Source organism: Streptosporangium sp. NPDC049376, assembly GCF_044466505.1.
GTDB lineage: Bacteria > Actinomycetota > Actinomycetes > Streptosporangiales > Streptosporangiaceae > Streptosporangium.
The window spans coordinates 56,268-111,513 of record NZ_JBITMT010000017.1 but is presented as its reverse complement, the minus strand read 5'-3'; the positions used below and the strand labels follow the sequence as shown (position 1 = coordinate 111,513).

The following is a 55,246-nucleotide window of genomic DNA, read 5'->3' as shown; positions in this document are numbered from 1 at the left end:
GTCGGGGTCACGATGGCGTCGAGACGGTGCCCGGTCAGGACGTCGTCGATGGCCTTACGGGCCTGCACGGTCATGACGCCACGGTGCTCACGGTAGGCGGGGTCGGTCAGGTCGCCGTCGGTCCTGTCGGCCATCTCGAACAGTTCCTGGCCGAACTTCGCCAGTTCCGTCCCGGCGTGCCGCCGGTTGAAGGCGATCAGGCCGGTGAGGGTCTTCGGGTGGGTGCCGGGGGTCGCGGCGAGGTAGGCGTTGATGTCGTGCTTGAACTCGGTCAGGACGGCGGGCAGCAGGTGCTCGCCCATGACCTTGTCGGTGCCGGGCACGTCGGCGCCCTCGACGACGACGGCGCCGAGTTCGCGCAGCTTCCCGACGGCGGCCTCGAAGACCCGGTCGACGTCCGGGTCGACGCCGACGTGCCCCTTGCGCCACACCCCGATGCGTTTGCCGCGCAGCGCGCCGGGCGCGAGCATCGCCCGGTGGTCGGCGGGCAGTTTCCCGGCGCTCGCGGCGCTGTCGGGGTCGGCCGGGTCGGGGCCGTACATCGCCCACAGGGTCAGCGCGGCGTCGGTGGTGTTACGGGCGATCGGGCCCGGGCTGTCCTGGCGGGCGGTGATCGGCACGACACCGCTGCGGCTGACCAGCCCCAGCGTGGGCCTGATCCCCACGGTCGAGGTCACGTTCGCCGGGCAGGTGATGGAGCCGTCGGTGTCGGTGCCGATCGCCACCGCCGCCAGGCCCGCCGCCGCGGCCACCGCCGAGCCGCTTGAGGAGCCGCAGGGGCTGCGGTCAAGCGCGTAGGGGTTGCGGGTCTGGCCGCCGACCGAGCTCCAGCCCGCCGTGGCGTACGGCGAGCGGAAGTTGGACCACTGCGACAGGTTGGCCTTACCGATGATCACCGCACCGGCCTCGCGCAGTCTCCGGACCAGGAACGCGTCCCTGGACGGCCTGGCCCCCTTCAGGGCGGTGGAACCGGCCGTGGTCGGCTGCCGGTCGGCGGTGTCCATGTTGCCCTTGAGCAGGACCGGGATGCCTTCGAGTGGTCCGCGCGCGGCGCGGGAGGCGCGGTGGGTGTCGCTGCGGCGGGCCAGCGCCATCGCGTCCGGGTTGACGCCGATCACCGCGCTCAGCCGGGGGTTCAGTCTCTCGATACGCCGCAGGTAGGCCCGGGTGAGGTCGGCCGAGGTGACGCGCCCGCCGTCCATGGCCCGCTGCATGTCGAGGATCGTGGAACGATCCAGGTCCAGGCCGGGAAGGTCGGGGCCGCCGGAGGCGTGCGCGGCCTGCGGAACGGCCAGGCAGGTTCCGGCGAGCGCGAGGACCGCGGCCGTACGGCGCAACGGGGTCAACGGGGTCATGGAGGACAAGAGAGGCACGATTCTTCCTCGTCGTAACGGTACGGAGGTGGCCTGGCGGCCACGGTCAGAACCGTACGAGCGCACCGGCCGCCGGGACGACGACGCGGACCCCCCAACCGTTGGTAGGGCCCGCGCCACCGTCGACGGTCGCGTTCGGGGAGCGGCAGGGAATTCGAAAAGCGGCAATGTGTTCTGCGCTTTTCCTGGAAGCACAAAAACCGTAAGCGGCGTTAATTGCGTGGTATAATGTTAACCGGCCTTTCCTGGGTGGCTTTGAATTGCGTTTTCCCTGCTTTTGGTGCGGGAGGCGGAACACTCCGCCACGGACGTCGCCGCCCAGGCCACAGCCGCCTCCCTCCCAGGGCGATCGACGGAGTTCCCCGCGGCTCGCATTTATGGCTGAAGCGTGCGAACCTGTGGGGCGCACCCCGAGGATTCCCCGGTGCCGAACCCCGTCCCCTGGCCTTGGAGCAGTCTTGTCCTCTTCCGTGCCGGTGCAGTCAGAGCAGTCAGAGATCGAACGCGAGCAGGCCTACCTGGCCATGCTGCACTCCCAGGTCGACATCCACCGTGAGAAACTCGCGCGGGAACTGGCCGAGGTGCTGCGCGAACCGGCGGAGACGGCCCAGGCCCAGGCCGAACGCGGCGCGGCGGTCGGCCGTCTGAACCGGAGGCTGGCCGCCTTCGACGCGGCCGAGCACGGACTGTGCTTCGGCAGGCTCGACTCGGTCGACGGCGGCCGCCGCTACCTGGGCCGCATCGGGGTGCGCGGCGCCGAGGAAGACGAGGAGCCGCTCCTGATCGACTGGCGGGCGCCCGCCGCGCGCGCCTTCTACACCGCGACCGCCGCCGCCCCCCAGGGTGTACGGCTGCGCCGCCACCTGCACACCCGGGAGCGCAGGGTGGTCCGGGTCGACGACGAGCTGCTGGACGGCACCGCCCCCGCCCCGGCGGACATGGAGCTGTGCGGGGAGGCCGCGCTGCTGGCGGCGCTGCGGGCCGAGCGGACCGGCCGCATGCGCGACGTCGTGGCCACCCTCCAGACCGAGCAGGACCGGATCATCCGCTCCCCGCACGCCGGGGTGATGGTCGTGCAGGGAGGCCCCGGCACCGGCAAGACCGTCGTCGCCCTGCACCGCGCCGCCTACCTGCTCTACAGCCACCCCCGGCTGGACGAGCGCGGAGTGCTGGTGGTCGGCCCGAACCCGGTGTTCCTCAGCTACATCAGCCAGGTCCTGCCCGGCCTGGGGGAGACCAGTGTGCTGCTGTCCACGGTGGGGGAGCTGTTCCCCGGCGTCACGGCCCTCGAACGGGAGGACGCCGCGGTCGCCGAGGTCAAGGGACGGCTGGTGATGGCCGAGGTGCTGGCCGCCGCCGTACGGGCACGCCAGGCGGAGGTGGGCGGGCCCGTCGAGGTGATCGTCGAGGGCGAGCCGCTGAGCCTGGAGCCGGAGCTGCTGATCGACGCGGCCGAACGGGCCCGTGCCGACGGGCTGCCGCACAACCTCGCCAGGCCCGTCTTCTGCCGGATCGTCATCGAGGAGCTGGCCCGCCGGATGGCGGGCGTGGTCGCCGGGATGGAGGAGCAGATCGAGGCCGACCTGGCGGGCCGGATCGACTCCGCCGCGCTGGAACAGGCCGTGGCCAAGGACCTGGCCGGGCTCTTCGGGCAGGACGCGCCGCCGGTCGACCGGCACGAGCGGGAGCGCGCCGAGTTCGAGGAGGCGGAACGGGCCTGGCTGAAGGCGCTGCCGTACGATCCGCAGGTGCGCGCGCTGCTGGAGTGGCTGTGGCCCGCGCTGACCCCGCAGCGGCTGCTTGAGGAGCTGTTCGCCGATCCCAGGGGGCTGGCCGAGGCCGCGCCGCAGCTGACGCCCGCCGAACGGGAACTGCTGCTGCGCGAACCCGGCGGCGGCTGGACCCCGGCCGACGTGCCGCTGCTCGACGAGGCGGCCGAACTGCTCGGTGAGGACCGCCGCGCCGAACGGGCCAGGCAGGCCAGGGAGCGCGCCAGGCAGATCGAGTACGCCCAGGGCGTCCTGGACATCGCGCGCGGCTCGCGCTCCGGCGAGGACGAGAACGACGACGAGGCCGAACTCCTCAGTGCCGCCGACCTGCTGGACGCCGAGTTGTTCGCCGGCCGCCATGAAGGACAGGATCTGCGCACGGTCGCCGAACGGGCCGCCGCCGACCGGACGTGGGCCTTCGGCCACGTGATCGTCGACGAGGCCCAGGAGGTCCCGCCCATGGCCTGGCGCCTGCTGGTACGGCGCTGCCCGACCCGTTCGTTCACGGTGGTCGGCGACATGGCCCAGAGCGGTCAGACGGCGGGCGCGCGCTCCTGGACGCAGGCGCTGGAGCCGTTCTTCGGGACGCGCTGGCGGCTTGAGCGGCTCACCGTCAACTACCGGACCTCGGCCGAGGTCATGTCCGCCTCGGACCGGGTGCTCACGGCGATCCATCCCGATCTCGAACCGGCGCGCGCCGTACGCGCGGGCGGCGTCCGGCCGTGGCGCGCCCGGGCCGAGGCGGCCGACCTGCCCGCCAGGCTGGCCGGCCTGGCGGCGCGGGAGGCGGCGGCAGGGACGGGGAGCGTCGCGGTGATCACGCCACGCGAGGACCTGGCACGGCTGGCCGAGGCCGTCCGCGCCGCCGTCCCCGACGCCTCCTGGGGACGGGAGCCCGACCTGGAACGACGCGTCGTGGTGCTGACGGCCCGCCAGTCCAAGGGGCTTGAGTTCGACTCGGTGGTGCTGGCCGACCCGCAGGCCGTGCTCGACGGCTCCTCGCACGGCCTCAACGACCTGTACGTGGCGCTGACCCGCGCCACCGAACGCCTGGCCGTGCTGCACCCCGGGCCGGTTCCCCCGGTGCTTGAGCACCTGGAGGAATGCGAGCCCTGAGGCGGTGCTCACACCGCCGGTGGGGCCGTCTCGGTCAGCCGCCCCTCGGACAGGCGCAGCCAGCGGCCGACCCCGACCTCGGCCAGGAACCGTTCGTCGTGGCTGACCACCACGAACGCCCCCCGGTAGGCGTTGAGCGCCGCCTCAAGCTGACCGACGCTGACCAGGTCGAGGTTGTTGGTCGGCTCGTCCAGCAGCAGCAACTGGGGGGCCGGTTCGGCGTACAGGACGCAGGCCAGGGTGGCGCGCAGCAGCTCACCGCCGGACAGCACCCCGGCGGGCAGGTGGGCGCGGGCGCCGCGGAACAGGAAGCGGGCCAGCAGGTTCATCCGCTCGGCCTGCGGCATGCCGGGCGCGGAGGCGGCCAGGTTCTCGGCCACGGTCAGGTCCGGGTCCAGCAGGTCGAGCCGCTGGGACAGGTAGGCGATGCGGCCCTCGGCCCGCCTGACCGTGCCGCCCTCCGGCTCCAGGTCGCCGTTGACCACACGTAGCAGGGTGGACTTTCCGGTGCCGTTGGGGCCGGTCAGGGCGATCCGCTCCGGGCCGCGGACGGTCAGGTCCAGGCCGTGGCCGGCGAACACGGGGCGCTCGCCGTAACGGACCTGCATCCGCTCGCCGAGGAAGACGGTGCGGCCCGCCGGGACGTCGGTCCCGGGCAGCTCCAGTGTGATCCTCTGCTCGTCGCGCAGGGCACGGCCCGCCTCGTCCAGGCGGGCCTTGGCGTCGCCGACCCGCGCGGCGTGCGTCTCCTGGGAGCGTGCCGCCGACTCCTGGGCGTTACGCTTCATCGTCCCGGCGAAGATCTTCGGCAGCCCGGCGCTCTTGAGGTTGCGGGCGGCGTTGCCCGCCCGGCGTTCGGCCCGCTCCCTGGCCTGCTGCATCTCCCGCTTCTCCCGCTTGACCTCCTGCTCGGCGGTGCGGATGTTCTTCTCCGCGACCTGCTGGGCGGCCCGTACGGCCTCCTCGTAGGCGGTGAAGTCGCCGCCGTAGAAGCGGATCTCGCCCCGGTCGAGTTCGGCGATGCGGTCCATGCGGTCCAGCAGCGCCCGGTCGTGGCTGACCAGCAGCAGGCAGCCGTTCCAGTTCTCGATCACGCCGTAGAGCCGGTGGCGCGTGTCGAGGTCGAGGTTGTTGGTCGGCTCGTCCAGCAGCAGGACGTCCGGCTGCCTGAGCAGCTGCGCCGCCAGGCCCAGGGAGACGATCTGGCCACCGCTGAGGGTGCCCAGGCGCCGGGTGAAGGGGATGTCGCCGAGACCGAGCCGGTCGAGCTGGGCGCGGGTGCGTTCCTCGATGTCCCAGTCGTTGCCGACGGTGGTGAAGTGCTCCTCGCTCGTGTCGCCGGACTCGATGGCGTCCAGCGCCCTGATCACCGGGGCTATGCCCAGGACCTCGGCCACGGTAAGGCCGCCGGTCAGGGGCAGGTTCTGCGGGAGGTAGCCGAGCACGCCCTCGACGGACACGCTGCCGCGGGCCGGCCGGTGCTCACCCGCGACGAGCTTGAGCAGCGTGCTCTTGCCCGCGCCGTTGGGCGCGACGAGTCCCGTACGGCCGCCGCCCACGGTGAAGGACAGGTCCTCGAAGAGCGGGGTGTCGTCGGGCCAGGAGAAGGAGACGTTGGAAAAGACGATGAACGACGCGTCGGACATGACGAAGACCTCAGATGTGCGCAGGGCGTACCGTGCCGCCCTGTGGCGGGAGAAAAGGGGAACGAAGGAAACGACGGCACGACCACGGCGACGCATCACGCGCTCCTGCTCGCGGCCTGCCATCCCGGGTATCACCCGGAGATGTCGTCGTCCCCTGCCATGTCCACTCTTTCGGTCTTTGTCACGGAATTCGCGAAACCTCGCGTCCGGCCATGGTAGCCGGGCTTCCCCGGGGACGCGAACGGTTAACGCGTCCCCGGGCGTACGGGAGGCGCCTCAGCGGTGTGGATGCCCGGCGTCGTCTCCCGGGCCGTGCGCCAGGTCGCGCGCCGGGCTGTGCGGCAGGCCGGACTCCTCGGCGGGCTCCGGCCGTACCCGCGCGAGGGCCCGGCCGGCCAGTTCGGCCAGATGGCCGACCCGGTAGTACAGCCGGGGCGGGACGCACGGGAGCAGCGCGGACTGCCGCTGGCACAGCAGCGTGAACGCCTGCTCCGGGGGCAGGCCGATGTAGCGCGGCAGGTTCTCGTACCACCGGGCACTGCGGCGGGCCGTGCGCTGGGCGGGGAGGATCACGGCCTTGCGCTCACGTTCGTAGCGGACCAGGGCGGACTGCAGCGGCAACCCGCTGTGCAACGCCCTGACCAGGAAGGCGGCGTCCCCCAGCGCCAGGGCGGTGCCCGCGCCGATGGAGTAGTGCGTGGTGTGCGCGGCGTCCCCGACCAGGACGAGGTTGCCGCGCTGCCACCTCCTGTTGGTCAGGGTGCGGAAGTTCAGCCAGTGCGCGGTGCCGCCTGGCTGGGAACGGCCGACCAGCGGGTGCCCGTCCAGGGTGTCGGCGAACAGCTTCTCCAGTACGGCGAGGCTGTCGGCCTCGTTCGTCTGGTCGAGGCCGAGCCCCCGCCAGGTCTCGGGGGAGCACTCCACGACGCAGGTGCTGTGGCCGCGGTCGAACCGGTAGCCGTAGCACCAGATCCAGCCGTGCGCGGTCTCCACGAAGGCGAAGACGAAGGTCTCGAAGACCTTGGTCGTGCCGAGCCACATGTAGACGTTGCGTCCCGTCTCGACCTTGGTGCCGAAGTGGTCGGCGTGGCGTTCACGCATCACGCTGTTGACACCGTCGCCCGCCACGACCAGGTCGGCGTCGGCGACCTCCTCCTCGGCGGCGATCTCCCGTTCGAACTCGACGTGGACGCCGAGGGAGCAGGCGCGTTCGGTGAGGATGTCGAGCATCCGCTGCCTGCCGATGCCGTAGCCGTTGGTCCCGGGCTGCGACGCCACCGTCGTGTGGCCGTCGAAGTACGCGACCTCGGTGTCCCAGCGGACGGAGTTCTCGCCGATGACGCGCGCCGACTCGGGGTCCACGTTGTGCAGGTCACCGAAGAGCTCGTCCAGGTAGGTCACGCCCCAGCCGTGCGTCGAACCGGCGGGGTTGCGCTCGTAGATGGTGATGTCGTGAGACGGGTCAACCAGCTTCATCAGGATCGAGAAGTACAGGCTGGCGGGTCCACCGCCGACGCAGGCGACCTTCACATGGACTCCCGTTGCACCGCAAGGTAATCAGATCGTGACAGAGAGTAACATGTGCGGTGTGTGGGGCGGCCATCCCATCCGGCCGAGTCCCGGTCATGAGATGGCCAATTATCGGGAAGATCCCAAACCGGTCATGCCGGCGGCGCCGTACCAGGCGGCCGGTGGCCTGGCGGACGGGGGACGACGGCCACGGGCCCGCGGGCGTGGCCGAGCAGGGAGTGGACGGTCGAGCCGAGGAGCGCGACCCGCCCCGGGGCACCCACGACGACCAGCTCCGCGGTGGCCGAGGCCTCGGCGAGCACTCCGGCCGGGTGCCCGTGCACCACCTGTTCGACGAGGGGGACGTCGGGGAACCTCTCCCGCCAGCCCGCCAGCGACTCGGCCAGCAGCCGTTCCTCCTCGCGGCCGACGCCCTCGACGTCGTAGACCAGCGGCTGCATGTCACCGGGGAACGCGGCCACCGGGTGGGTCCAGGCGTGTACGGCCCGCAGCGGCAGGCGGCGCAGCAGCGCCTCCTCGAAGGCGAAGCGCAGGATGTGCTCCTGCCCGGGTTCCCCGGTCGCGCCGACGACGACCTCCCCGCCGCCCTCCTCGCGCGGGCGCACGACCACCAGCGGGCAGGGGCAGCGGACGGCGAGGTCACGGCTGACCGAGCCGAGCAGCAGCCCGGTGAACCCGCCGCGTCCCCGGCCGCCGACCACGACGAGCTGCGCGGTCCCGGCGGCGGCGGCGATCGCCTCCGCGGCGGCGCCGTCGAGGACCTCGGTGGTGATCTCGGTGGAGGGAGCCTCGGCGCGCGCCCGTTCGGCGGCCCGGGCGAGCAGTTCACGGCAGGCGGCCTGCGACGCGGGCCCCCAGTGCGCGGGCTGCGGGACGAGCGGGACGTCGTAGGCCCAGCGCAGGGTGACGTGCACCAGGCGCAACGGCGCCCGCCGCAACGCGGCCGCCGTGGCCGCCCAGGCCGTCGCGTCGAGAGAGGCCTCGGAACCGTCGACGCCGGCGACGACGGGCTCTGTCATGGTCATTACCTTGCTCCGTCCGTGCCACGCTCGCGTGTTCCCCTTCCTAGATGCTCCCCGGTCCTCCGACCTGCGGGGTAGGGGCGAACGTCCCACGGGAACCGGCGGCGGGGGCCGGGAGCCGGGCAAGCAGGCGGAAGGTCCCGGCGGGGTGGGACTTTCCGCCCTGCCGCTTCCCACGGTCCTGCGCCGACCATGAAGAGGGAGGTGACCACGATGGCCGGAGACCACGATGTCGTCGTCGGCACCGGCCTCTCCGGGACGGACGGGGCGCTCCCGCGGCACGGCGCCGAGCCCTGTCGCGGTCGTCCCGGCCCTGGTGAGGCCGGGAAGACCGGGGAAGGAACACACGTGCCCGGCCGTTCCCTGGGTACGGGGGAGCATGGCAGGAAGGGGAGACAGGTCATGACGGTGCGGGTGATGGACGTCATGGGGCTGGTGGCCATCGCGGTCCGCCCCGAGGCGACGTTCGCCGAGCTGGTCGCGACGATGCGCCGCTTCAAGGTGGGGGCCGTCGCGGTGATCGACGCCGAGGGGCGCCCCGTCGGGGTGGTGTCCGAGGCCGATCTGCTGCTGAAGGAGATCGCCGCCCAGAGCGGGCCGCCGAGCGGGGAGGACGTTCGCGAGAAGCCGGGCAGGACCGCAGGGGAGCTCATGAGCAGGCCCGCGCTGACCGTCACCCGCCAGACCCCGGTGCGGGAGGCGGCCCGGCTGATGCACGCCAACCGGATCAAGCAGCTGCCGGTGGTCGACGCCGCCAGCGGGAAGATCGCCGGGACCGTGCACCAGGCCGACCTGCTGAAGGTCTTCATCAGGCCCGCCGCCGACATCCTGACGGAGATGGCCGACGCCGTCGCCGATCTGGGGCTGAACACGGGCGGCCTGACGATCACGATCGAGGGGTCCGTGATCCGCGTCGAGGGACGTGTGGCCAGACGCTCGCAGATCGCCGCGCTCGTGGAGGCGGGCCGCAGGATCGAGGGGGTCGTCGACGTCGAGGCCGACATCGCCTACGACCGCGACGACGTGCTGAGCGCCTCCTCGGCCCGCCTCTGAGCGGCACCCGGGGCGGACCGGCCCGCACGAAGGGGGAAGAGCATGCCCGAACCCACCGCACCCGTCGTCGTCGCGACCGACGGCTCACCGTCGGCCACGGCCGCCGTGCGATGGGCCGCCGCCGACGCGGCCCGCAGGGCGCTGCCCGTGCTGATCGTGCACGTCGTCGAACGCTGGCCGTACGGGATCTCGGCGTTTCCCCCGCAGGGGTGGCAGGACGCGATGGCCGAGGCCGGTGACCGGGTGCTCACCGAGGCGGCGCAGGCCGCGACGGAACGCACGCCGGGCATCGACGTGACCACCGAGCTGGCCGGGGGAACGCCCGCCGACGTCCTGCGTGAGCGGGCCGCCACCGCGACCGAGCTCGTCATCGGCGGCCGGGGGACGGGCGGTTTCGCCGGCGCGCTGCTCGGTTCGACGGTCCTGCGGCTGGCCGGGCACGTCAGGGGCGCCGTCGTGGTCGTCAGGGCCGGGCAGGACGGCCCCGGCGAGGAGGTCGTCGTCGGCGTCGACGGCTCAACCGACGGCGCGGCGGCCCTCGGCTTCGCCTTCGAGCAGGCCCGGCTGCGCGGCGCCGTCCTGCGGGCGCTGTGCGCCTGGCACGTGCCGCTGCGCACCGTCATGCCGGACAGCGCCCACGACGTCACCGGGATCCAGCGGGAACAGCAGCGGGTGGTCTCGGAACGGATGGCCCCGTGGCGGGAGATGTATCCCGGGATCGAGGTCGTCGAGGAGGTGACCTACGGCCATCCGGTCTCGGCCCTGACGGACGTCTCCGGCCAGGCGGCCCTGCTGGTCGTCGGCTCCCGGGGACTGGGCGCGGTCGGCTCGGTGGTGCTGGGGTCCGTCAGCCGGGACGTGCTCCAGCACGCCCGCTGCCCGGTCGCCGTGGTCCGCCCCTGAGGCCGTCGCCTCCCCACGTGCCCACCCGCCGAAGGCCCGGCCGGGTCCAAAGTCCCGGGACGGACGGGTCCGCCGCCTCTGGGGAGTCCCGTTCCCCCGGCAGAGACTTGACCTGAGGCAGGAATCCGCACGCCCATGAGGAGGACGAGATGACAGACTTCCCGGCCAGGGGTACCCGTGACGTCGTCGTCGCGGCCGACGGCTCGGCGGGGGCGAAGGACGCGGTCGCATGGGCCGCCGACGACGCCTTCCGCAGGCACGTGCCGCTGCGGATCGTGCACGTCGTGGAACGCGGCCCCTATGACATCCCCCGTTTCTCCACCCTCGAATGGCCGGGACCCCTGGTCCTGAGCGGCAGGAAGATCCTGGAGGAGGCAGAACGGGAGGCGCGCGAACGCCAGCCGTCGGTGGAGGTGGGCACCGAGCTGATCGAGGGTGACCTCGTCCGGTCCCTGACGGAACAGGCCGCGGGCGCGGTGGAGATCGTGCTCGGCAGCAGGGGGCTCGGCGGTTTCACCGGGGCCCTGCTCGGTTCGGTGAGCACCCGGGTTGCCGTGCACGCCCACGGCCCGGTGGTCGTCGTCCACCCCGGCGGTGGGGCGCGCCGCGAGGTCGTCGTCGGCGTCGACGACGATCCGCACTGCGAGCCCGCGCTGGCCTTCGCCTTCGAGCAGGCCGCGCTGCGCGGCGGCCCGCTGCGCGCCGTACACGCCTGGCAGCTTCCGGTGCACGCCTTTGCGCCGGAGATCGTCTACGACATGGACGAGATCCGCCGCGCGCAGTTCCGGGTCGTCAAGGACCGGGTCGGCGCCTGGCAGGAGAAGTTCCCCGAGGTGACCGTGCTGGAGGACGTCCAGAGCGCCCACCCCGTCGACGCCCTCGTCGACGCCTCGGCCACGGCGGACCTGGTCGTGGTCGGCTCGCACGGCAGGAGGGCCGTCGCCGCCGCGCTGCTGGGATCGGTCAGCAGGGGAGTGCTGCACCACGCGCGCTGCCCGGTCGCGGTCGTCCGTTCCTGAACCCCGAAGACCCATCCGCACGTGTGAGGAGAGACCATTGATCCTGGTGGGAGTCGACGGGTCACGATCCGCGCTCGAAGCCGTGAGCTGGGCCGTACGGGAGGCCGGGCTGCGCCGTACCGGCCTGCGGGTCGTGCACGTCATGCCCTCCTGGCCCCTGGAGGCGGGTGAGGGCACCCCGCACACCGAGGTCGGCCGGTGGATGCGCGAGGGCGCCGAGTCCACGCTGGAAGACGCGCTCGGCCGGATCCGCGAGGCGGGCGGCGACGTGGAGGTGACGTCGGAGCTGCTGCCCGGTGGCGACCCCAGACGGGCCCTGATCGAGGCGGCGGCGGACGCCGGGCTGCTGGTCGTCGGCAGCCACGGGCTCGGCGGATTCGAGGGCATGCTGCTGGGCTCGGTCGCGCTGGGGGTCGCCGGGCACGCGCCCTGCCCCGTGGCCGTCGTACGGCGTGCGCCCGTCCAGCCGCGCGGACGGGTGGTCGTCGGCGTCGACGGCTCCCCGGCGGGGGCGGACGCCGTGGCCTTCGCCTTCGCCGAGGCCGAGACCAGGGGCGCGGAGCTGCACGCGGTGCACGCCTGGAGCCGGCCCATCGTGGGCTGCGGGCCGTTCGCGCTCGCCGACGCAGAGGAGGCGGCCCAGCGGGAACGGCGCGTGCTGGCCGAGGCCCTGGCGGGCCAGGGCGAACGTCACCCGGACGTCAAGGTCGTCGAGTGGCTGGAGTACGGCCATCCGGTCGAGGCGCTGCGGGAGGCGTCACTGGAGGCCGACCTGCTGGTGGTCGGATCACGCGGACGCGGCGACCTGAAGGGGTTGCTGCTCGGCTCGGTGAGCCACTCGCTGCTGCACCACGCCGCCTGCCCGGTGGTCGTGACCCCCTTCCCGGGAAGGGCTCCCGGAAGGGACGGAGATCGCGAGTCCGCCCCACGTGCGGCTTCGCACAGGACGTGAGAACCCTCGCAGGGGGATATGCCATGGGTACACGAAGAACTCCCGACCGCCGGGTGGCCCTCGTGGCCGCGGCCCTGGGCGCCGGGACCGTCCTGACGGCCTGCGCCCCCGGTGTCGTCCTCACCGCGGGGCCGCCTGCGGGCGCGCCCGCCCTCGTGTTCACCGATGTCCTTGAGGAGCACAACGCCCAGGACGTGTTCTTCGCCCAGCGGATGATCCAGCACCACCGGCAGACGCTGATCATGACCGAGATGGCCGCGGCACGCGCGGCGGACCCCGAGGTCAGGGCGACGGCCGAACGGGTCGGACGGGCCCAGAAGGCCGAGATCGACCAGCTGACCGCCTGGCTGAAGGGCTGGGGGGACCAGGTCCCGCCCCCCGATCCGTGCATGAGCCCGGGCAACGGCGACGTGAGGTGTCGTGGAGACGAGGACGTCGGACCCGGCGCGGACCGGGGACCGTACGTGATGGACCCCTCCGACCTGGAGGCGCTGAGCAGGACGTCCGGGGCGGACTTCGACCGGATGTTCCTGAACCTGATGATCCGCCACCACAGCGATGAGATCGCCCTGGCCGGGATCGAGCAGCGGGACGGGTTGTCGCCGAAGGCCAAGGCCCTGGCCTCCTCGATCACCACGGCCAGAACCGCCGAGATCGTCCACATGCGGTCGATGCTCGTGCGGTTCTGAACGGGTTCTCCGGCTCCGCCACGCCGTTGTGGAGGAGCCGCCCGGGCGGTCTGGGGATGAGTCCGCCCGGGCTCGAAGGGCGCGCCCCCGCCGAGGGTGCGCCCCCGATGCTCCGTGCCGGCCGGGGCCGGCACGGTCTCACGGTCCCGGAGGGCCGTCAGACAGGCAGCACCCGCAGGGCGGGGTAGTTGACCGAGTTCAGGTACAGCTTGTCGGTGCCGTGTTCCTTCTCCAGCTCCAGGACGAACCGGTAGCGGTAGAGCCCCGGCTTGGCGTCGCTCATCACCGCCCCGGCCCAGTAGTAGTAGACGGCGGTGTACTCGTCGCGCATCCGGTCGGGACCGCCGTAGACCTTCAGCTCGGTCATGATCCGGCGTTCGGCGACGTCGTCCTCGTCACCCTTCTCGACGTCGAGGAAGACCAGGTTGTTGATCTTCGGCATCGGGGGCCAGGTGCCGTCGGGACGGCGGTGCATGTCGATCGGGCGGATGATCCAGTTGATCACCTGGCCCTGCTTGCAGATGGTCTCCAGGTGGTCACCACCCTGGCCGACGCCGCCGACGCTGTTGTCCATCATGTAGAGGCAGCCGTCCAGGGACTTCGTCGCGGCGGCCCTCTCCATGTCGACGAGGGTCACCACGTTCAGCTGGACGGAGTTGAGCTGGCCGCGGTCGGCGAAGTCCGTGGCCGCGTACGCCTGGGTCATCGGCCTTACCTTCCCTCTGGGGCGGGACCGGCCAGGACGGGCCTGGCGGTCGGAGTGAACGGCGTGCTGACGGTGCCGAGCAGGAAGGAGAGCCGGTAGGGGACCGGTTCGGTGATGTCCTGCTTGACCTCGGCGGTCCAGAACACGATGTCGGTTCCGGGGTACACCTTCCGCACGGGCTCGGCGATCCGCGGGTCGATCTCGATGTCGGTGAGGGACACGTAGGTCTCGCACTCAAGCGGGAGCACGTTCCACAACAGGGTGTCACCCTTGTGCACCAGGCTGCGCAGCCCGGGGGTGCCGAACCCGGTCGACCCGGCGGCCCTGTTGGTGTCGTAGAGGTAGAGGTTGTCGTCCAGGTTCTCCGACGCGAGCGCGGCCACGGGGTCGACCACCGCGGTGATCGTCACGGGCCGGGCGGGCCGGCGCTGGGACTGTCTGGTTCTCGGGGGCATGCGGCTCCTCCGTTTCGAAGACGTTCCGGCTCGGTCCGGGTCAGCCGGCGGCCGGGACGGGCGGCAGCGGAAGCACGCCCAGTCCGGCGCCGGTGAACCCGTTGCGCTTCGGATCGCTGATGATCTTCAGGCTTGACGTGCAGGTCAGGTCGACGGACTCCCAGACCAGCTCGTCGTTGCGCTCGACCAGCTCGTGCAGCTGGACGTGCACGGTGTACGAGTAGACGCCGGGCCTGCTCGTGTCCACGGTCGCGGCCCAGTACCAGCCGTCGTAGACCATGTCGGGCGAGCCGTACTGGGCCGGGTAGATGATCTTCTCGGTGACGGCCGGGCCGGTGATGTCGGTGATCACCGGGGCCGGGTAGTTGTAGGCGTCGGCGCCGCTGGTGGTCTTGCCGGTGACGTCCAGCAGCTTGGCCGCGGTGAGCCCGCGCCCGCTTTGCCGGCCTGCGCGCTTGCCGACCCGCTGCTGCAGCCGCTTGAGGTCGGCCTCGCTCACGCCGCCCTCGCCGCTGAGCGCGGCGAGCTCCTCCAGCGTGCGCCGGTCGTCGGCGCGCTCCTGCTCGGCCAGGTAGTTGCGCGGCACCGTCGGGGGGATCGCCCCCAGCGCCGCGGGCAGCCAGTTCAGCACCTGCTCGGTCGCCTGCGACCCGTCGAGGAAGTAGGTGCCGGGCACGATCGTTTCAAGCTGTTCGGTTCCCACTCCGGTGGAACCGATGAACTTCATGTTGTCGAACCAGTACGTGTTCCCGTCGAGCGAGCGCGTCTTCAGCGCGTTCTCGACATCGAAGAGCACGATGATCCCGTGTTGCTGGGCCATGAGACCGCCTTTCGCGGAACAGGGTTCACACGCGCAGCAGCGCGGGTGAGTCGACGTACAGCACGCTGTTGGGTCCTTCGTGGAGCTTGAGGGAGAGCCGGTACCGGTAGGGCACACCGGGCACCATGTCGTAGGGCACGACGCCCTCCCACACCAGCAGGTCGTGGTTGTCGTGCCCGTTGGAGGCCGTGGTGTCGACGCCCAGGGCGGGCACGACGGCGGACTCCACCGGGTACGGCTGCGCGGCCTGACCGGTCGTTTCGTCCGGGAGCGGGGCGACCGCGCCGGACAGGAACTCGATGGACTGGATCTCGACCGGGGTCTGCACGTCCACGTGGATGGGCGTCCAGTGGACGACCTGTCCCGGGACCACCGCCGTGACGAGGTCGGGAGTCCCCTGGTGCTGGCTCCCGGCCGTACTGTCGTCGACCAGCGAGAGATTGCCGTTGTGCAGCGTCCGGTCGGACAACGCCCCGACGGCGTCGACCATCACGACGATGTTGACCTTTTCCTTCATCTGTCCTCCCGTGTCGGGTGTCATTCGGGCACCTGGACGGCCAGGCGCTCAGCCCCGGTCTCTGACCAGGGGCGTCTTGCCGACGGTGGTCCGTTCGATCTGCGGCGACGCGGGCGGTACGAACACCAGGCGGAAGTCGTAGCCGGTCTGCTCGATGGCCGCCGCGTTGGCCTCCCGGTCGTTGAAGAGCGACAGGGAGGCGGGCAGCGCCTGGAGGAACAGCCGCCGCGTCCCGCTCGCGCCCAGCGCCCGCTCGACGGCCGCGGTCGTACCGTCGGGGTCGTCCACCGCCGCGAGCAGGGTGAGGGTCCGGTCCTCACGGTGGTTGTGGAACTGGAGCTCGTGCGCGATCAGGTCCAGGTCGACGCCGGTCGCCGAGCGCAGCCGCGTGCGCAGGGCCGCGTAGGCCAGCGTCGCCGAGTACTGGCTGTCGTTGAGGTGCAGCACGTCGGCGGTGCGTCCGGCGAACTCGAACCTCTCGGTGCGCAGCCCGGGGCCGTCCAGGGCGGGTCGGCGGATCATCCGGTCCCCGAGCTTGAGGCGCAGCAGCGGCGCCTCGTCGGCGTGCAGCCGGGTGACGACCAGCTCGCCCTCCTCGCCTTCGGCGACGGCGCGGCCGTGCTCGTCCACGATCTCCACCAGGTGCAGCCCGGGTACGGCGGACAGCGCGGGCGAGGTGTGGTCGAGCTGGAGCCCGATGCACTCGGCCTGGGTCGCGGCGAAGTAGCTGAGGATCGACACGTTGGGGAAGAACGCCTGCAGCTCGTCACGCTTGCGCTGCGGCAGGGAGCCGCTGCCGTACATGGCGACCCGGAAGTCGGCCCTGGCCTGCGGGGACAGGCCCGCGCCCAGTTCGGGCAGGAGCGCGATGCCGGCGGTGATGCCCATCAGGGCCTTGTGGCCGGGGTAGGAGAACATGTGCTCCAGCACCGGCGCGCTGACCGGTCCCGCGCCGATGTAGTTGACCCCGGGGACGCTCGCCAGGACGCCGCCGACCATGGTCCCGCTGCTCCACATCTGGTAGTCGGCCAGGGTGGTGAACAGCCAGCGCGGCGCGGGACCGCGCAGGTAGCGGTTGAGCTGGTAGGCGCCCATGAACGCCCCGGAGATGCGGTAGGTGTCGCGCAGCTCCCGCAGGGAGTACACGATCTCCAGGGGCGTGCCGTCGCCGGTGCCGCCGCTGGCCACGACCTCGAACCCGCCCCGGTCGAGCGGCACGACCATCCCGGCCCGCGGGCCCATGAACATGTCCCGCTGCACGATCTTGTCCGACAGGGGGATCCGCTCCCACTCGGTCATGTCGGCGGGGACGTCGCGGATGCCGAAGTAGTGCAGCCGCTCGCGCCACAACGGGTTGAGCAGGCTGATGCCGACGAGCTGCTGCAGGCGGCGGAACACCAGCGCGTTCTGCAGGTCGAGCGGGGACTCGCAGTACGGGACGCCGGTGAGCCGCCCGCACTCGTCCAGCCTCTCCGCGAACGACGTCAGCCGGGTGACGTCGTCGACCGAGCGGGGCCGTAGCTCCTCCTCGGGGATCAGCTGTGCCGCCAGCCGCGCCGAGGCGGCGATGTCAAAATCCGTAATTGTCATGATTGACTCCCGTTCCGCTGGTCGTGCCGGGCCGTGGCGCTCGCGCGCAGCACCCGTTGCCCGATGTCCCTGATCTCGGCGATGAGCATGGCCAGGTGATCGGCGTCGATCAGGTGGTTCATCACCACCACCCGCAGCGCCGCCACCCCCTGGATGTCGACCTTGGAGATGAAGAAGCGCCCGCCGCCCCGTATCCGGTTGCGGATCTCCAGCTGCAACCGGTGCGCGGCCGCCGGTTCCATCCCGTCCGGCAGATACCGGAAGCACAGGATGTTGGACTCCGGCTCGTGCGCCACGGCGAAGTCCGGCTCGGCGGCGATCATCCGGTGCGCCTGCCGGGTCACCTCGCACAGCCGGTCGATCTTCTGCTCGAACAGCGCCGGGCCGTAGACCGACCAGACCGTCCAGAGCGGCATGATCATCGGGCGCTTGGTGCACTCGAAGTTCTTGTCCGCGCTGTCGTAGGCGCTGTATATGTCCGGTTCCTCGTCGAAGACATAGCTGGCGCGCTGCTGGAACGCTCCGCGCGCCGCCGTACGGTCCCGGTAGAACAGCAGCGTGCACGGCGCCGGCATGAACAGCATCTTGTGGGCGTCCCAGGTCAGGGAGTCGGCCAGTTCGATGCCGCGCAGCTTGTCCCGGTGCTGCTCCGACAGCAACAGGCTCGCCCCGTGCGCTCCGTCCACGTGGAGCCAGAGCCCGTGGCGGCGCGCCAGGGCGGCGAGGTCCTCCAGCGGGTCGAAGGCGCCGAGCGACGTGGTTCCGGCCGAGGCCACCAGGCAGAACGGCCGCAGGCCGCGTCGTTTCGCCTCGTCCAGCACCGACCCCGCCAGGTCGGGGCGGATTCGTCCCGCCTGGTCGACCGGCAGCCGGATGATCTGTCCTTCACCGATGCCCAGCACCCCGGCCGCCCGGGTCACGCTGTAGTGGGCCTCCTCGCTGATCGCGATGGCCGGCAGGCCCGGCGCGCCACCGGCGCCGCGCGTCCAGATCTGCGGGAAGGCGTGGTTGCGGGCGGCCAGCAGCGCGGTCAGGTTGGCCAGGGAGCCCCCCGACGTCGTCACCATGGCGAACCGGTCGCGGTCCCAGCCGATGAACCGGTTGAGCTCCTCGGCCATGAGCCGCTCGGCGACGTTGGGGAGCTGCCCGGCCTCGTAGAAGGAGGAGGGCTGGTTGACCACCGAGCCGACCAGGTCGATGAGACCGGCCAGCGGCACCACGCCGGAGAACTGCCGCCCCATGTAGCCGGGGGAGTGGACCGGGATCCCGGTCTCGGTGTACAGGTCGACGATCTGCTTCACCCGGTCGGCGTCGAAGTCGGCGACGCGCTGCCGTTCGGGGGTCATCAGTCCCCGTGCGGCCTTGAGCAGCACCTGCGGGTCGATGAGGTCGAGTCCCCGGACCGACCGGTCGCCCAGATAGGCCGTCAGGCGGTCGACGATGTCCAGAGCGCCTTCGTGGAAACGTCCCGGGTCGAAGGCCGCGGTGAGGCCCGATGCGGAGTGCCAGAGGTCCTCACCGGTCGTCGGCTCGGGAAAGGAACTCTGGACATCGGAAAGTGAACTCGTCACGAATGATGCTCCAAATGATCCGGCGTCGAGAACTCTTACATCTCGATAGGAATTCGAAAATGGCGGCTCGAACTCTTCTTCGGACGCGTGGGATTCTCGCGGAAAATGCGTTTTCTACGGTGGTGCATCGAGCAGCAAAGGAACTCCGGTGCCCGAGGGCGCGCGGAGTCAGTCATGTCTTCGCAGGTCCGTCCCGGGGGGTAGAACGGTCCAACGCGGAGGGAGAACCCCGATCGACGGCATGGGAGAACCCGAAGAACTTTCGCTTTCCCCTGTTTTAGCCGTTCGACCGGCGCTGGTCGGTCCGGCGGTTCCGCCGGTTCTCAGGACCTGGTGAGGTCCTGTAGCCGGCGCAAAAGCAATCCGTCCCGAATTCCGTCCGCCGCACACGTTGGCACGCCCTTCATGCAGCAGACCTAATCATTAATGGCAGGAGTGATGCAAGTCGAGCGATAGGCGCGGATGGCGCGGTTACACATTGTGACCGAGGTGGGATGATGTTCTGTAAGTTATTACCGTTCGGTAAATGTGAGTTTTTCTCGCGAACCTTGATCAAGCTCGGGTTTTGAAATCCACGCCCTTGGTGGCCCGCTCTTTCAACGGGACGTTTCTCCTGTATGCGGCAGCTTTCCCGAAACACGCTAGAAGCCCTAGGTGGGCTACATGTCAGCCTTCTTCGGCGTGTCGGTCATAAAAGTGGACACTTCTTATGTTTCTGGGTGGTGTCATGTCAACGGCATCCTGCGCGTGCCACCTTGGGCTGGACGGTGCCGTTTCACCGGACGCGGCGAGCCGTGATCGCCGATCTCGCGCGCTCTGCCGCCGGGCACGGGGAGCCTCTGGAACGCGAGCCGGCTCGGGTGCCCGGCGTGCCCTACGGGGACGTCACGCCGGCGGCGTCCGTCGCGCAGGCCTTCACCGCTGCCGGGGATTTCAGGCCCGCTCTCCCCGTTCCGCGCGGGGAGGTCCCGCGCCGGGACCGGCGATGGGCCCGCGTCAGGCCTCCGGCCGGTCCACGGCTCCGGACATGGGACGGCCCAGCAGGCCCGTGGCGACGGCCGCGACGTGCGGGGCCAGGTCGGCGGTCCGCGCCCTGGCCAGGGCGGGGGTGGCCACGACCGAGCGCAGGATGCCGATGCCGACCAGCCAGGCGCTGAGCAGTTCGGCCCGCAACTCGGCGTCGTCACCCTCGGCCAGGTCCCGCAGGGCGTTGACGTAGGTGTGGCAGACCTCCTCGCGGAGGTGCCGCCGGGTGTCCTCGTGGGCGGAGGAACGCAGCAGGGCGACGAGGGGGTGCTCGCCGCCGTACTCCGTCCAGTCCTGGTCGACGACCGTGCGCACCATGCGGGCGACCAGTTCCTCGTTCGGCCCGTCGAGCAGGTCGGGGGCCAGGTCGGCGGCGGTGGCCTCCTCGAAGAGCCGCTTCTTCGAGCCGAAGTAGCGGAAGATCAGGGTGGCGTCGACGTCGGAGTCTCCGGCGATATCACGGACGCTGGTGGCGTCGTAGCCGTCGCGGGCGAAACGCAGTCTGGCGGCCTCCAGCAGACGTGCCCGGGTGGCCTCCCTGTCTCTCTTCCGCAACGCGGGCCCCTCCCTGTGTCATCGACCGTTGACATTCTACGTGGGGCCCGTGCTACGTTCCCTCAAGTCAGCGTTCGATGACTTAAAGGGGGAAATATGCGGACATATGTGGTTGCGGGGGGAACGAGCGGGATGGGGAGAGGACTGGCCTTACACTTCCTGCGCCGGGGCGACCGGGTGACGGCCGTGGGCAGCGATCCGGCCAGGGGGCGGCGTTTCCTCGAAGAGGCCGCCGGGCTGGGCGCGGGAGAACGGGCGACCTTCCTGCGGGCCGACCTGACCTCGGTCGCGGAGAACGCCCGGGTGATCAAGGAGGTCGGGGAGCGGTACGACGCACTGGACGGTCTGGTGTCCACCGCGATCCGTCACTTCCCCCGGAGGACCGAGACCGCCGACGGCTACGAGTCCACCTTCGCCCTCTACTACGTCAGCCGCTTCCTGCTCGCCTACGGCCTGACCGGCCTGCTCGAACGCGGCGAGAACCCGATGATCGTGAACGTCTGCGGGGTCGGTATCACCAAGGGACGGGTCCACTGGGACGACCTGTCGCTCCGGCGTGGCTACGGCGGAATCAGGGCCCTGCTGCAGGGCGGGCGGGCCACGGACCTCCTGGGTGCCGCCTACGCCGCCAACCACCCGGACGGCCGTGTCCGCTATCTGCTGCACCATCCGGGCTTCACCGACAGCGGCACCGACAGCCTCGGGCAGCCGGCCAAGGCGGCCGTCAAACTGCTGGCCAGGATCGCCGCCCAGCCGGTCGAGAAGGCCATCGCGCCGATCATCGAGCTGATGGACGACCCGCCGGGCGGAGGTGGGCTGCTGGCCTACGACCGCCGCCGCCCGCTCGATCCCGCGCTGTCCTCCCTCGACCCGGACGCCGCCCGCCGCCTGTACGACCTGACCGCTCACCTGCTGAACCTCTAGCCGTACGGCCAGAGCACCGGGAAACAGGAGCGGCCTCATGACCGGCGGCGACGCCGTGGCGACCTGCCTGCTGAAGCGGTCGCGGCACCGTCGGGACGGGCCGGTGCCCGGAGGGGCGGCGGCTGATGAACCGCTGGCCCGGATGTACAAGGCGTGGTTCCGCGCCAGACGTTGAACCATATGGTTCACTGATGGTATGGTGAACCACATGGTTCAGCGAGAGGTTCTCGACCAGGTGTTCGCGGCGCTCTCCGACGGGACGCGCCGCGACATCCTCGTCCGGCTCGGCGAGGGACCCGCCACGGTCTCCGAACTGGCCGAACGCGCGGGGATCACGGTCACCGGGCTGGCCAAACACGTCAAGGTCCTCGAAGAGGCGGGCCTGGTCGCCACCGAGAAGGTCGGCAGAGTACGGCAGTGCCGCCTCGGGCCGGAGCGCCTCACCGACGTGACGGCCTGGATCGGCCGCTACCAGCGGCTCTGGGAACGCCGCATGGACGGCCTGGACATCTATTTCACCCTGAGGAAAGGCACCGAGCGATGAACGACGCCTCCCAGCTCCGGATCACCCGGGTGCTCCCCGCCACCCCCGAGGAGGTCTTCGACGCCTACACCGACGCGGACAAGCAGAAGATCTGGTTCTCCATCCTCGACGAGCGCCCCGGCGTCGTCGAGATCGAGGTGGACCTGCGCGTCGGCGGCGTGCAGACCGCCGCGTGGGGGCCGGATGAGGACAACCTGTTCCGCGAACGGCAGACCTTCCTGGTGGTCGAGCGTCCGAACCGGCTGGTGTCGGAGGTGACCGGCAGCTCGCCCGACGGCGCGACCCTGACGACGCACGTCGAGGTCACCTTCGCCGAGCAGGCGGACGGCCAGACCTTGATGACCGTCGTCCAGTCCGGCTTCCCGACCGAGGAGACCCGTGACTTCTTCGCCAGGGAGGCGTGGGCGGGCGCGCTCGACCGGATCGAGACGTTCCTGCGGCGCGCGCCCCAGGACGCCCGGTGAGTCACGGGGAACGAGGAGCGAGCGTTCTGCGCAGGCCGTACACGACGGCCCCCGCGGCCAGCACCGCGCAACCGGCGACGACCGAGGAGAGCGGCAGGGAGAAGGCGAGGACGAGGCATCCGGCCAGGCCGACAAGAGGAATCGGCCGTGGCGGACGTCCCTGTGCCGGGCCGAGGGTCCAGGCGCTGACGTTGGCGATGGCGTAGTAGACCGGCACTCCGAAGGAGGAGAAGCCGATCGCGCCGCGCAGGTCCGCCGTACCGGCCAGGACCACCACGGCCGCGACCGCCACCGCGTGCGCCTGCTCCGGCCGCCCGCGCCGCCGGGGCGAGGCGGCGAAGACACCGGCGCCGATCATTGACCCCAGGCCGACGACCACCGCGTCGGCCGGTCCCAGGCGCCGCGCCAGCCGTTGCTGTCCGGTGCGAGCCATGGGCGACCTCCGGCGGGATCGGACGTACGGGGGCCTCGCGCTCCGACCGTAGTGGCCGCAGTCCGCCGATCCCAGCCGGGACGTTCTCTCAGCGGGGTGTCACCCGGGCGTGTTCGTGCACCGCAGGTTGAAGGACGCCCAGTTGGAATAGGAGTGGGTGGGGGAGAGGATCTCGATCGCCTCCGAGTGGGTCCCCGGCGCGCCGATCAGCCAGGTCGTGCTGACCGACCTGGTCGTCTGGCCGAGGCCGAAGTACACCTCCTGTATCGGAGCGGAGGCGTTGTCGCTGCGGATCCAGCGGTAACGGACCGTTTCCGGGGTGAGCAGCACCGAGATCTGGCCGGTGAAGGTGAAGGTGTGCCCGCGTGAGCAGTCACCGCTCCAGCTTGTGGGGCTGACCCACACGTTGGCGGTGGGGTAGGCCAGGGCGCCGGAGGCCCCGGCCGGGGGCGGGCCGATGACGGCTCCCGCCGGTGTCGCCGGAATCGCTGCCGCCACGCTCAACGCGGCGATCGCCGCCATTCGCGTCCAGTGCATCGTTGTTCCTCTCGTGAGGCCGGTGCGCTCAGTGAACAACGGCTCACAGAACCGGTCCATGACCGTCGGCGCCGAGGACGTTCACACCGCGACCGACGCCCCGCCCCGTCGGCCCCGTCAAGGACGGAAGTCGTCGGCGTGCTCCCGGGCCCACTCGGCGAACGTCTGGGCGGGCCTCCCGGTGAGTCTCTCGACGATGATCGAGGTCTCCGGGACGGCCCTGGTGCCCGCCTCCCAGGCACGCATGATCGCCTCGACCCCCATCCGGGGGATCTTCTCGCTCAGATCGGCCCGCGCCTCCTCGGGCGTCACCACCTCGACCGGGATCTCCCTGCCGATGGCCGCGCCGATGTGCCCGACCTGTTCGCGCAGGGTGAGCGCCTGCGGGCCGTACAGCGTGTAGGCCTGCCGCCCGTGCCCCTGCTCGGTCAGCGCCCGTACCGCGACCGCCGCCATGTCCCGTTCACCGACCGGGGCGATCATCGAGTCCGGGTACGGCAGCCGCACGGCCTCGCCCTTCTTGATCGGCTCCGTCCACCACCAGCGGGTGTTGGTCGCGAACATCCCCGGGCGGACGAAGGTCCACGAGATCCCGGACTCCTCAAGGGCCGACTCCACGGCCCGGTGCTCGCGCGCTATCGGGTTGTGGGCGGAACCGGGTTGCACGACCGCGGCGGAGGAGAGCAGCACCACGTGCCGCACCCCGGCCGAACGCGCGGCCGTCACGAACCCGTCGACGCCCTCTGACCTGGCGTAGAGGAAGACCTGCGAGGCGCCCTCCAGCGCGGCGGGCAGGGTGTGCGGCGCGTCCAGATCCGCCGCCACGTGGGAGCCGTCCGGGGTTCTGCTCGTCAGCCGGACCGGCACGTCCAACGCGGCCAGACCCGCGGCGACGTGGCGGCCGACACTTCCCCTGGCGCCGAAGACAACGGTGACCATCGTGTGGGTTCTCCTATTCGTCTTCCTCGGTCTGCTCATCGGTGAGCAGACTGACGAGCTGGGTGCGAAGGATCCGCCGGGTCTGCGGTGACAGCGGGTCGCCACCGAGGACGTCCTCGACGAGCTGCGGCATCGTGACGGGCGCGAGCGTGATCGCGTAGGCGGCCAGGAGCGCGAACGCCGGGTCGATCCCGGTGCGGACCTCACCGTTCTCCTGCCGTCTTCTGGCCTCGGCCACCGTCGCGACCGTCTTCTCCCGCTGCTGTTCCGCCCGCAGCCGTTCCTCCTCGGCGTCGGCGAACGGGCAGTCGCCCAGCGCCTGCCAGGCCACGAACCTGGCCCAGTCGGGCCGGTCGAACGTCGCGTCGAGGTAGGCGCGGATCCGTCCGGCGAACGAGGCCCCCGGCGGGACGATCGTCGCCTGGATCTCCTCCCTCCGGCACCGGAGCTCGTCGAGCAGCCCCTGCTTGCCGCCGAAGTGGTAGGAGATGAGTTGCTGGTTGACCCCGGCCCGCGCGGCGATGCACGCCGTACGGGCTCCGGCGTAGCCCTTGGCGCCGAACTCGGCGACGGCCGCGGCGAGGAGGCGTTCTCGTGTCTCCTCCGCCGTCCGCGCGCGCCCGTCCGGAGAGGGCTTCCTCGACGAGGCCATGTGGATCACGATAGTCAACCATTTGATTGAACGAGGACTTCTCCGGGGCCGCCGTGCGGCGGCGGGGCGGCGGATGCGATGCTCCTCGAAGAGGGTGCCCGGCGCCGGTCCTCACGTGGCGAAACCACCCCCCGGGGCGTGTCAGGGGCCGTGCTCCGTCCGGGCCGTCGTCACCCGCTCCTCACAGGAGGTCTCTTGACCACCATTCCCGCCGGGGACTTCGACTACGAGCGTCACGGCCACGGCTACGCCGGGCAGCGCCGTACTGACCCCCGTATCGCCGCCCACGTCCACGCCGCGCTCGGGCAGGCCAGGACCGTCGTCAACGTCGGCGCGGGCGCCGGCTCCTACGAGCCGCCGGACCGGCACGTCGTGGCGGTCGAGCCGTCGGCCATGATGCGCGCCCAGCGGCCCCGCCACCTGGCCCCCGCGGTGAACGCCGCGGCCGAGCGGCTGCCCTTCGACGACGGCGCCTTCGACGCGGCCATGGCCACCGTCACCGTCCACCAGTGGAGCGACCTCGGGCAGGGCCTGCGCGAGCTGCGCCGGGTCAGCCGGGGCCCGGTCGTCGTCCTGACCTTCGACCGCGACCTTCTCGGCCTGTACTGGCTCGCCGAGTACGCCCCCGAGATCATCGCCGTGGAGCACCGGCGTTACCCGCCGATCGACCTGATCGCCTCCCACATCGGGAGCCGTGCCGAGGTGCTGCCGGTCGCGATCCCGTTCGACTGCGTCGACGGTTTCGCCGAGGCCTACTACGCCCGCCCCGAACGCTTCCTCGACGCCGAGGTCCGGGCTTCGCAGTCGGCGTGGGGCTTCGTCGACGACGCCGTTCAGGCCCGTACCGTCGATCGGCTGCGGCGCGACCTCGAAAGCGGCGCCTGGGACGAGCGCTTCGGCCACCTGCGTGAGCAGCCCGAGTTCCTCGGCTCCCTCAAGCTCGTCGTCGGGCGTCCATGACCTCGTGGAACGGGATTCGTTCCACGGAACCTCCGCCTTCGCCGGCGACGGCCTCTGAGCGACGGCGGGCCGTTCAGGCCTGGGACTCGGCCTTCCACGCGGGCCAGCGCTGCTCGACCGGGCGGGGAAGATCCGCGGCGTACCACGTGCGCAGCGGCACCCGCACCGGTTTCGACGGCTCAGCCGGCACCGGCGCGTCGGTCAGCCGTGCCAGGGCCTCGTGGTCGGAGGCCTCGGTCGCCAGCCGCTCGTTGCCGACCATCGGAGCTGACCACCAGTTGATCGGCACGCTGGTGCGGACCCGCTGCGCGTGGTCGCGGCTGGGCAGCACCGCGTGGACGGCGTCGCCCCGGGCGACCACGAACCGGTTGCGGCGTGGCGCGATGGTCCACGCGCGTTCGAGGCGGCGCGGGACGAGGGCCGTGCCCTCCTGGTCGCAGACCTGGGAGGAGAAGATGGTCGCACCGCCCGCGTCGCCGAGGTAGAAGACGCTGGCTGCCGTCGGCGGCCGGACGACGCCGTCGCGCATGAACAGCGCCTCGTCCTTGTCCACGTGCCAGGGCTGGAAGTGGTAGGCGGGGGCTCGGCGGACCCACCACTCGACCCCGGCGCCGGGCCGGTCGAGCTGCGGGAGCCCGACCAGTGCCTTCAGGTGGCGCAGGACGGCCGCGATGAGCGGCGGCCCGGGCGCGTCGAGGCCGGTCCAGAAGGACAGCGTGCGGTTGGGCAACGCGGCGGCCGCGGTGCTGAGCGCTTCGAGCAGTGCCGGGGGCAGCACGTCGTCGAAGACCCGCGGCGCGAACGGATCGACATCCATCAGGCACCTCCCCGGGAGCAGCGTTCGGCCAGCGCGGTGCGTACGACGCCGAACCGTTCCAGTGTCATGAGCGCGTCGGCCAACTGGGGGAAGGGGATGGACAGTCTCCGTGCCAGGTCGCCCGCGGTGAGCGGCGGCCGCGCGGCGAGGTGCTCGGCGAACGCGGCCGACCACGACACGCCCCGGATCCGGCCGGCGACGGCCCCGGCGCGGACGATCTCGACGCCGTCGGTTTCGGCCCTCAGCACGACGTTCTCGGACAGGACCGGCTCATCCTGCGGCACCCAGTCGTGATAGGGCGACGCGACCTCTTCGATCCGGTCCAATGCCCAGAGATCCGGCACGCCGGCGTGAGTGACCATGCAACGACCCCTCAGGAGACATGTCAACGTCCGGGCGCTTGATTTGCCGCCGCCGAAATCCGACCATAACAGCGGCCGTCCATTCCCGCCACCCGCACCATTGATTATGTTGTCTGCGCCTGTTAATTTTTGTCAGAATCGTCGTCGACCCTCGAAAGAGGTACGCATGGCTGAGAACCTGGCTTCCGAGTCTGAGCTCCCCGCCGCAGGCGAGGAGCATGTCCAGTTCACTGTCGAAATGATGGAACTCGACAGCAACCCGATCATTCTGCAGCCGAAGTCCTACTGACGTCGCGCATGGCGAATTCGTATCCGGCTGCCTCTGGATCACATTCTGTGGCGTCCGAAAGCAGCGATTTCGCCTATGGTCTCGCCCCCTGGGTGGTCACCGCCGCCCAGGGGGCGAGTGCATTCCTCCTGGGGCCGAAGCTTTCATTGGTCCGCCTTGCGACCGATATGATCGACGCGTCCACAATTGCGCAGTCCATGGGTGCGGACAATGCGGTGGAAGCGGGTTTCATCGAACCTCTCGCGCTTTCCGGCGATTTGGAAACGGGAGATTTCGGCCCGGACGTTTCCGGGCCCGGCGCACCGGTGACGGGAGTGCTCGTGCGCGGCGCCGGCGTGCCGGCCCGCGCGTGCGCCGCGCTGGCCCGCCGTCTGACCGCCGCCGGTCAGGCCCGGTGGGTGGTCGGGCGTCCGTCGCTCCCCGAGACGCTCGTCCTGATCGTCACGCATCGCCAGGCCGACCACGACGCACTGGCCCGCACGCTGCGCGCGGGCCGGCTCCTGCGCGTGGGCGAGTCCTTCGAGGGCCTGTACGTGACCGGCCCCGAGCCGCTGTCCGGGCCGCTGTCCGGGCCGGGGCCGGACCGGCGCTGGGCCTTCGAGCACCGGCTCGCCGAACTCGGCCTGCACGACCGGCCCTCCACGACGCTGTGGCGGTTGCGCGCCGACCCGGACGGCCTGGTCCGCGCCGTGCTGGCCGCGACCCGCCACACCGCGGACGACGCCGTCCTCGCCGACTCCGGGAGGCGGGTCTCCTTCGCCACCCCCGCCGCCCTGCGCCGTACCGCGTTCCGCGACGTGCCGGACACACAGGCGTGGACGTTCGGGATGGTGCGCGGGCTGAAGACCGGGCCAGGAGCGGTCGCGGGCAGCCGCATCGCCACCTGCCGGACCCCCGCCTCCGGTCAGGACCACCTGGAGGGAAACAGCGGCAAGGGAACCGATCCACAGGCCGCGGTGACCGGCGCGGTAGGGGAGGCCGTCGAACGCTACACGGCCTACGAGGCCAACTGGAGCCTGCCACCGGCGGCCAAGACGTCACGCAGGGTCGACCTGGCGCAGTTCCATCCGTACGGCGACGTCTGGGACCGCGGCCCGGCGCCCACGGCCGACTACGTCGACGGCACGGATCTGACCGACCACACCACCGTCGCGGTGCCCAAGGCCCTGGTCACGTTCCCCTACGTCGGTGCCGACCGGCCCACCTACGGCGGCACGACCGGTCTCGCGGCGGCACCGGACGTCGCGGACGCGACCCTGCGCGGTCTGCGCGAGGTGCTTGAGCGCGACAGCCTCTACCACCACTTCACCGGGCTGCGGCCCGCGTACCGGCTGGACACCGCGGCCTCCCTGCGCCGCCTCCGCCTGACCGGCGCCTTCCGCGGCGACCTCTGGGTCCTGCACTGGCCGAACCGGGAATACCTCATGCCCGACGTGCACGCCTTCCACCACGATCCGCACGCCGGGCTGCTCGTGCGCTCCAGCGGATCCGGCCTGACGTTCGACGAGGCCGTCGACTCGGCGATGCTGGAGCTCTGCCAGGTGTACCACGAGGGCGTGCGCGCGCATCGCGCGGGCGCCGCGACGAGCACCGTGCACGCGCGGTGGCGGCGGCCGTCCGTCATCGACGAGTGCCGCCGGTACCTGGACTCCCAGCGCCCGCACGCCGTACCCGAGATGCCGTACCACGACGCGCCCGGACAGCTGGAGCACCTGGTGCGTGGGCTCGCCGCCGCGGACCGCGGACCGATCGTCGTCCGGCTGCCGCTGCGCGGCCCCGACTGGACCGTGGTGCGGGTGCTGGTACCGGGGGCGGCGACCGTGCCGTACGCCTCGGCCAGCCGCGGCGGGGCCCGGTTACCCACCGACGCGCCGTGGCGGCACGGCATACCGACCTGACCGGCCGACGACGACAAGGAGCCGAAGTGAGCACCATCGACGCGTTCCGTGAACTTCAGGACGCTCTGACCGCCGTCGAGGAACAGACGGAAACGGCCGACGACGACCGTTCTGCGCACGCGCTGGCCGCCGCCCTCGCGGGCTCGACGGCACTCGCCCGGGTGGACCCGGGCCTGCTCCTCGCGGAACTGCTGGCGGACCCGCGAGGCTGGCCGGACCAGTCATGGGAGAACTACTTCGGCAACGCCTGCATCACCGTGGTCAGGACCGAGACGATCCGGGTCGACGTCCTGTACTGGCTGCAGAACTCCTCCACCCTGCACAAGCACGTGTCGTCCGGCGCGTTCCTGGCGCTCAGCGGCCGCCGTGTCCACCTTGAGTACGACTTCTCCGCACTCGACGCGCTCGGTGACGGTGTCACGTCCGCGACACTGTCGGCGACCAGCCGCACCATGATGCGCGCCGCGTCGGTCTCGCCGATCCTGCCGACCCTCGTCCACGAGCTCTACTGGATCGAGAAGCCGTCGGTGACGGTGGCGGTGCGACGCGCGCCCGCCCAACCCGAGGCGGGCGGTCCCGCGCATCGGCCGCACGAGTTCGTCGGTCCCGGCATCGGATACCTGCCCGCCGCCTTCCACCGCACGTCCAACGTCCAGCGATGGATCGACGGGCTCGGCATGCTGCGCCGCGCGAACCGGCGGCTGTACCTGCGAACGCTGGAACAGGCGATGACCGTGGTGGACCCGATCCATCTCATCCACGTGCTCGACGAGCTGAGCGACAACCCGCCCGACGAGGTGTCGGCGTTGCTGGAACGGGCCGCCGCGGCCCGCGCCGACGACGACCTCGCCAGGCTCGCCCCGACGGTGCCCGAGTTCCGCCGCCGGAAGATCTTCTCCCGTTTGTTCGCCCCCGGTGTCGACGCGCAGCTGCTGGCCGGCCTGCTGTGGGCGGGCGCAGAGGGCGGAGAACTGGCCGCCTTCCTCAAGGACGAGGGCGTCACCGATCCCGACCGGTTCGTCCGCGACCACGGCGAGTCGCTCAGCGCCCGGGACCCCCGCGTCGCCCCCTACGTCGAGCACGCCCGGCGGTCGCTGCGATGAGCGGGCGACCGGACATCACCACGTTGTGGGAGAGCGGGCCCGGCGTGATCGACCCGCCCTGGGACACCGGCGCCTTCACCGAGGAGCGGCTGTTCACGCTCGCGTGCACCGCCGCCGCCACCCGTACGACGCTGCCCGACCCGCAGGACGTACGGCTCTTCACCGACGACAACATCGTCAACCCCACCCAGCTCGACCCGTACCTGCCCGGCCGCGGGCTGGACAGCGGCTTCGCCGGATACGCCGACCGTCTCCGCGGTCAGGTGCGGTCCTTCGCGTTGACCGTCAACTCGCTCCAGCAGTTCGACTGGGACTTCTGGCGCGTCCTGCGCCGCCAGGCCGACGCCGTCATCGCCGCGACCGGTTCGGAGGCGGCCGGTGGGGTCGACTGCCACCTCATCGCCTCCGCGTACGGCACCGCGCCGACACTGATCCACAAGGACACCGCAGGCGTCTTCACCCACGTCATCAGCGGCACCAAGCGCTACTACACATGGCCCTTCGAGGTGTTCGGCCACGTCGCGGGTGCCGAGGCGACCCAGCGTCAGGTGAACCTGCCCGCGTCGGTGCGCGTCGAGGACCATCGCGACACGGCCACCGTGGTCGAGGGCGGCGCGGGCACCGTCATGTACTGGCCGTCGGACCGCTGGCACTGCGCGACCTCCGACGGGGAGGCGACGGTGTCCCTGCACATGGCGTACTACCAGTGGGACGACCGGCTCGCCACGGTGCTGCGGCGGCTGCGCAAGCAGGCCGAGGCCGACCTGGGCGTCGCCCGGTTCCTGGGCGGCACACCGGGGGAGGAGGGCACCGACCGGGCCGACGCCGTCGAGGCGGCCGTGCGCAAGGCCCTGACCCGCGTCCTCGAAGGCACCGGCCTGGACCTGCAGACGCGCCTCAGCCGGTTGCGGCGCAGGACCGCGTCGAACTTCGAGGTGGTGCCGCCGCCGCGGCCGTGCCCCGGCCTCGCGGCCACCGACCTGCTCACGGTCCCGGACGTGTCGGCCGTGGCGACACTGGTCGTCGACGACACGACCTATCTGGCGGCCAACGGGCACGTCATGCGTGTGCGCGGCGGCGGATGGCTCGACGGATTCCTGGCCACGCTGGAGCCGGGTACGACGCGGACCCTCGCCGGATGGAGCGAGACGATGCGCGCCTCCGGTGGCCCGCCGGGCCTCGCCGAAGCCGCGACGCTCATGCGGGAACTGGTCCGGCGCGGCGCACTGGACCAGGAAAGGACGACGTCATGAAGCTGACAGACGGGGCGTTCGTGGCCGTCAAGGACGGCCGGCTCGTCCTCGGCCACGTCGACCGGCCGTTCACCCTCTGGCAGGTCGATCCGGGTGTCCTCGTCGTGCTGGCGGAGATCGCGCGCGGCACGGCGGCGCAGGACCTGCCCGAGGCGCTCGCCCCTCTGACCGGGCTCGACCGGCACTCGGCCGCCGCCCTGCTCGGGCATCTGCGCGGGGCCCGTGTCGTGGCCGACGAACCGGGCGTCGCCCTGCGTGACGTACACGCCGAAATCGCGAAGGTCGTGTCCGCCGCTCCCGACCTCGACCACGACCACGACTTCCTCCAGGCCGCCCGGCAGTGTGAGGACCTCACCCTCACCTCGGCCGCCGCGCAGTACGCCCTGTGGTCGGCGGTGGGACACATCGCCGGCAACGCCATCCCGGGCGCCGTGGTGGAGTGCGGCGTCTGGCGGGGCGGCAGCATGCTGCTGGCCGCGCTGGCCCTGCTCAACCACCACGTCGAGGACCGCGACCTGTACCTGTTCGACACCTTCGACTGGGCCTGGGAACCGGCCGGTGGGCACGACGGCATGGTCGGGGCGGGGGATCAGACGACCGGCGCCGAGGCCGCGACGCCGGAGCACATGTCATCTGGCACCTCCGCCGCCGAGATCCACAAACGGATCACCACGGCGGGGTACCCGGGCGAGCGTGTGCACTGTGTGACCGGGTTCGTCCAGGACACCGTCCCCGGGCACGCGCCGGACCGCATCGCGCTGCTGCGCCTGGACACGGACCAGTACGAGTCGACCCTGCACGAGCTGCGTGAGCTGTACCCGAGAGTGGTACCCCACGGGGTGGTCATCGTCGACGACTACGGCAAGTTGAGCGGCGCCACGCGAGCCACCGATGAGTACCTCGCCGGGCTGGACCATCGGGTGCTGCTGCACCGCATCGACACCCAGGGCCGTGTCTTCGTGAAACCCGCTGAAAGGTAGGAACGATGCCAGACGTCATTGATTTCGCGGTACGCCCGCGGTTCAGCGACCGCGCGTCCCTGACCGTCGACGACGGCGTGGTGCGCATCGAGGACGGCACGTACCGCGCCGAGTTCCCGGCGCGCACCGCCGAAACCCCGGACCTCACGCGGCTGGCGCACGGCGTGCCGCCGCAGCAGCTGCTGTCCGAGGTGGGCGGCTGGCTCGGATGCGGCGAACGTGAGGCGCGCGCGGCCGTTCAGCGGCTGTTCAGCACCGGCCTGCTGGTCGACCCCGACGCCGCCCGGCAGGAGCACGTGCCCGGGACGTACGTGGCGTGCAGGCTGCTCGACGTGTTCCGCCGCCGGTTCCCGGCCGCGGTCCGCGACGCGCCCCTGCTGCGCGCCCTGGCCGAGGGCCCGAACCCGGGGCTCGCGCTCGGATTCCTCGTGGAGACCTACTTCGTCGTGCGGAGCGCCCGCTGGTCCAGCGAGCCGGTGTTCCGGCACGACATGACCGGCGCCCAGCGCGCGGCGCTGGAGGATTTCCGCGACTCGGAGTCCGGCCACGGCGAGCTGCTGCTGAGCGGCTTCGCCTTCGCCGGTCTCGACGTCGACGTCCTGCGCCGGGCTCCGGAGGCCGTCGAGACGATGGCCTACAGCCACGCCTACGGCGCCTTCGCCTGGCAGGGCGTGGCGCAGTTCGCGGCCGCGCTCGTCCTGCCCGAGGTTCCGGCGCCGCGGTCCGGCGGGACGCGGTCGGGCGACGACGTGCTGGACCTGCTCGCCCGTGACCACGGCGTGCCGGACCGCCTGATCAAGGTGTTCCGCGCGCACGAGGACGACGACGTCGAGGGCGACCACGCCGGGCTGCCCGCGTTGCTGCTGTCGGAGGAGCGTCACCTCACACCGGCCGTCGTTGAGCATCTGTTCGTCATCCTGCGGCAGATGATCGACCTGTACCGGGGGCATCTCGACGCGGTGCACCGGCGGTACGCGCGGTGGACACCCGACGCGGCGGCGGCACGGCTGCCCGACAACGCGTTCCGGATCTGAGCCATGACGACGACGAGCTTCTACGATGGCCTCCTCGGGACCGTGTACGCCAACGCCATCGCCGACCAACGCTTTGTCGAGGACGACGTGTTCACCCAACTGGTCGCCGGCGCCGACGGCCCGGCCCTGGAGCTGGGCAGCGGCACCGGACGCCTGATGCTGCGCCTGCTCGCCGCCGGGCACGACGTCGAGGGGCTGGAGATCTCCGACGAGATGACCGACGTGTGCGTCACCGAGGCGGGCCGCCTCGGGCTGCGTCCGGTGGTGCATCGCGGCAGCTTCGCGCCGCTCGACGCGTCGCTGCGCGGGTACGCGGTGATCTTCTGCCCGCTCAACGCGTTCAGCTTCATCGTGGACGACGCCCTCGCCATGACCGCGGTGCGCAGCTACGCCGCCGCGCTCAAGCCCGGCGGCGTCCTCGCGCTCGCCGGTTCGGCCGGTGAGGACGCGCTGCGCGACGGCACCGGCTGGATCCGGCGCCCCGACGTGCCGGTCGCCGAGGCCGCACTCGCGCAGGTCGAGGAGCGACGGACGCCCGACGCCGACGGCCGGTGCCTGCGGATCGAACGGGTCATCCGGATCGTCGGCCCCGACGGAACCGTACGGCGGACACAACACGGGACACAGCTGCGGCGGTTGCGCCCGATCGCCGCGCTCGCCGAGATGTTCGCGGACGCGGGGCTCGACACGCTGCACGCCCACGGCACCGACGCCGACTACATTCTCACCGGCCGCAAGGGATGAACCACACCACCATGTCCACCGATGTCACTCAGGTCCGCCGAGGGGCCGCCGCTGTCTTCCTCGTCGCGGTGTTCGTCTCGGCCGTCGGCGACGAGATCGCCGCCATCGCGGTCATGTTCCACCTCGCCGAGACCGGGCGGTCCTTCCTCGTCGCCGCGCTGCTGGTGCTGCAACTGGTGCCCGCCGTACTGCTCGCGCCGCTGGCCGGCCAGCTGCTCGACCGGCGTGACGCCGGGCGGATGCTCGCCCTGGTGTCCGGGATTCAGGCCGTCGTCGTGCTGGCCATGAGCGCCTGGCCGAACACGGCCGTCCTGCTCGGCGGCTCGACGCTGGTCGGCCTGTGCGCGGCCGTTTCCACCCCGGCGGCGATCGTGCTGATCCCGCTGCTGGCCGGCGAGGCCTTCCCGACCCGGGCGAACGGGCTGCTGGAGGTCAGCCGCTCGGCGTCCACGCTCGCCGGTCCGGTCGTCGGTGGTGTGCTGGTGGCGAGCATCGGACTCCGTCCGGCGCTGCTGGTCGACGCCGTGTCCTTCGCCCTCGCCGCGGCCGCGATCGTGCTCATCAAGGTGCGCCGCCCGGTCGACGACGACGGCCGGGTGTGGTGGACGGGCGCGACCGACGGCATCAGGTTCCTGGCCCGCCAGAGCGACCTGCGCACCATCCTGCCCATCGTGGTCATCACCGTTTCGGCCAGCTCGATGGTCAACGTGGCGCTGGTGTTCCTCGTCAAGGGCCCCCTGCACTCGGGCGCCACGGCCCTGGGTGTGCTGACCGCGGCGTGGGGCGTCGGCGCCCTGGTCGGCGCGGCCCTCGGGTCCCGTCGCGAGTTCCGGACTCCCGAACGTGTCGTGCTGGTCGGCGCCGCCGCCATGGGCGTGGCGATCCTCGCGTACGGACTCGTCAACGCCGTCGTGCTCGCGGTCGTCGCGGCGCTCGCGGCGGGCGCGGCCAACGCCTACCAGAACATGGGCATGCGTACGGCGGTGCAGATCCGCACCCCGAACGAGCTGCTGGGCCGCGCGCACGCCGCAGCGGGTTCGATCGTCAACTCGTTCTTCCTGGTCGGTTTCGTGCTCGGCGGCGTCTTCGCCGCGGGCAACCCTCGCGCTACGTTCATCGTCTCCGGCGCGGTCACGGTCGCGGCGGCCGCCGTCGGCCTTGTGCTCATGGCCGCCCGGCGCGCGACCGTGCCGCAGGACGGCGCCGCCGCGCTCCCGGGAGATCTCAATTGATCTCCTCCTCGCGCCGCGGCGACGTCGGCGCCGCGGTGCGCGTGGTCCCCGACAGCCCGTACAGCGCGATCTGCGTGGTGGTGGCCCGCGGTTACCTCGACGACCCGGTGTCCGGCGCGGGCCTCGCCCACCTCTTCGAACACGTGTGGTTCGCGCACGAGCTCGACGCGCCGACCGTCGAGTGGGGGGAGACCCGCGAGCACGCCGTCGTGCTGCACCACGTGTGCCCGCCGGAGGAGGTTCCGGCGGTCGTCTCCGCCCTGGCGCAACGGCTGTTGCGCTGCCGCGCCGCCCTGCCCGACGCGATGGCGCCGCGCGTCGCGGCCTCGCTGAGGCTCATCGCGCTGGAGCGGCGCACCGGACGGGAACGGCGGGTCTTCGGGTTTCCGCGCCGCGACATCGCCCGGGCCTTGCGCGGCGACCCCGGCTTCGATCCTGTCGCCGTCGACACCGACGGCCTGCGGTTCGACGACATCACCTCCTTCCTGACCGGGCGCCGCCTCGCCGTGTGCGTCGCGGGACCGCAGGCGTCGCCCCTGCCGTCGCCCGAGGACCTGCTGGCCGCCTTCGCCGTACCGCCTGACCAGGACGGAACGGCGCCGGCGCCGGCGCCGGCACTGGCCGGCGGCTGGACCGTCGCCACCGACGACGTCGAGGCGAGCGCCACCGCCTGGCTTCTTCCGCCCACCGTGGACGTCGCGGCGGCGGCCTGGCTCGCCATCGGCCTGATCGAGCGATGCCCGCCACCGGCCGGGCTGCGGTGGGTGTCGGGACGGGTCGTCTCCCCGTTCGGCGCGGCGGCGGTGCGCGGCGGCCACCTGTTCGCGGTCGCCGCCGGTCTGGCGGACGGACCCGCTCCGGATCTCGTCCACGATCACCTGCTCCCGTTGCTGCGCGGCGACCTGGCACAGTTCGACGCGGTGCGCGCCACCACCGACGCGATCCGGATCGAGGCCGCCGACCAGGCCGCCATCGACGCGATCGACCTGATCGGCCCGGCGACCGGTCACGACGCGGTACGGCACGCGGTCCGCGAGGCGTCCACGGACACGATGCGGGACTTCGCCGAGTTGCTCGCCGAAAGCCCGCACGCGGACTTCCGCGCGTGCGCCGGGTCGCGGCGGTGACGGCCTGGGAGCGCCGCGACGGCGACCGCAGCGTGCGGTACGTGCACACCGGCGACCCGCAGCCACGCCTGCACCTGCGCGCAGACGGCCCCCCACCGGACGAGCCCGTGGTCCAGCTCGTCCACGACGCGCTGACCCTCCCACGGGTCTGGGCCTTCGGCGCCCGCCTCGGTGAGGCCGCCCCGCTCGTCGACCACGGCCGTGTCATCGGCGTGGACGTGACGATGCCGGAGCTCGACCCGGCATGTGTTTGGGAACAGGCGGCGCGCCTGCACGACGTCGTGCGGGCGGCCCCGGTGTTCGACGAGCGGGCAGGGCGTGCGCTGGAGAGGGCCGCCGCAGCGTCCGTCGAAACGTCGCACCGCCTCGCCACCCTGGCCACGCTCTTCGCCCGGCCGGGAAACCCCGACCGGATCCACGCCGGGCGGCTCGTCGCCGACGTCGTGCGCGCCGCCCGGCGGCTGCTTGAGGAGCCCGCGGAGGCTGTGCCGGTCGGCGTGGCCGTCACCGCGGCGCTCGGGCCGGGCACCCTGGCGTCGGGCGAGGACCCGGCGCTAGGCCTGCACCGGCCCCGCAGGCCACCGGCGTGGCTTGAGATCGGTTCACCACGCGCGGATCTGGCCTATCTGCAGGTCCGGCGTGCGATTCCGCCGGTCCGCACGGTACGGGAGCTCGCCGCGACCCTCATCGCCAACCAGGCGGCGTTCGGGCCGTACCGCTCGGAGCTCGACGACGTCATACGGTCCCGTGCAGCGGTGAGCTACCTGTGGGACTGCGTGACGGACCTCGCCCGCGGCGAGTTCGTCATGCTCGCCGCACCGGACGCGGCGACGGCCGACCGCGTGGTGTCACTGATTCACGCGGCGCACGCGGACGCGGCGCGTCCCTCGGCACGCCCGGTCGAGGACGCCAGGCGCATCGTACGGACCCAGGTGCTGCGCCGTCTCGCGTCGACGAACTCCCTGCTGCTCGCGCACGGAGAGGCGCAACGTTCCGGCCTGCCGGTGGATCTGTGGACGGCCCTGTCGGCGGCGCTGCGGGATGTGACCTTCACCGAGGTGGACGCGGCGGTGCCCGGCGTGTACGCCGAGCCGCTCGCCACCACCCTGGTCGTGCCGGTGCGGCCGGACGTTCAGCAGGCGTCCACCGCCCCGGCGGCGTAGGCGACGTCGAGCACCGCGACCACGTCGGCCGGCAGCCCGTCCTTCCCCCGCCACGCGTCGAGGCTCAGGACCGCGCCCACAGCCAGGTCGCCCAGCGCGGTGAGCAGGGAAACCAACGGCTGTCGCGGCGGGATGCGGAACGAGCGGCCGTTGACCGCCACGATCACCGTTCTCTGGTCCGCGGCGTCGGTCGCCCAGGAGACGGGTGTACGCTGCGCCGCGCGCACGCCCGTCGCGCGCCGCCAGTCGGGCGGTGTGCGCTGAGGGAGTTCGGGGAGGATCTCGAAGTTGGCCGTGCTGTGCCGCGTCAGGCCCCACTGGTGCACGGCGGAGGTGGCGGCCGCGGCGGCGGTGTGCCCGAACGTCAGTGCTTCCGCGGCCAGTTCGTGTTCCGCGGTGCTCCATCGCGGTGTCGGCGCGCCGAGCCCGGCGCGGGCGAAGGCGCCGGCCCACACCGGCCCCATGTCGCGGAAGTTGTGCGTCGCGAGATGCAGGCTCAGCGACGGCCGTCCGTCGGACTCGCCGCAGTGCCAGTAGGACGCCGGCCAGTAGAGCACGTCGCCCGGTACGCCGGTCAGCCGCAGCGGCGGCGTGCCGACGGCTTCGGGCCCGATGCCGAGCGCGACGTACTCGTGCTCCGGGTCGCAACCGTCCGGCGCGTGGCCGACGAGCGTCTCGAACGGCCACAGCAACATCGTCTTGACGCCTTCGGCCACGTACAGGAAGACGTCGGCGGTGTCCTTGTGGATGCGGGTCGGCCCCGACGCGTACGAGCCGGCGACGATGAAACAGTCCGAGACGCCCGCGGGAAGTCCGCGCTCGGTGCCGCGCAGCCGGACGAACACGTCACGAGCGAACCGGTACAGGCCGGCGGAGTGCGACTGTGCCGAGTTGGCCACCACGCTCCAGCCGACGTTCAACGACTGTGACACCCGTCGCGCGTAGGGGCCGAACTCGGACTCGCCGGGACCGGGGAGGCAGTCGCCGAGCTCCGCCGCCACCCGCGGCACGGTGAAGACCTTGACGTCGTCGGGCCGGCGGTGGGTCCCGGCGCGCACGGCGGTGCCGATGCCGCGCAGGATGCCGTAGGTGTCGACCGCGTCGATGCCGTCGAGGCCACGCAGGACGCACGGGTCGTGCCCCCAGCCCGGTGGTAGCCGATCGAAGTCGAAGACCGGGACGGAGGCGGTGCGCCCGGTCACAACGCCCTGGCCGGCGCCGCGGTGGGGCGCCGGTACTCCGCCGATCCGGACCGCTCGACGAGGCCGAGATCCGCCAGCAGCCGCCGCAGCCGTGCGACGTCGTCGCCCGCGTGGGAGAGGATCGCGTTGACCTCGCCCTCGGTCAGGGTCTGGTCCTCGGGCAGGAGGCCGGCGAGGACCCTGGCGATCACATCGAGGTCTTCGGAGCGCTTCGGCAGGTCGACGATGCGGCCGTGGGCGAGGTAGCGGCGCAGCGGCGACTCCGGTGGGATCGCCTGGCACAGCGCGGTCATCTCCACCACCGAGTCGCCGACCCGCCCCAGCGAGGCGATGTCGGCGATCAGCGCGTCACCCTCGCGACGCAGCACGCCGGCCTCGACCAGCCGCATCACGTCGCGGGACAGGCTCCTGACGTCCAGCTCCAGAGCGCGGGCCAGCTCCGCCAGCCGCACCGCACCGGACTCCTTGTTCATCGTCACGACCGTGTTGACGATGGCCAACCGCCGGTCGTTGGACAACGCCAGCAGAATTTCAGAGGCGTCACTGAGGATGGCGGAAGTGGCGCGGGACCCCGATTTCGCTGCGGCAGACATGGGTCGACAGTTTACCAGTTGCCGAATATCTTTCAACGAAAGATGATTCATAAATGGTTAACCTCAGCGGGCGGTCGTCGGCGTGAAATTCCGGCGGCTTGGGCGCAGCGGCCTCGTGGTCAGTGAAATCGCCTACGGCAACTTCCTCACCCATGGCTCACAGGTCGATGAGGAAACGGCGATCGCCTGCGTGCGCGCCGCGCTGGACGTCGGCGTCACCACCTTCGACACCGCCGACGCGTATGCCGGCGGACGTGCGGAAACGGTGCTGGGACGGGCCTTGGCCGGTGAACGTCGTGAAGGACTCGAAATATTCACCAAGGTCTACTTCCCGACCGGGCGCGGCGCCAACGACAGAGGCCTGAGCCGTAAACACATCATCACGTCGGTCGAACGGTCGCTGCGCCGTCTGCGAACGGATCACATCGACCTCTACCAGGCGCACCGTTTCGACCACCACACTCCATTGCGGGAGACCATGAAGGCGTTCGCCGATGTGGTTCGGTCCGGCAAAGCACTATATATAGGCGTATCCGAATGGACGGCCGATCAGATCCGGGCCGCGCATGTCCACGCCCGCGAACTCGGTGTGCCGCTGGTGGCCAACCAGCCCGAGTACTCGGCGCTGTGGCGGGTCGTCGAGGCCGAGGTCCTGCCGGTCTGCCGCGAGCTCGGTATGGGGCAGGTGGTCTGGTCGCCGATCGCCCAGGGCGTGCTGACCGGCAAGTACGCACCCGGTGGCGTGGCTCCCCACGGAAGCCGGGCGTCCGACCACACCGGTGGCGGCGCCCTGAACATCCAGGGCTACCTGCGCGACGACGTCCTGGAGCGGGTGCGGTTGCTTCGCCCGCTCGCGCGCGAGGCCGGGCTCACCATGGCGCAGCTGGCGGTGGCGTGGGTGCTGCGCAACCGCGACGTCGCCGCCGCGATCGTCGGCGCATCCCGTCCCGACCAGCTCATCGAGAACGCGGCGGCGTCCGGCGTCACCCTGGACTCCGGCCTCGTCGCCCGGATGGACGCCGTGCTCGCCCCGGTCGCCACCGTCCACCTCGACCGTCGCCCCTGAGGACACGGGGATCCGGTAAGAGGCCGCCAGACGGTTGGTCGTGGTTCCGGGGCCGCGGAGATCCGCGCCCAGCGCGGGCAGGCCCACGGGGCCGAGTCCTCGCTCGACGGATAGTTTTGGATCGGGTTCATCTATGGACGCGGTCCATGTGCCCTGTCCGCTGTGATCGCAGAGGAGAAACGAGCCCGGCGCAGGGCCCACATCGCGGACGCGGCGATGCGGCTGTTCGCCGAGCGGGGGTTCGACGAGGTAACCGTCAACGAGGCCGCCGAGGCGGCCGGGGTCGTCAAGGCGACGCTGTTCGACTACTTCCCGACCAAGGAGTCCCTGGTCCTGCGCGCACTCGACGACGACCTCGCCCGGGTCGTCACCGACGAGCTGCGCCGCACCGTCGTGCGCGTCACCGGCGGCACGCCGGAACGGCTCTCACTCGCCGCCGAACTCGCCGTTCCACACCATGGCCGCCCGCTACGCGAACCCCTGACGGTGCCCGCACACCCCGCCCGTGCAGGGGCTTTTGACATCTTCTATAGGTAACCGCTATCTATTTGCCAACCGTCAGGGGGTGGAGTGCAGGACGCGGTGCTGGCGATGCTCGCCAAGGAACCATCACACGGGTACCACCTGCGTGCCCGGCTGCGGCAGTGTCTCGGCCCGCTGGGCGAGTCGATGAACTCCGGTCAGATCTACGTGACCCTGACCAGGCTGGAGAAGGCGGGACTCGTCGTCTGCGAGCGGGCGGCTGGGCTTCCCGAACGGCCCGAGCGCAAGGTCTACGCGCTGACACCGGCCGGGCAGCGGCGGGTGGCCGCCTGGCTGACCGAGGTGGGCTGGCCGAAACCCGACCTGGCGGAGTTCCACCTCAAGCTCGCCGCCGCCGCGGCGGCCCGGCTGGCCGACCCGGTCGAGCTGGTGGCGGCGCAGCGCCGCGAGTTGCTGCGCCGTCTGCGTGAGGTGCAACAGGCGGCGCTGGCCGAACCGGCGGGATCGGGTGCCGGCCTGCTGCTGGAGGGGGTCGTGCTGCGGTTGCGGGCCGACCTGCGCTGGCTGGACGCCTGCGAACGGGCCTGGTCCGGGGCCGGTGACGAAGTCGAGGGTGGATGAACGTGTCAGACGTCGTGGTCCGGGCCCGTGGCCTGGTGAAGACCCACGGTCAGGGGCAGAGCCGGGTCCGCGCGGTGGACGAGGTCGACCTGGAGGTGCCCCAGGGGCAGACGCTCACGGTGATGGGGCCAAGCGGCTGTGGCAAGTCCACTCTTCTGCACCTGCTGGGAGGCCTGGAACGGCCCACCGGCGGGGAGGTGTGGGTGGCCGGGCGACGCGTCGACACGCTGAGCGAGCGAGCGCTGGCACGCATGCGGCGCCGTTCTGTGGGGTTCGTCTTCCAGGCCTTCCACCTGGTGGAGGAGTTGTCCGCGGCCGAGAACGTGGAACTGCCCGCGCTATTGGCCGGACGCTCACGCCGCCAGGCCAGGCGGTGCGCGAACCTGCTGCTGGAACGGGTCGGGCTCGCCGACCGCGCCCGGCACCTGCCGTCCCAGCTGTCGGGCGGGCAGCGTCAGCGGGTCGCCATCGCCCGCGCGCTGGCCAACGAGCCGTTGGTCGTCCTGGCCGACGAGCCGACCGGCAACCTCGACACCGCGGCGACCCTCGACGTGCTGAGAATCTTCGAGGAGCTGCGTTCCGCGGGACAGACCCTCGTGATCGTCACCCATGACGAACGGGTCGCGGCCATGGCGGACCGGCTGGTCTCGATGCGCGACGGGATGTTCGTCGACGACACCCGGCTGGCCGCCTCCCACCCGCGCGGACTCGGCGGGCTGATCGGACTGGGGGACTGAACGTCGTGGGCTCCGCCGTACTCGTCGTGCGTCTGGTGTTGGCCGACCTGCGCAGGCACAGGGTTCAGGCCGCGATGCTCCTGCTCGCGGTCACGGTGGCCACCGCCACGATGGCGCTTGGCCTGTCCCTGCGCGAGGTGAGCGACGCGCTGTACGAGCAGACCCGGGAGGCCAGCGCGGGACCGGACGTGGTGGCGCTCTCCGGTGAGACGGGCCCCGAGGTGACCTCGGCCCTGACCTCGTTGGCGGAGGCTCTGGAAGTCGTCGCCCACCACGGCCCCTACCGCATCGTCTACGCCGACCTCACCGTGCGCGGCTCCACGTCGTCCCCGGTGGTGGTGCACGGCTTCGCCGAGACCCCCGGGGCACTCGACCGGCCGCTGGTGACCTCGGGGCGGTGGGTACGCCCGGGCGGCACGGTCCTGGAACGCGGCTTCGCCACCGCGCTCGGCGTCGGCGTCGGCGACCGCGTCACCATCGCGGGCCGGCCGTACCCCGTCGTCGGGATCGCCGTGACCTCGGCCACCTCCATCTACCCCTGGGCCGCGCAGATCGGCCCGTACGGCGGCCCCAGCGACTACAGCGGCCTGGCCTGGATGACCCGCTCCGACGCCCGGGCCCTGGCGTCGTCCCACGACCTCCCGGTGACCCTGGCCCTGGACCTCAAGCTTCGCGACCCCGCAGCGACCGAGGCCTTCCGCGACGCCCACGCCTCCAGCGCCATGATCACCTTCCATTCCTGGCAGTTCAAAGCCGAACAGGACACGGTGATCCTCAGGAACAGCCAGCCGATCCTGGTTTTCGGCGGCTGGCTGCTCAGCTTCCTGGCCGTCACCGGGGTGGCGGCGCTGGCCGCGGGACGCGCCGTCGAGCAGACACGCCGGGCGGGGCTGCTCAAGGCCGTCGGCGCCACCCCGGGACTGATCGCGACCGTCCTGCTCACCGAGTATCTGGTGCTGGCGCTGGCCGGTGACGCGCTGGGGCTGGCGATCGCCCGCCTGACAGTGCCCGCCGTCGCCAGTCCCACCGCCAGCAGGATCGGCACCGCCGGGCTGACCGGCGGCACCGTCGCCACGGCGACGGTCCTCGCCGTGGTGGTGGCGGTGCTGTCCACGCTGGGCCCCACACTGCGGGCCATGCGCACGGCGACGGTCACGGCGCTGTCCGCCACCGCGCACCAGCCCCGCCGCCGCCCCTGGATCACCGCGTTGTCGGCGCTGCTGCCCACCCCGCTGCTGCTCGGGGTACGGCTGACCGCCCGCAGGCCTGGCCGTGCTGTGCTGCAGGCGTGCTCGACCGCCACCACGGTGATCGCGATCGTCGCCGTGCTGACCCTCAACGCCCAGCCGGAGAGGGGCTACGGCCTGGACGGTTCCTCCGTCCTGCCCAACCTGCGGGGCGAGCACGACCGCGGGCTGATGCTCCTCGTCACCACCCTGCTGATCACCCTCGCCGTCGTGAACACCATCACGTTCACCTGGACCACCGCCCTGGAGGCCCGGGCGAACATGGCCGTCGCACGCACACTCGGCGCCACCCCGGGGCAGATCTCCATGGGGTTGTCCGCCGCCCAGCTCCTGCCCGGCCTGCCCGGTGCCGTCGTCGGCGTTCCCCTTAGCATCGGCATGCTCTCCCTCTTCACCGCCAGGAACGCGGTGGAGACCCCCTTCCTCTGGATGGCGGGCGCCGCGCTCGCGACCCTCCTGGCGACGGCGGCGCTCACCGCGCTGCCCGCGCGCCTGGCGGCCCGCAGGCCCGTGGCGCCGACCCTCAGCGCCGAGACGGCGTGACCGGACCCCGGGTTCAGCCGGAGACGAAGGCGGCCCGGTGGTCGGCCGCCCAGGTGGCGAACGTGCGGGGCGCGCGGCCCAGCACCCGCTCGACGTCACCGGTGAGCCGGGCGTTGCCGCCCCGCGCCACCGTCCGGGAGCCGTCGACCGCGATGTCCGCGAACCCGGGATCCACTCCGGCGGCGATCAGGCTCTCGCGGTAGACCTCCAGCGGCACCTCGACCGTCTCGACGGTCCGCCCGAGCGTCTCGCCCAGTACCTTCGCCATGTCCGGGACGCTGAGCAGTTCCGGCCCGGTCAGTGTGAGAACGGCCCGTACGTGCTCCTCGGACGTCAGCGCCGTCACCGCCACCTCGGCCACGTCCCGCGGGTCGACGACCCCCTGCCTGCCGTCGCCCATCGTGTTCGGCACCGGCTGCCCCCGCAGGACCTGGGGAGCCCAGCCCAGGGCGTTGGAGGCGAAGCTCGACGGCCGCAGGATCGTCCAGTCGAGCTCACCCGAGCGCAGCGCCCGCTCCCCGGCCAGATGCCAGTCTCCTACCGTGACACCTTCGCGTTCCTCTCCCGTGCCGATGGCCGAGACCTTCACCACCTTCCGCACCCCCTCGGCCCGCGCCGCCGCGACCATCGCCTCGTCGTGCCGGGCGACCCACGGGCCGGGGGCGCTGAGCAGGAACAACGCGTCGGCACCGCGCGTCGCCCCGGCCAGTGACGCCGGATCGTCGAAATCCCCCCGGACGACCTCCACCCCCGGCGACTCCTCGACCTTCGCCGGTTCCCGCGTCATCGCCAGGACGCGTTCTCCCCGGCCCGCCAGCAATCGGACCACCTCACCGCCGACCGTGCCCGTGGCACCCGTGACAAGAATCATGCGCCAACCCTGGCGCCCCGCCCACCAGCCCCTATAGGAGTTTTCGGCACGCCTGCCCGCCCTGCGGCCCGGCTAGCGTGAGGTGGTGAGCATCGAGGTCCCGATGGCCGTGCCGTACGGCCTGCGGTCGCTGGTCAGGGCGGTGAGCGCGCTGCGGGCGGGCGATTCCGTACGGGGAGGGCGGCTTCCGCTCGTGCACGTCCCCGAAACCGACACCTCCCTGGTCTTCCGGACGACCCCGGCGGGGCGCGGCGACCTGCTCGTGGTCGGCCCGCGTACCCGCGCCTCGTACCACGCGGGCAAGGACATCCCGTACGGCCTGCGGTTGCGGCTGCGTCCCGGTGCCGCCCGGCCGTTGCTCGGCGTCCCGGTGAGCGAGGTCGTGGACCGGGTGGTCGGCCTCGGGGAACTGTGGGGCGCCTCCTCCGACCGGCTGCAGGAGGAGCTGACGGAGGCGGCCGGTGACGACGGCCTCGTGCTCGGGCATCTGGAGGCGGCGCTGTCCGCCCGGGCACCGGGGGACGGGGCGCGGGGCGCGCTGGTCCGGGCCGCGGCCCGGGCGCTGCGCGGACGCAGGGGTGGACGGCACGAACCGCTGCCCGTCATCGCCCGTCACCTCGCCGTCAGCGAACGGCACCTGCGCGCCCTGTTCGCCGACGCGGTGGGCCTGTCACCCAAACACTTCGAACGCATCGAACGCCTCCGTGCGGCCCTCTGCCTGGCCTGTGTCGACGGTCCCCGCTGGGCCCGCCTGGCCGCGGCCACCGGTTACTACGACCAGTCCCACATGACGGCCGAGTTCCGTACGTTGATGGGCGTCACCCCGGCCGCCTTCTTCGAGGGCCGTCTCCCCGCCCTCCAGCCCTGCTGACCTGTCGACCCCGCCCGTGTTTCCTTATGCACCGCGTATATACCCCCGGTATATAGTCAGGCTCCATGACAGTCCCCCTGGCCCTCCTGGGCCTGCTGGATCGTGAGCCCAGCTACGGATACGACCTGAAACGCGCCTACGACACCTACTTCGGCAGGGGCAAGCCGTTGCCCTTCGGGCAGGTCTACTCGACGCTCGGCCGCCTGGCCAGGGACGGCAAGGTCACGGCCGGTCAGAGCGAGCCGGGTGACGGCCCCGACCGCAAGCGTTACGCGATCACCCCGCTCGGCAGCCAGGAGGTGGCGGTGTGGCTCGCCGAACCGGTGGCGGCCGAGCCGTTCCTGCAGACCGTCCTGTTCACGAAGGTCGTGCTGGCCCTGCTGCTCGGCCAGGACGCGCAGGGCTACCTCGACGCCCAGCGCGCCACGCACATGCGGCGCATGCGCGAACTGTCGGAGATCAAACGCGGTGACGCCCTCGTGGACACCCTGCTGGCCGACCACGCCCTGTTCCACCTTGAGGCCGACCTGCGCTGGATCGACGTGACCACGGCCCGGCTCGGCGCACTGGCGGAAACGGTGCGCAACGCATGACCGCCGCCATCGACGCCGTTCCCGTTCCAGGCCCACTGCTCGAAGCCCGTTCCGTGGACCGTGCCCACGGCCGGACACCGGCGCTGCGCGCGGCGAGCCTGTCCGTGGCGGCGGGGGAGATCCTGGCGATCATGGGGCCGAGTGGTTCTGGAAAATCCACCCTTCTGCACTGCCTGGCGGGCATCCTCACCCCCGACACGGGAGAGGTCTGGTTCGACGGGCGGAGACTGGACCTCCTCAACGACGCCAGACGTTCCGAGCTGCGCCGTACGGCGTTCGGCTTCGTCATCCAGTTCGGCCAGCTCGTGCCGGAGCTCACGGTGGCCGACAACGTCGCGCTGCCGCTGCTGCTCAGCGGAACCCGGCGCAAACAGGCCTACCGGCGGGCGGGGGAGGCGCTGCTGCGGCTGAAACTGGACGACCTGGGGGAGCGGCGCACCGGTGAACTGTCCGGAGGGCAGGCACAACGGGTGGCGATCGCCAGGGCCCTGGTGACGCGGCCCAAGGTGATCTTCGCGGACGAGCCGACCGGCGCGCTCGACTCCCTCTCCGGCGAGCAGGTCATGGAACTGCTCGTCGGCCTGGCCCGCGAGGAGGGCGTGACCGTGATCGTGGTCACCCACGACGCCCGGGTCGCCGCCTGCGCGGACCGGGAGGTCGTGGTGCGCGACGGCAAGGTCACCGACCCCTACGCGAGCGAGGCCGTCCGATGACGTTCCTGCTCGGCCTGCGGCTGTCGCTGCGCGGCGGCGGGCAGGCCGCCGTCAGGCTGGCGCTCGTCACCGTCGCCGTCGCGATGGGGGTGACGGTGCTGCTGGGCACGGTGGCGCTGTTCAACGCCTTCAGGACCACCGCGAACCGCCCGTGCTGGGAGTGCACGACCGGCTCCGCGCCAGGCGGCTGGGCGCTGGGCGCCACCCCGGGCGCCGTGCTGTGGAACCACCGCCGGGACGTCTACGCGGGCCGCCCGATCAAACGGCTCGACGTCGCCGTCCTCGACCGGGGAACGGCCACGTCGACCGTGCCCGGCCTCACCGCCCTGCCCGCAGCCGGGCGGTACCACCTCTCACCCGCGCTCGCCGAACTGGTCGACGCCGTACCGCGCGAGCAACTCGCCAGCCGCTTCCCGGGCGCCCGAGCGGGCCTGATCGGGCCGGCGGCGCTGTCCGGCCCCGACGACCTGGTCGTCGTCGTGGGCCGTACCCCGGCGGAACTGGCCGCCATGGCCGGAACGACGGCCGTCGACACCGTCGCCACCACCCCCGCCGACGACGAGACCACCGCCCTGTACGAGCACGGCTTCGGCATCGCCGCGGTCGGCCTGATCTTCCCGCTGCTCGTCCTCATCGGCACCGCCACCCGCCTGGCCGCGGCCCGTCGTGAGGCGCGTTTCGCGGCGATCAGGCTGGCGGGCGCCACAGCGCGGCAGATCAACGCGATCGCGTCGGCGGACGCGGCGCTCGGCGCGGCGGCGGGTGCGATCGTCGGCGTCCTTCTCTTCCAGGTGGTGCGGCCGGTCCTGGCGGGCGTCACGGTCACCGGTTCCCGTTTCTTCCCCGAAACGGTCGCGCCGACCGGGCCGCAGTACGCCGCCGTGCTCGTCGGTGTGCCGCTCGCCGCCGTCGGGGCCGCCCTGTGGTCGCTGCGCCGGGTGCGGATCACCCCGCTCGGTACGGCGCGCCGGGTGCGGGCCTCCGCCCCGGGATGGTGGCGGACGCTTCCGCTGCCGGCCGGGCTGGGGCTGTTCGCGGGGCCGGTGTTCGCCAAGGGCGGGGACCCGGACACGGTGCTCGTCGACGTGGGCCTGGCGCTGATCATGGTCGGCCTCGTGGTCGCCGGGCCGTGGCTGACGCTGCTGGCCGCGCGACTGACCGCCCGTGTCACCTCGGGAGCGGCGACACTGCTGGCCGCGCGACGACTGGCGGCCGACCCGAAGGGGGCCTTCCGGTCGGTGAACGGCATCGTGCTGGCCGTCTTCATCGGCACGGCCGTCGCCGGTGTCGTCCCCGCGGTCGTCTCCGGCCAGAAGGCGGCGGGAGGCGGCACGCTGAACGAGGTCATGCGGGCCTCCTTCGGGTACGGTGAGGCCGCCGACGGCCTGCCGCTGCCGCCGGACACGGCGGCCGGGCTGCTGGCCGGGATACGCGCCCAGCCCGGCGTCACCGTGCTGCCGGTCTACCGCAGGACCGATGCGCCGCCCAGACCGGACGGGCCGCCGCCGTGCGACCCGGGGCCCGGTTGCCGGCCCGACTTCCTGCTCGGGCACGTGGTCGGCTGCGACGCCCTGACCACTTTCTCGGCGCTCGGCCGGTGCGCCCCCGGCGTCCGCGAGGTGAAGGCCGACTTCAACCGGCTGCTGACCGGCGACAACATGCTCGCCGTCGATCGTCACCTGCCGATCGTGGACACCGACAGCCCCGACACCTCCGCCGCCTCCGCGGGCCTTCCCCTGGCGGCGGTACTGGTCCGCGTGGAGGACCCGGCCGTCCGTGAACGAGTCCGCACGCTGCTCACCCCGTACGTCGCCGCCTCCGGCAGTACCGAGACGCCGCAGACGTTCGCCGAGGTCGCCCAGGCCCGCGCGGTGCTGCTGGAACAGGCGGAACGCGCCGCGCTGGCCGTCGTCTCGCTGACCCTGCTGGTGGCGGGATGCGGTCTGCTGGTCTCGGTCGCGGGAGGGGTGGTCGAGCGCAGGCAGCCGTTCACCCTGCTGCGGCTGGGCGGCACGCCGACACGGACCCTGTCCAGGGTGGTGCTGCTGGAGACGGCGGCCCCCGTGGTACTGGCCGCCCTGGTGGCCGCCGCCGCGGGCCTCGGTGTGGCCAAGCCGTTGATCGACCGGCTGGCGATCAGGAACGTGTCGGTGGCGCTGCCGGGCCCCGCCTACTTCCTGACCGTCGGCGGCGGTCTGCTGGCCGCCCTGCTGGTGATCCTCGCCGGCCTGCCACTGCTCAAGCGTGTGACCGCGCCCGACAACGCCCACTTCGAACAGGACCCCCGATGATCATCACACGTATTCGGCGGCTGGCCGTACCGCTCCTGGCAGCGCTGACCGGTGCGCTTCTCGTGGCGGTGCCCGCGCCGGTGCGGGCGGAGGAGGGCCGCTACTCCGCCGACATCAGGCGTACCGAGTACGGCATCCCGCACATCCAGGCGAAGGACCACGGCGGTCTCGGCTACGGCCACGGCTACGCCTTCGCGCAGGACAACCTGTGCGTCATGGCCTCGTGGGTGCTCACCCTGCGCGGCGAACGCTCGCGGTACTTCGGCGCGGAGGCGATGTCCGACGACCCGATCGACCCGGTCTCCAACCTGGCCAGCGACGTGTACTACAAGGGGATCCAGGCGTCGGGCACGTTACGCCGGATACTCGCCCGGCCCGCGCCGCACGGCCCCGGAGCCGAGCTGCGCGCCCTCGTGGACGGTTACGTCGCCGGGTTCAACCGGTACCTGGGCGAGACGGGTGTGGACCGGCTGCCCGACCCCACCTGCCGGGGCAAGGAATGGGTCGGGCCCATCACGGCCACAGATGTCTGGACGAACCTGCTCGACCTCGCCCGGCTGGGCGGCGGCTCCTCGTTCAAGGAGGCCATCGCCGCCTCGGGACGGACGTCGGAGCAGGGAGAGGACCGGCCGGTCAGGAGAGGGCCGTCCGCCCCCGGCAGCAACGCCTACGCCATCGGGCGCGAGGCCACCCGTGACGGCGTCGGCATGCTGCTGGGCGACCCCCACTTCCCGTGGAACGGCAGCCGCCGTTTCTACCAGGTCCACCTGACCATCCCGGGTGTGCTCGACGTGTCGGGCGGCAGCCTGTACGGCACGCCCATGGTCCAGATCGGCCACAACGCCACCGTGGCCTGGACGCACACCGTCTCCCACGCCCAGCGGTTCACGCTGTACCGGCTCGAACTGGCTCCGGGCCTGCGCACCTCCTACCTGGTCGACGGGCGGCCGGAGCCGATGGGCAGGCAGGAGGTGTCGGTCACCGTCCGGGACGCCCGGGGCGGGACCCGCGCCGTCACCACCACCCTGTACACCTCCAGGTACGGCCCGGTGCTGGCCACCGGCTGGACCGGGAAGGAGGCGCTCGCCCTGGCCGACGTCAACGCCGCCAACCTGCGCTTCGCCGACGAGTGGCTGGCCATGGGCGCCGCCCGCGACCTCACCGAACTGCGCCGGGCACAGGACACCTACCAGGGCATGCCCTTCGTCTACACACTCGCCGCCGACTCCAGGGGTGAGACGTACTTCGCCGACGCCTCGGTCGTGCCGCACGTCACCGACGAACAGGCCGAACGCTGTCGCGCCGGGGACGACCCCGAGGCGCTCGTCCTGGACGGCTCCACATCGGCGTGTCTGTGGGGCCGGGACGCGGACGCGATCGAACCGGGCGTCTTCGGCCCCGCCGCCCAGCCCAGGCTGACCCGCGCCGACTACGTGACCAACGCCAACGCGAGCCCCTGGCTGACCAATCCGAAGGCCCCGCTCACCGGCTATCCGCGCGTCTACGGTGACGTCCGTACCGAACGGGACCTGCGCACCCGGGTCGGCCTCGACATGGTCGCCCAGCGGCTTTCTGGCGGCGACGGGCTCGGCGCCCCCGGCTTCACGCTGGAGACCCTGCAGCGGACGGCCGTCGGCAAGCGCAACCTGAGCGCCGAACTGCTCCGCCCGGACCTGCGCGCGCTGTGCCGGGTCAGGCCGGTGATGACCGCGAGCGACGGTGGGAAGGTCGACGTCCGCCGGGCCTGCGCCACGCTGGCGGCCTGGGACGGACGGGCCCGCCTCGACAGCCGTGGTGCCGTCCTGTGGCGTGAGTTCCTGCAGAACCTGAACCGCCCGCACAGACGGTCAGAGGCGGCTGACCCACGGAAGAGCTGGTGGAAGGTGCCGTTCGACCCCGCGCACCCGCTCACCACGCCACGCGGACTCGACGTCGCCGACCCGCTGGTGGCGACCGCGCTGGCCGACGCCGTACGGTTCTTCACCGCCAACGACCTCCCGCTGACGCTCACGCCGGGTCAGGCCCAGCGCTACGGCGCCGTCCCGGTGCCGGGCTGTACAGAGGGGGAGGGGTGCTTCGACCGGATTCGCACCGGCGGCCCGCTGGGTGAGCAAGGGCGTTACCCGGACGTGAACACCGGCTCCAGCTTCCTGATCGCCGTGGAGCTGACGCCGGCCGGGCCGCGCACCCGTACCGTGCTGACGTACTCGCTGTCGGCCAACCCGGCCTCGCCACACCACACCGACCAGACCGAGCTGTTCTCCCGCGGCCTGTGGGTGACGGAACGGTTCACCGAGGCCGAGATCAGGGCGTGTCCGGAGCTGACGACGACGTCGTTGCGGTAGGTCCCAGGTTCCTGACGAACACGATCCCGTCGTTGTCCGCCAGATGGGCCGGATCCAGGGGGAAATAACCGAAATATGGGGACACACGGGGGGTGAGCCGTGTGTCCCCGAGGGCGGAGACCAGGTCACGGGCGCCGACGACGGACCGCTCTTCGGAGAGCCCGTACAGCAGGCCCTCGACGGTCTCCGGAGGAGGGGTGCCCACCCCCCGGTGCCGGAGCGTGCCGAGAGCCGTCGCGAGGAAGGCGTACTCCTCTCCCAGGCGCGCGCTCACGAGGGCGCCCGCGCTCCACCACTCCAGGTTCAGGGCACCCAGTCGCATCGTGCTCCGCTCCCGCTGGAGATGACGGTTGTGGGCGTGGACCAGTACCGGCCCCCGTTCGGCGAGAGCGAGGAGGTTGGCGGCCATCATCGCGTCGCGCAGGCCGATCAGCCTCGTCATCCGGCCCGGCGAGGTGTCGGCCATCCAGGAGTGGTAGAGCAGCAGGCCGGTCGCGGTGCGCCCGCACAGGCGCGCCCGCTCCCACTCCTCCCGCGATGACGCCGCGATCAGGTCCGGCGTCTGCGCGTCGAGCAGCGCGACCAGGTCGTCGGCGAGCAGCCGCAGCCGTACGGCCTCCTCGGACCGTCCGACCGAGTGGGACGGGTCCATCATCGCGGCGGGGTCGGTCCACCGTTCGTCGGCGCCGAGCAACCGGTCGAGGGTCTCCCCGGTGCAGGCGAGCAGGCAGGCGTCCACCCGGGCCGCGAGGTAGGTGTGGAGCGCGGTGAGGGCGGGCCGGGGGCTCGCGGCGCCACTGATCTCCAGCGGGCCGTCGAACCCGGCGAAACGCAGTCGTTCGGCGGCGGGCCTGTCTTCGTTGTGGGCGCGCATCCGGCGCACGAGTTCGCGGTTGGCCGGGGACGCGCCGAAGCCGTGGCTGAATCCGCGTTCCATGACCTCGTCGAGAGTGCCCGCGCCCCCGGTGACGTAGTCGTCGACGACCAGCCCCGCCAGGCAGTCGCTCTCGATCGCGATCGTCCGGTAACCCTCCTGTTCGACGAGCCGCTCGAAGAGGTCGTTGCGCAGATCGAGCAGGACATCCTCGCCGTGGGTCGGCTCCCCGAGGGCGAGCAGCCGTGGCGGGGAGGGGAACAGCCCCATGACGGACTCCACGGGACGCACGACGCCCCTGACATCAGCAACCATGCCTTAAACGGTATCGTTGATCACTCTGTTGAGACTTTTCACGACAATGGCAGGGTCCTTGGAGGGAAACCCTCAAAGCGGGCTCAAGGCCCTTCCCTGTGCGGGGCGTGGCCCGGCCGGTACCCAACCGGTCGCCTCATCACGGAGTTCAGGACCCCACAGCCCCTCTGGTGGGAAAAGCTGAAGGCCGCCAGCGCGTCCACGCTGCTGGTCGGCGGCGGGCCGAGCAGCCACGTCTCGCGGGACGCGCTGGCCGGGGTGTGCGAGATCATCGGCGACTGCCGCCTGGTGACCGTCGAGGACGCCGGGCACCGCGTGCACAGCCTCAAACCGGAGGAGTTCTGGTCGGTCACGGCTCCCTTCCTCCTGACGGACAACCCGGGGGACGGCCAGGCGGACGGCCTGGAGGAAGGCGGCGTGACAGACGGCTGACAGCGCACTGAGTGCGGTCTGTGCGCGGAGGGGCCGAGGGTGGGGACGTCCATCCTCGAAAGGAACAGTCCGATGCCCCGTCATCTCCTCCCGCACGACCGTGCCGTACGGCGCCGCCGCCCGCGCGTGGCCGCCGCGCTCGCGCTGGCGGCGAGCCTGGCCGCGAACTCCGTGGCCCTGGCGTCCCCGGCCGCCGCGACCCAGAGCAGCGCCTCCCAGACCGGTGACGAGGCGCGAAGCACCCAGCTGAGGCGGCTGGCACACGAACTGGTCGCCGCCGGAGCGCCCGGCGTGATCGCACGGATCGACGACGGCGACGGCCGACCGGTCGAGATCGCCGAACAGGCCTCCTGGACGAGGAAGGACCACCTGCTCAAGGCGGGGGACGAGGTCCGGATGGGGTCCAACACCAAGACCATGATGGCCACACTCGTGCTGCAGCTGGTCGCCGAGGGCAGGGTCGCCCTGTCCGACCCGGTGGAGAAGTGGCTGCCGGGCAGGGTGCCCAACGGCAGGACGATCACGCTGCGCATGCTGCTGAACCACACCGCCGGCCTGTTCGACTACACCGAGGACCCCGCGCTCCGGCCGTCGATCCTTGGCAGGGACCGGCGGCGATGGACCCCGGAGAAGCTGCTCGCCGTGGGCGTGAAGCACGACCCGCTGTTCGCGCCCGGCACGAAATGGTCATACAGCAACACCAACTACGCCGCGATCGGCGCCGTTCTCGAACGGGTCACCGGGACGAGCCTGGCGAACCTTGTCCGGGACCGGATCGCCCGGCCGCTCGGCCTCAGGCACACCTACTACGCCACGGACTCCACCTGGCGCGGGCCGTACGCCCGCGGCTACGAACCGGACGCCGCCCACATGCCGCCGACGGTGCCCGCCGGGCTCAGGAACTTCGCCGGGACCCGTCACGACGGGCACGTGGACGTCTCGGGCAACGACCCCGGGTGGGGAGGACCGGCCGGGGCGATGGTCTCGACCGCACAGGAATGGGCCCGCTTCTCCACCGCGCTGATGTCCGGCAAGCTGCTGCCCGCCGCCCAGCTCGCGCAACTGCGCGCCACCGTGCCGGTCGACCCCCGGGAACCGGACGGTGCCGGCTACGGGCTCGGCGTCCAGACCAGCGCCACCCCGTGCGGCACGTTCTGGGGCCACGACGGCGGCATCCCCGGCTACCTCACCACCAACGTCACCGACCGCGCCGGTGGCCGTACGGCGACCCTCATCGTCCTGGCGGAGTCCTGGGCCGAGTACGGGAGCGACCCGAAGCTCGCCAAGGCGGCCCAGGCGTTCCAGCTCGCGGCGATCTGCGCCATGTTCGGCAAAGCCGCCCCGGCTCACACCGGCTGACCCGCACGGCCGACTCCGGCGGAGGTGACGACCGAGGACACCAGCCGCTCGGCCTCCGCGCGTGAGGCCGCCGCGCCCACGGCGTAGGCGGCCGTGAACCCGGCGGCTCCCAGGACGGCGGTGACCCGCCGCTCGACCGTCCGCGCGTCCGCGTCACCGGGATCGTCCCGCCCCCGCAGTACGGCGGCGGCCCCGAGCAGCCGTCCGGCCCGCTCCGCCCGGTTCCGGCACAGCTCGATCGCGGCGGTCGCGACCGCGATCGAGGCCGCGACCGGCGTGTGCCAGGCCAGCGTCAGGCGCACCGCCGGGTGGTCGAGCCGACG

55 protein-coding genes (2 of these 55 only partly in view) are annotated in these 55,246 nt (G+C 71.9%); 33 read left to right on the top strand and 22 right to left on the bottom strand.

Annotated features, from left to right (window positions below):
- A protein-coding gene (locus ACIBVQ_RS31905) for an amidase (protein ID WP_399182024.1) crosses the window boundary here: on the bottom strand, positions 1-1,355 show its 5' portion. 247 nt of this gene lie to the left of the window's left edge; the window shows 1,355 of its 1,602 coding nt (coding positions 1-1,355); its start codon is at positions 1,353-1,355; its stop codon lies beyond the left edge, outside the window.
- A gap of 488 nt (positions 1,356-1,843) precedes the next feature.
- Between ACIBVQ_RS31905 and ACIBVQ_RS31900 the strand changes: the two genes are divergently transcribed.
- Positions 1,844-4,258 carry a HelD family protein gene (locus ACIBVQ_RS31900; RefSeq protein WP_399182022.1) on the top strand — a complete coding sequence of 805 codons (2,415 nt, stop codon included), beginning with the start codon at positions 1,844-1,846 and terminating at the stop codon, positions 4,256-4,258.
- A gap of 8 nt (positions 4,259-4,266) precedes the next feature.
- Here ACIBVQ_RS31900 and ACIBVQ_RS31895 read toward each other — a convergent pair whose 3' ends face one another.
- From ACIBVQ_RS31895 to ACIBVQ_RS31885, 3 genes are all read right to left on the bottom strand, one after another.
- The gene (locus ACIBVQ_RS31895; RefSeq protein ID WP_399182020.1) at positions 4,267-5,904 is read right to left on the bottom strand and encodes an ABC-F family ATP-binding cassette domain-containing protein; all 1,638 of its coding nucleotides are present in this window, start codon (positions 5,902-5,904) and stop codon (positions 4,267-4,269) included.
- A gap of 276 nt (positions 5,905-6,180) precedes the next feature.
- A complete protein-coding gene (locus ACIBVQ_RS31890; RefSeq protein ID WP_399182018.1) occupies positions 6,181-7,434 on the bottom strand; it encodes an FAD-dependent monooxygenase in 1,254 nt (417 codons plus the stop codon).
- A gap of 131 nt (positions 7,435-7,565) precedes the next feature.
- Positions 7,566-8,453, bottom strand: a complete 888-nt coding sequence (locus ACIBVQ_RS31885) for a universal stress protein (protein ID WP_399182016.1) — start codon at positions 8,451-8,453, stop codon at positions 7,566-7,568.
- A gap of 405 nt (positions 8,454-8,858) precedes the next feature.
- Between ACIBVQ_RS31885 and ACIBVQ_RS31880 the strand changes: the two genes are divergently transcribed.
- The 5 genes from ACIBVQ_RS31880 (at position 8,859) to ACIBVQ_RS31860 (ending at position 13,072) form a co-directional block, all read left to right on the top strand.
- The gene (locus ACIBVQ_RS31880; protein ID WP_399182014.1) at positions 8,859-9,509 is read left to right on the top strand and encodes a CBS domain-containing protein; all 651 of its coding nucleotides are present in this window, start codon (positions 8,859-8,861) and stop codon (positions 9,507-9,509) included.
- Between the two features lie 42 nt (positions 9,510-9,551).
- Positions 9,552-10,412, top strand: coding sequence for a universal stress protein (locus ACIBVQ_RS31875; protein WP_399182012.1), 861 nt, complete (start codon positions 9,552-9,554; stop codon positions 10,410-10,412).
- Between the two features lie 149 nt (positions 10,413-10,561).
- On the top strand, positions 10,562-11,431 hold the full coding sequence (locus ACIBVQ_RS31870) for a universal stress protein (RefSeq protein WP_352013403.1): 870 nt from the start codon (positions 10,562-10,564) through the stop codon (positions 11,429-11,431).
- Between the two features lie 46 nt (positions 11,432-11,477).
- Positions 11,478-12,383: a universal stress protein gene (locus ACIBVQ_RS31865; protein WP_399182071.1), complete on the top strand. Its 906-nt coding sequence runs from the start codon at positions 11,478-11,480 to the stop codon at positions 12,381-12,383.
- Between the two features lie 23 nt (positions 12,384-12,406).
- Complete coding sequence (locus ACIBVQ_RS31860; RefSeq protein WP_399182009.1) at positions 12,407-13,072, top strand: DUF305 domain-containing protein; 666 nt, start codon at positions 12,407-12,409, stop codon at positions 13,070-13,072.
- Between the two features lie 157 nt (positions 13,073-13,229).
- Here the strand turns inward: ACIBVQ_RS31860 and ACIBVQ_RS31855 are convergent, their stop codons facing one another.
- The 7 genes from ACIBVQ_RS31855 to ACIBVQ_RS31825 form a co-directional block, all read right to left on the bottom strand.
- Positions 13,230-13,778: a hypothetical protein gene (locus ACIBVQ_RS31855; protein ID WP_352013405.1), complete on the bottom strand. Its 549-nt coding sequence runs from the start codon at positions 13,776-13,778 to the stop codon at positions 13,230-13,232.
- Positions 13,779-13,783: 5 nt separating this feature from the next.
- A complete protein-coding gene (locus ACIBVQ_RS31850) occupies positions 13,784-14,233 on the bottom strand; it encodes a hypothetical protein (RefSeq protein ID WP_352013406.1) in 450 nt (149 codons plus the stop codon).
- 40 nt (positions 14,234-14,273) lie between these two features.
- Positions 14,274-15,053 carry a hypothetical protein gene (locus tag ACIBVQ_RS31845; protein ID WP_352013407.1) on the bottom strand — a complete coding sequence of 260 codons (780 nt, stop codon included), beginning with the start codon at positions 15,051-15,053 and terminating at the stop codon, positions 14,274-14,276.
- A 25-nt stretch (positions 15,054-15,078) separates the two neighbouring features.
- Positions 15,079-15,570: a hypothetical protein gene (locus ACIBVQ_RS31840; protein ID WP_399182006.1), complete on the bottom strand. Its 492-nt coding sequence runs from the start codon at positions 15,568-15,570 to the stop codon at positions 15,079-15,081.
- A gap of 48 nt (positions 15,571-15,618) precedes the next feature.
- Positions 15,619-17,160, bottom strand: a complete 1,542-nt coding sequence (locus tag ACIBVQ_RS31835) for a hypothetical protein (protein ID WP_399182004.1) — start codon at positions 17,158-17,160, stop codon at positions 15,619-15,621.
- A complete protein-coding gene (locus tag ACIBVQ_RS31830) occupies positions 17,157-18,731 on the bottom strand; it encodes a pyridoxal phosphate-dependent decarboxylase family protein (RefSeq protein WP_399182001.1) in 1,575 nt (524 codons plus the stop codon). The genes ACIBVQ_RS31835 and ACIBVQ_RS31830 overlap by 4 nt, the downstream gene beginning before the upstream one ends.
- 996 nt (positions 18,732-19,727) lie before the next feature.
- Entirely contained in the window at positions 19,728-20,312 is a 585-nt protein-coding gene (locus ACIBVQ_RS31825) for a TetR family transcriptional regulator (RefSeq protein ID WP_386196458.1), read from the bottom strand.
- Positions 20,313-20,408: 96 nt separating this feature from the next.
- On the opposite strand from ACIBVQ_RS31825, the gene ACIBVQ_RS31820 reads away from it, so the two are divergent.
- From ACIBVQ_RS31820 to ACIBVQ_RS31805, 4 genes are read left to right on the top strand one after another with little or no spacing between them, the layout of a single operon-like run.
- The gene (locus ACIBVQ_RS31820; protein ID WP_399181999.1) at positions 20,409-21,236 is read left to right on the top strand and encodes an SDR family NAD(P)-dependent oxidoreductase; all 828 of its coding nucleotides are present in this window, start codon (positions 20,409-20,411) and stop codon (positions 21,234-21,236) included.
- Between the two features lie 37 nt (positions 21,237-21,273).
- On the top strand, positions 21,274-21,411 hold the full coding sequence (locus tag ACIBVQ_RS31815) for a hypothetical protein (RefSeq protein ID WP_399181997.1): 138 nt from the start codon (positions 21,274-21,276) through the stop codon (positions 21,409-21,411).
- 33 nt (positions 21,412-21,444) lie between these two features.
- Entirely contained in the window at positions 21,445-21,780 is a 336-nt protein-coding gene (locus ACIBVQ_RS31810; protein ID WP_352013413.1) for a metalloregulator ArsR/SmtB family transcription factor, read from the top strand.
- Positions 21,777-22,244, top strand: a complete 468-nt coding sequence (locus ACIBVQ_RS31805) for an SRPBCC domain-containing protein (RefSeq protein ID WP_362911952.1) — start codon at positions 21,777-21,779, stop codon at positions 22,242-22,244. Before ACIBVQ_RS31810 ends, ACIBVQ_RS31805 begins: the two co-directional genes overlap by 4 nt.
- A gap of 1 nt (position 22,245) precedes the next feature.
- On the opposite strand, the gene ACIBVQ_RS31800 is transcribed toward ACIBVQ_RS31805, so the two are convergent.
- The 4 genes from ACIBVQ_RS31800 to ACIBVQ_RS31785 form a co-directional block, all read right to left on the bottom strand.
- Positions 22,246-22,677, bottom strand: coding sequence for a hypothetical protein (locus ACIBVQ_RS31800; protein ID WP_399181994.1), 432 nt, complete (start codon positions 22,675-22,677; stop codon positions 22,246-22,248).
- Between the two features lie 99 nt (positions 22,678-22,776).
- Positions 22,777-23,214 carry a hypothetical protein gene (locus ACIBVQ_RS31795; RefSeq protein ID WP_399181992.1) on the bottom strand — a complete coding sequence of 146 codons (438 nt, stop codon included), beginning with the start codon at positions 23,212-23,214 and terminating at the stop codon, positions 22,777-22,779.
- A gap of 117 nt (positions 23,215-23,331) precedes the next feature.
- Entirely contained in the window at positions 23,332-24,153 is an 822-nt protein-coding gene (locus tag ACIBVQ_RS31790) for an NAD(P)H-binding protein (protein ID WP_399181989.1), read from the bottom strand.
- A 13-nt stretch (positions 24,154-24,166) separates the two neighbouring features.
- Positions 24,167-24,805, bottom strand: coding sequence for a TetR/AcrR family transcriptional regulator (locus tag ACIBVQ_RS31785; protein WP_399181987.1), 639 nt, complete (start codon positions 24,803-24,805; stop codon positions 24,167-24,169).
- Between the two features lie 195 nt (positions 24,806-25,000).
- Between ACIBVQ_RS31785 and ACIBVQ_RS31780 the strand changes: the two genes are divergently transcribed.
- Positions 25,001-25,765, top strand: a complete 765-nt coding sequence (locus ACIBVQ_RS31780; RefSeq protein WP_352013419.1) for a methyltransferase domain-containing protein — start codon at positions 25,001-25,003, stop codon at positions 25,763-25,765.
- Positions 25,766-25,838: 73 nt separating this feature from the next.
- Here the strand turns inward: ACIBVQ_RS31780 and ACIBVQ_RS31775 are convergent, their stop codons facing one another.
- Positions 25,839-26,582, bottom strand: coding sequence for a hypothetical protein (locus tag ACIBVQ_RS31775; RefSeq protein WP_399181985.1), 744 nt, complete (start codon positions 26,580-26,582; stop codon positions 25,839-25,841).
- A complete protein-coding gene (locus ACIBVQ_RS31770; protein WP_399181983.1) occupies positions 26,582-26,944 on the bottom strand; it encodes a hypothetical protein in 363 nt (120 codons plus the stop codon). Before ACIBVQ_RS31770 ends, ACIBVQ_RS31775 begins: the two co-directional genes overlap by 1 nt.
- Before the next feature lie 166 nt (positions 26,945-27,110).
- Here ACIBVQ_RS31770 and ACIBVQ_RS31765 point away from each other — a divergent pair, with 166 nt between their 5' ends.
- The 10 genes from ACIBVQ_RS31765 to ACIBVQ_RS31720 all read left to right on the top strand — a co-directional run bounded on the left by ACIBVQ_RS31765 (position 27,111) and on the right by ACIBVQ_RS31720 (position 37,767).
- A complete protein-coding gene (locus ACIBVQ_RS31765) occupies positions 27,111-27,233 on the top strand; it encodes a hypothetical protein (protein ID WP_352013422.1) in 123 nt (40 codons plus the stop codon).
- Between the two features lie 320 nt (positions 27,234-27,553).
- Entirely contained in the window at positions 27,554-29,131 is a 1,578-nt protein-coding gene (locus ACIBVQ_RS31760) for a YcaO-like family protein (protein WP_399181981.1), read from the top strand.
- Positions 29,132-29,157: 26 nt separating this feature from the next.
- The gene (locus tag ACIBVQ_RS31755) at positions 29,158-30,234 is read left to right on the top strand and encodes a hypothetical protein (RefSeq protein ID WP_399181979.1); all 1,077 of its coding nucleotides are present in this window, start codon (positions 29,158-29,160) and stop codon (positions 30,232-30,234) included.
- Positions 30,231-31,487: a hypothetical protein gene (locus ACIBVQ_RS31750; RefSeq protein WP_399181977.1), complete on the top strand. Its 1,257-nt coding sequence runs from the start codon at positions 30,231-30,233 to the stop codon at positions 31,485-31,487. Before ACIBVQ_RS31755 ends, ACIBVQ_RS31750 begins: the two co-directional genes overlap by 4 nt.
- Positions 31,484-32,467: a TylF/MycF/NovP-related O-methyltransferase gene (locus tag ACIBVQ_RS31745; protein ID WP_399181975.1), complete on the top strand. Its 984-nt coding sequence runs from the start codon at positions 31,484-31,486 to the stop codon at positions 32,465-32,467. The genes ACIBVQ_RS31750 and ACIBVQ_RS31745 overlap by 4 nt, the downstream gene beginning before the upstream one ends.
- A 5-nt stretch (positions 32,468-32,472) precedes the next feature.
- The gene (locus ACIBVQ_RS31740; protein WP_362778970.1) at positions 32,473-33,501 is read left to right on the top strand and encodes a hypothetical protein; all 1,029 of its coding nucleotides are present in this window, start codon (positions 32,473-32,475) and stop codon (positions 33,499-33,501) included.
- A gap of 3 nt (positions 33,502-33,504) precedes the next feature.
- Positions 33,505-34,245: a class I SAM-dependent methyltransferase gene (locus ACIBVQ_RS31735; RefSeq protein ID WP_399181972.1), complete on the top strand. Its 741-nt coding sequence runs from the start codon at positions 33,505-33,507 to the stop codon at positions 34,243-34,245.
- Between the two features lie 11 nt (positions 34,246-34,256).
- Positions 34,257-35,477 (top strand): MFS transporter, encoded by a 1,221-nt coding sequence (locus tag ACIBVQ_RS31730; RefSeq protein WP_352013429.1) that lies wholly within the window; start codon positions 34,257-34,259, stop codon positions 35,475-35,477.
- Entirely contained in the window at positions 35,474-36,604 is a 1,131-nt protein-coding gene (locus ACIBVQ_RS31725) for a hypothetical protein (protein WP_399181970.1), read from the top strand. The genes ACIBVQ_RS31730 and ACIBVQ_RS31725 overlap by 4 nt, the downstream gene beginning before the upstream one ends.
- Positions 36,583-37,767: a hypothetical protein gene (locus ACIBVQ_RS31720; protein ID WP_399181967.1), complete on the top strand. Its 1,185-nt coding sequence runs from the start codon at positions 36,583-36,585 to the stop codon at positions 37,765-37,767. The genes ACIBVQ_RS31725 and ACIBVQ_RS31720 overlap by 22 nt, the downstream gene beginning before the upstream one ends.
- Here the strand turns inward: ACIBVQ_RS31720 and ACIBVQ_RS31715 are convergent.
- Together ACIBVQ_RS31715 and ACIBVQ_RS31710 are read right to left on the bottom strand one after the other, a co-directional pair.
- A complete protein-coding gene (locus ACIBVQ_RS31715; RefSeq protein ID WP_399181965.1) occupies positions 37,737-38,969 on the bottom strand; it encodes a hypothetical protein in 1,233 nt (410 codons plus the stop codon). The two genes, ACIBVQ_RS31720 and ACIBVQ_RS31715, sit on opposite strands and share 31 nt — an antisense overlap.
- A complete protein-coding gene (locus ACIBVQ_RS31710; protein ID WP_399181963.1) occupies positions 38,966-39,562 on the bottom strand; it encodes a DUF2087 domain-containing protein in 597 nt (198 codons plus the stop codon). Before ACIBVQ_RS31710 ends, ACIBVQ_RS31715 begins: the two co-directional genes overlap by 4 nt.
- An 82-nt stretch (positions 39,563-39,644) precedes the next feature.
- Between ACIBVQ_RS31710 and ACIBVQ_RS31705 the strand changes: the two genes are divergently transcribed.
- From ACIBVQ_RS31705 to ACIBVQ_RS31685, 5 genes are all read left to right on the top strand, one after another.
- Complete coding sequence (locus ACIBVQ_RS31705) at positions 39,645-40,628, top strand: aldo/keto reductase family protein (protein ID WP_399181961.1); 984 nt, start codon at positions 39,645-39,647, stop codon at positions 40,626-40,628.
- Between the two features lie 162 nt (positions 40,629-40,790).
- Positions 40,791-41,165: a TetR family transcriptional regulator gene (locus tag ACIBVQ_RS31700; RefSeq protein ID WP_399181959.1), complete on the top strand. Its 375-nt coding sequence runs from the start codon at positions 40,791-40,793 to the stop codon at positions 41,163-41,165.
- A gap of 33 nt (positions 41,166-41,198) precedes the next feature.
- Positions 41,199-41,732 carry a PadR family transcriptional regulator gene (locus ACIBVQ_RS31695; RefSeq protein ID WP_399181957.1) on the top strand — a complete coding sequence of 178 codons (534 nt, stop codon included), beginning with the start codon at positions 41,199-41,201 and terminating at the stop codon, positions 41,730-41,732.
- Complete coding sequence (locus ACIBVQ_RS31690) at positions 41,729-42,469, top strand: ABC transporter ATP-binding protein (RefSeq protein WP_399181955.1); 741 nt, start codon at positions 41,729-41,731, stop codon at positions 42,467-42,469. The genes ACIBVQ_RS31695 and ACIBVQ_RS31690 overlap by 4 nt, the downstream gene beginning before the upstream one ends.
- A 26-nt stretch (positions 42,470-42,495) precedes the next feature.
- Positions 42,496-44,259 carry an FtsX-like permease family protein gene (locus tag ACIBVQ_RS31685; protein WP_399181953.1) on the top strand — a complete coding sequence of 588 codons (1,764 nt, stop codon included), beginning with the start codon at positions 42,496-42,498 and terminating at the stop codon, positions 44,257-44,259.
- A gap of 13 nt (positions 44,260-44,272) precedes the next feature.
- Here the strand turns inward: ACIBVQ_RS31685 and ACIBVQ_RS31680 are convergent, their stop codons facing one another.
- Entirely contained in the window at positions 44,273-45,130 is an 858-nt protein-coding gene (locus ACIBVQ_RS31680; protein WP_399181951.1) for an SDR family oxidoreductase, read from the bottom strand.
- An 85-nt stretch (positions 45,131-45,215) separates the two neighbouring features.
- On the opposite strand from ACIBVQ_RS31680, the gene ACIBVQ_RS31675 reads away from it, so the two are divergent.
- The 5 genes from ACIBVQ_RS31675 to ACIBVQ_RS31655 all read left to right on the top strand — a co-directional run bounded on the left by ACIBVQ_RS31675 (position 45,216) and on the right by ACIBVQ_RS31655 (position 51,943).
- A complete protein-coding gene (locus ACIBVQ_RS31675) occupies positions 45,216-46,001 on the top strand; it encodes a helix-turn-helix domain-containing protein (RefSeq protein ID WP_399181949.1) in 786 nt (261 codons plus the stop codon).
- Between the two features lie 65 nt (positions 46,002-46,066).
- A complete protein-coding gene (locus ACIBVQ_RS31670) occupies positions 46,067-46,594 on the top strand; it encodes a PadR family transcriptional regulator (protein WP_352013441.1) in 528 nt (175 codons plus the stop codon).
- Positions 46,591-47,307: an ABC transporter ATP-binding protein gene (locus tag ACIBVQ_RS31665; protein WP_399181947.1), complete on the top strand. Its 717-nt coding sequence runs from the start codon at positions 46,591-46,593 to the stop codon at positions 47,305-47,307. The genes ACIBVQ_RS31670 and ACIBVQ_RS31665 overlap by 4 nt, the downstream gene beginning before the upstream one ends.
- The gene (locus tag ACIBVQ_RS31660) at positions 47,304-49,598 is read left to right on the top strand and encodes an FtsX-like permease family protein (protein WP_399181945.1); all 2,295 of its coding nucleotides are present in this window, start codon (positions 47,304-47,306) and stop codon (positions 49,596-49,598) included. The genes ACIBVQ_RS31665 and ACIBVQ_RS31660 overlap by 4 nt, the downstream gene beginning before the upstream one ends.
- Positions 49,595-51,943, top strand: a complete 2,349-nt coding sequence (locus ACIBVQ_RS31655; protein WP_399181943.1) for a penicillin acylase family protein — start codon at positions 49,595-49,597, stop codon at positions 51,941-51,943. Before ACIBVQ_RS31660 ends, ACIBVQ_RS31655 begins: the two co-directional genes overlap by 4 nt.
- On the opposite strand, the gene ACIBVQ_RS31650 is transcribed toward ACIBVQ_RS31655, so the two are convergent.
- Positions 51,903-53,132 (bottom strand): erythromycin esterase family protein, encoded by a 1,230-nt coding sequence (locus tag ACIBVQ_RS31650; RefSeq protein WP_399181941.1) that lies wholly within the window; start codon positions 53,130-53,132, stop codon positions 51,903-51,905. The genes ACIBVQ_RS31655 and ACIBVQ_RS31650 overlap by 41 nt on opposite strands.
- A gap of 258 nt (positions 53,133-53,390) precedes the next feature.
- On the opposite strand from ACIBVQ_RS31650, the gene ACIBVQ_RS31645 reads away from it, so the two are divergent.
- Complete coding sequence (locus tag ACIBVQ_RS31645; protein WP_399181939.1) at positions 53,391-53,564, top strand: hypothetical protein; 174 nt, start codon at positions 53,391-53,393, stop codon at positions 53,562-53,564.
- A gap of 72 nt (positions 53,565-53,636) precedes the next feature.
- Entirely contained in the window at positions 53,637-54,923 is a 1,287-nt protein-coding gene (locus ACIBVQ_RS31640) for a serine hydrolase domain-containing protein (RefSeq protein WP_399181937.1), read from the top strand.
- Here ACIBVQ_RS31640 and ACIBVQ_RS31635 read toward each other — a convergent pair.
- Positions 54,911-55,246 carry the final stretch of a BTAD domain-containing putative transcriptional regulator gene (locus ACIBVQ_RS31635; protein WP_399182069.1) on the bottom strand. It continues 2,883 nt past the right edge of the window, so only the last 336 of its 3,219 coding nucleotides appear in the window; the start codon falls outside the window, past its right edge — the gene reads right to left on this strand; its stop codon occupies positions 54,911-54,913. The two genes, ACIBVQ_RS31640 and ACIBVQ_RS31635, sit on opposite strands and share 13 nt — an antisense overlap.

What these genes read in the sequence shown, in the direction of transcription:
- ACIBVQ_RS31895 (WP_399182020.1), bottom strand. Translation starts at nt 5,904, where the DNA reads ATGTCCGACGCGTCGTTCATCGTCTTTTCCAACGTCTCCTTCTCCTGG.
- ACIBVQ_RS31885 (WP_399182016.1), bottom strand. Translation starts at nt 8,453, where the DNA reads ATGACAGAGCCCGTCGTCGCCGGCGTCGACGGTTCCGAGGCCTCTCTC.
- ACIBVQ_RS31880 (WP_399182014.1), top strand. Translation starts at nt 8,859, where the DNA reads ATGACGGTGCGGGTGATGGACGTCATGGGGCTGGTGGCCATCGCGGTC.
- ACIBVQ_RS31875 (WP_399182012.1), top strand. Translation starts at nt 9,552, where the DNA reads ATGCCCGAACCCACCGCACCCGTCGTCGTCGCGACCGACGGCTCACCG.
- ACIBVQ_RS31870 (WP_352013403.1), top strand. Translation starts at nt 10,562, where the DNA reads ATGACAGACTTCCCGGCCAGGGGTACCCGTGACGTCGTCGTCGCGGCC.
- ACIBVQ_RS31860 (WP_399182009.1), top strand. Translation starts at nt 12,407, where the DNA reads ATGGGTACACGAAGAACTCCCGACCGCCGGGTGGCCCTCGTGGCCGCG.
- ACIBVQ_RS31855 (WP_352013405.1), bottom strand. Translation starts at nt 13,778, where the DNA reads ATGACCCAGGCGTACGCGGCCACGGACTTCGCCGACCGCGGCCAGCTC.
- ACIBVQ_RS31850 (WP_352013406.1), bottom strand. Translation starts at nt 14,233, where the DNA reads ATGCCCCCGAGAACCAGACAGTCCCAGCGCCGGCCCGCCCGGCCCGTG.
- ACIBVQ_RS31845 (WP_352013407.1), bottom strand. Translation starts at nt 15,053, where the DNA reads ATGGCCCAGCAACACGGGATCATCGTGCTCTTCGATGTCGAGAACGCG.
- ACIBVQ_RS31840 (WP_399182006.1), bottom strand. Translation starts at nt 15,570, where the DNA reads ATGAAGGAAAAGGTCAACATCGTCGTGATGGTCGACGCCGTCGGGGCG.
- ACIBVQ_RS31835 (WP_399182004.1), bottom strand. Translation starts at nt 17,160, where the DNA reads ATGACAATTACGGATTTTGACATCGCCGCCTCGGCGCGGCTGGCGGCA.
- ACIBVQ_RS31820 (WP_399181999.1), top strand. Translation starts at nt 20,409, where the DNA reads ATGCGGACATATGTGGTTGCGGGGGGAACGAGCGGGATGGGGAGAGGA.
- ACIBVQ_RS31815 (WP_399181997.1), top strand. Translation starts at nt 21,274, where the DNA reads ATGACCGGCGGCGACGCCGTGGCGACCTGCCTGCTGAAGCGGTCGCGG.
- ACIBVQ_RS31810 (WP_352013413.1), top strand. Translation starts at nt 21,445, where the DNA reads ATGGTTCAGCGAGAGGTTCTCGACCAGGTGTTCGCGGCGCTCTCCGAC.
- ACIBVQ_RS31805 (WP_362911952.1), top strand. Translation starts at nt 21,777, where the DNA reads ATGAACGACGCCTCCCAGCTCCGGATCACCCGGGTGCTCCCCGCCACC.
- ACIBVQ_RS31800 (WP_399181994.1), bottom strand. Translation starts at nt 22,677, where the DNA reads ATGGCTCGCACCGGACAGCAACGGCTGGCGCGGCGCCTGGGACCGGCC.
- ACIBVQ_RS31795 (WP_399181992.1), bottom strand. Translation starts at nt 23,214, where the DNA reads ATGCACTGGACGCGAATGGCGGCGATCGCCGCGTTGAGCGTGGCGGCA.
- ACIBVQ_RS31790 (WP_399181989.1), bottom strand. Translation starts at nt 24,153, where the DNA reads ATGGTCACCGTTGTCTTCGGCGCCAGGGGAAGTGTCGGCCGCCACGTC.
- ACIBVQ_RS31785 (WP_399181987.1), bottom strand. Translation starts at nt 24,805, where the DNA reads ATGGCCTCGTCGAGGAAGCCCTCTCCGGACGGGCGCGCGCGGACGGCG.
- ACIBVQ_RS31775 (WP_399181985.1), bottom strand. Translation starts at nt 26,582, where the DNA reads ATGGATGTCGATCCGTTCGCGCCGCGGGTCTTCGACGACGTGCTGCCC.
- ACIBVQ_RS31770 (WP_399181983.1), bottom strand. Translation starts at nt 26,944, where the DNA reads ATGGTCACTCACGCCGGCGTGCCGGATCTCTGGGCATTGGACCGGATC.
- ACIBVQ_RS31765 (WP_352013422.1), top strand. Translation starts at nt 27,111, where the DNA reads ATGGCTGAGAACCTGGCTTCCGAGTCTGAGCTCCCCGCCGCAGGCGAG.
- ACIBVQ_RS31750 (WP_399181977.1), top strand. Translation starts at nt 30,231, where the DNA reads ATGAGCGGGCGACCGGACATCACCACGTTGTGGGAGAGCGGGCCCGGC.
- ACIBVQ_RS31745 (WP_399181975.1), top strand. Translation starts at nt 31,484, where the DNA reads ATGAAGCTGACAGACGGGGCGTTCGTGGCCGTCAAGGACGGCCGGCTC.
- ACIBVQ_RS31740 (WP_362778970.1), top strand. Translation starts at nt 32,473, where the DNA reads ATGCCAGACGTCATTGATTTCGCGGTACGCCCGCGGTTCAGCGACCGC.
- ACIBVQ_RS31735 (WP_399181972.1), top strand. Translation starts at nt 33,505, where the DNA reads ATGACGACGACGAGCTTCTACGATGGCCTCCTCGGGACCGTGTACGCC.
- ACIBVQ_RS31730 (WP_352013429.1), top strand. Translation starts at nt 34,257, where the DNA reads ATGTCCACCGATGTCACTCAGGTCCGCCGAGGGGCCGCCGCTGTCTTC.
- ACIBVQ_RS31710 (WP_399181963.1), bottom strand. Translation starts at nt 39,562, where the DNA reads ATGTCTGCCGCAGCGAAATCGGGGTCCCGCGCCACTTCCGCCATCCTC.
- ACIBVQ_RS31690 (WP_399181955.1), top strand. Translation starts at nt 41,729, where the DNA reads ATGAACGTGTCAGACGTCGTGGTCCGGGCCCGTGGCCTGGTGAAGACC.
- ACIBVQ_RS31680 (WP_399181951.1), bottom strand. Translation starts at nt 45,130, where the DNA reads ATGATTCTTGTCACGGGTGCCACGGGCACGGTCGGCGGTGAGGTGGTC.
- ACIBVQ_RS31670 (WP_352013441.1), top strand. Translation starts at nt 46,067, where the DNA reads ATGACAGTCCCCCTGGCCCTCCTGGGCCTGCTGGATCGTGAGCCCAGC.
- ACIBVQ_RS31665 (WP_399181947.1), top strand. Translation starts at nt 46,591, where the DNA reads ATGACCGCCGCCATCGACGCCGTTCCCGTTCCAGGCCCACTGCTCGAA.
- ACIBVQ_RS31660 (WP_399181945.1), top strand. Translation starts at nt 47,304, where the DNA reads ATGACGTTCCTGCTCGGCCTGCGGCTGTCGCTGCGCGGCGGCGGGCAG.
- ACIBVQ_RS31655 (WP_399181943.1), top strand. Translation starts at nt 49,595, where the DNA reads ATGATCATCACACGTATTCGGCGGCTGGCCGTACCGCTCCTGGCAGCG.
- ACIBVQ_RS31650 (WP_399181941.1), bottom strand. Translation starts at nt 53,132, where the DNA reads ATGGTTGCTGATGTCAGGGGCGTCGTGCGTCCCGTGGAGTCCGTCATG.
- ACIBVQ_RS31640 (WP_399181937.1), top strand. Translation starts at nt 53,637, where the DNA reads ATGCCCCGTCATCTCCTCCCGCACGACCGTGCCGTACGGCGCCGCCGC.